At 62.5% G+C, this 55,538-nt stretch carries 53 protein-coding genes, 1 tRNA gene, 1 pseudogene and 2 riboswitches (2 of these 57 only partly in view); of the genes and pseudogenes, 24 read left to right on the top strand and 31 right to left on the bottom strand.

Going from position 1 to position 55,538, the window contains the following annotated elements:
• A protein-coding gene (locus ACIQTW_RS08655; protein WP_026543316.1) for a Gfo/Idh/MocA family protein crosses the window boundary here: on the bottom strand, positions 1-971 show its 5' portion. Its footprint begins 199 nt before the window's first position; only the first 971 of its 1,170 coding nucleotides appear in the window; it begins with the start codon at positions 969-971; its stop codon lies beyond the left edge, outside the window.
• Between the two features lie 198 nt (positions 972-1,169).
• On the opposite strand from ACIQTW_RS08655, the gene ACIQTW_RS08650 reads away from it, so the two are divergent.
• Both ACIQTW_RS08650 and ACIQTW_RS08645 read left to right on the top strand, forming a co-directional pair.
• On the top strand, positions 1,170-2,207 hold the full coding sequence (locus tag ACIQTW_RS08650) for a LacI family DNA-binding transcriptional regulator (protein WP_402936055.1): 1,038 nt from the start codon (positions 1,170-1,172) through the stop codon (positions 2,205-2,207).
• 13 nt (positions 2,208-2,220) lie between these two features.
• Positions 2,221-2,987 (top strand): annotated as a pseudogene (locus ACIQTW_RS08645) (alpha/beta hydrolase).
• Positions 2,988-3,013: 26 nt separating this feature from the next.
• Here the strand turns inward: ACIQTW_RS08645 and ACIQTW_RS08640 are convergent.
• The 3 genes from ACIQTW_RS08640 to ACIQTW_RS08630 all read right to left on the bottom strand — a co-directional run bounded on the left by ACIQTW_RS08640 (position 3,014) and on the right by ACIQTW_RS08630 (position 5,425).
• The gene (locus ACIQTW_RS08640) at positions 3,014-3,787 is read right to left on the bottom strand and encodes a sugar phosphate isomerase/epimerase family protein (RefSeq protein ID WP_402936053.1); all 774 of its coding nucleotides are present in this window, start codon (positions 3,785-3,787) and stop codon (positions 3,014-3,016) included.
• A gap of 193 nt (positions 3,788-3,980) precedes the next feature.
• Positions 3,981-4,544, bottom strand: a complete 564-nt coding sequence (locus ACIQTW_RS08635; RefSeq protein ID WP_402936051.1) for a GNAT family N-acetyltransferase — start codon at positions 4,542-4,544, stop codon at positions 3,981-3,983.
• 26 nt (positions 4,545-4,570) lie between these two features.
• Entirely contained in the window at positions 4,571-5,425 is an 855-nt protein-coding gene (locus tag ACIQTW_RS08630; RefSeq protein ID WP_026543322.1) for a LysR substrate-binding domain-containing protein, read from the bottom strand.
• 166 nt (positions 5,426-5,591) lie between these two features.
• Here ACIQTW_RS08630 and ACIQTW_RS08625 point away from each other — a divergent pair, with 166 nt between their 5' ends.
• Positions 5,592-6,977, top strand: coding sequence for an MFS transporter (locus ACIQTW_RS08625; RefSeq protein WP_402936048.1), 1,386 nt, complete (start codon positions 5,592-5,594; stop codon positions 6,975-6,977).
• A gap of 48 nt (positions 6,978-7,025) precedes the next feature.
• Here the strand turns inward: ACIQTW_RS08625 and ACIQTW_RS08620 are convergent, their stop codons facing one another.
• The 5 genes from ACIQTW_RS08620 to ACIQTW_RS08600 form a co-directional block, all read right to left on the bottom strand.
• Positions 7,026-8,198 (bottom strand): N(5)-(carboxyethyl)ornithine synthase, encoded by a 1,173-nt coding sequence (locus ACIQTW_RS08620; RefSeq protein WP_402936046.1) that lies wholly within the window; start codon positions 8,196-8,198, stop codon positions 7,026-7,028.
• Positions 8,195-8,329: a hypothetical protein gene (locus ACIQTW_RS08615; RefSeq protein ID WP_011776304.1), complete on the bottom strand. Its 135-nt coding sequence runs from the start codon at positions 8,327-8,329 to the stop codon at positions 8,195-8,197. The genes ACIQTW_RS08620 and ACIQTW_RS08615 overlap by 4 nt, the downstream gene beginning before the upstream one ends.
• A 130-nt stretch (positions 8,330-8,459) precedes the next feature.
• The gene (locus tag ACIQTW_RS08610) at positions 8,460-8,921 is read right to left on the bottom strand and encodes a nuclear transport factor 2 family protein (protein ID WP_402936044.1); all 462 of its coding nucleotides are present in this window, start codon (positions 8,919-8,921) and stop codon (positions 8,460-8,462) included.
• Positions 8,922-9,093: 172 nt separating this feature from the next.
• Positions 9,094-9,167: transfer RNA gene (locus ACIQTW_RS08605), tRNA-Gly, on the bottom strand.
• A gap of 79 nt (positions 9,168-9,246) precedes the next feature.
• A complete protein-coding gene (locus ACIQTW_RS08600; RefSeq protein ID WP_402936042.1) occupies positions 9,247-10,761 on the bottom strand; it encodes a D-alanyl-D-alanine carboxypeptidase family protein in 1,515 nt (504 codons plus the stop codon).
• A 239-nt stretch (positions 10,762-11,000) separates the two neighbouring features.
• On the opposite strand from ACIQTW_RS08600, the gene ACIQTW_RS08595 reads away from it, so the two are divergent.
• Entirely contained in the window at positions 11,001-11,444 is a 444-nt protein-coding gene (locus ACIQTW_RS08595; protein ID WP_402936040.1) for a hypothetical protein, read from the top strand.
• 49 nt (positions 11,445-11,493) lie between these two features.
• Here the strand turns inward: ACIQTW_RS08595 and ACIQTW_RS08590 are convergent, their stop codons facing one another.
• Positions 11,494-13,467, bottom strand: coding sequence for a CAP domain-containing protein (locus tag ACIQTW_RS08590; protein ID WP_402936038.1), 1,974 nt, complete (start codon positions 13,465-13,467; stop codon positions 11,494-11,496).
• Positions 13,468-13,585: 118 nt separating this feature from the next.
• Here ACIQTW_RS08590 and dcd point away from each other — a divergent pair, with 118 nt between their 5' ends.
• Positions 13,586-14,161, top strand: a complete 576-nt coding sequence (gene dcd / locus ACIQTW_RS08585; RefSeq protein WP_011776299.1) for a dCTP deaminase — start codon at positions 13,586-13,588, stop codon at positions 14,159-14,161.
• A 26-nt stretch (positions 14,162-14,187) separates the two neighbouring features.
• Here the strand turns inward: dcd and ACIQTW_RS08580 are convergent, their stop codons facing one another.
• The 3 genes from ACIQTW_RS08580 to ACIQTW_RS08570 form a co-directional block, all read right to left on the bottom strand.
• Positions 14,188-15,387, bottom strand: a complete 1,200-nt coding sequence (locus tag ACIQTW_RS08580) for a cation:proton antiporter (protein WP_402936037.1) — start codon at positions 15,385-15,387, stop codon at positions 14,188-14,190.
• A gap of 5 nt (positions 15,388-15,392) precedes the next feature.
• Positions 15,393-15,875 carry a cation:proton antiporter regulatory subunit gene (locus ACIQTW_RS08575; protein WP_017199499.1) on the bottom strand — a complete coding sequence of 161 codons (483 nt, stop codon included), beginning with the start codon at positions 15,873-15,875 and terminating at the stop codon, positions 15,393-15,395.
• A 64-nt stretch (positions 15,876-15,939) separates the two neighbouring features.
• Positions 15,940-17,343, bottom strand: coding sequence for an MFS transporter (locus ACIQTW_RS08570; protein ID WP_402936035.1), 1,404 nt, complete (start codon positions 17,341-17,343; stop codon positions 15,940-15,942).
• 203 nt (positions 17,344-17,546) lie between these two features.
• Between ACIQTW_RS08570 and ACIQTW_RS08565 the strand changes: the two genes are divergently transcribed.
• The 6 genes from ACIQTW_RS08565 to mnhG are packed head-to-tail and all read left to right on the top strand — an operon-like array spanning position 17,547 to position 23,891.
• A complete protein-coding gene (locus ACIQTW_RS08565; RefSeq protein WP_402936033.1) occupies positions 17,547-20,564 on the top strand; it encodes a Na+/H+ antiporter subunit A in 3,018 nt (1,005 codons plus the stop codon).
• Entirely contained in the window at positions 20,561-21,061 is a 501-nt protein-coding gene (locus ACIQTW_RS08560; RefSeq protein WP_402936031.1) for a Na(+)/H(+) antiporter subunit C, read from the top strand. The genes ACIQTW_RS08565 and ACIQTW_RS08560 overlap by 4 nt, the downstream gene beginning before the upstream one ends.
• A complete protein-coding gene (locus tag ACIQTW_RS08555) occupies positions 21,058-22,671 on the top strand; it encodes a Na+/H+ antiporter subunit D (protein ID WP_402936029.1) in 1,614 nt (537 codons plus the stop codon). Before ACIQTW_RS08560 ends, ACIQTW_RS08555 begins: the two co-directional genes overlap by 4 nt.
• The gene (locus ACIQTW_RS08550) at positions 22,668-23,234 is read left to right on the top strand and encodes a Na+/H+ antiporter subunit E (protein ID WP_402936027.1); all 567 of its coding nucleotides are present in this window, start codon (positions 22,668-22,670) and stop codon (positions 23,232-23,234) included. Before ACIQTW_RS08555 ends, ACIQTW_RS08550 begins: the two co-directional genes overlap by 4 nt.
• Entirely contained in the window at positions 23,231-23,509 is a 279-nt protein-coding gene (locus tag ACIQTW_RS08545) for a monovalent cation/H+ antiporter complex subunit F (RefSeq protein WP_017199493.1), read from the top strand. The genes ACIQTW_RS08550 and ACIQTW_RS08545 overlap by 4 nt, the downstream gene beginning before the upstream one ends.
• Positions 23,499-23,891, top strand: coding sequence for a monovalent cation/H(+) antiporter subunit G (gene mnhG / locus ACIQTW_RS08540; protein WP_402936025.1), 393 nt, complete (start codon positions 23,499-23,501; stop codon positions 23,889-23,891). The genes ACIQTW_RS08545 and mnhG overlap by 11 nt, the downstream gene beginning before the upstream one ends.
• 70 nt (positions 23,892-23,961) lie before the next feature.
• Here the strand turns inward: mnhG and ACIQTW_RS08535 are convergent, their stop codons facing one another.
• Positions 23,962-24,222 carry a DUF4235 domain-containing protein gene (locus ACIQTW_RS08535; protein WP_402936023.1) on the bottom strand — a complete coding sequence of 87 codons (261 nt, stop codon included), beginning with the start codon at positions 24,220-24,222 and terminating at the stop codon, positions 23,962-23,964.
• Between the two features lie 36 nt (positions 24,223-24,258).
• Positions 24,259-24,948 (bottom strand): NUDIX hydrolase, encoded by a 690-nt coding sequence (locus tag ACIQTW_RS08530; RefSeq protein WP_402936021.1) that lies wholly within the window; start codon positions 24,946-24,948, stop codon positions 24,259-24,261.
• 237 nt (positions 24,949-25,185) lie between these two features.
• A riboswitch (TPP riboswitch) is annotated at positions 25,186-25,322 on the top strand.
• Positions 25,323-25,398: 76 nt separating this feature from the next.
• On the opposite strand from ACIQTW_RS08530, the gene ACIQTW_RS08525 reads away from it, so the two are divergent.
• The 3 genes from ACIQTW_RS08525 to ACIQTW_RS08515 are packed head-to-tail and all read left to right on the top strand — an operon-like array spanning position 25,399 to position 28,414.
• Positions 25,399-26,019: an ECF transporter S component gene (locus ACIQTW_RS08525; RefSeq protein ID WP_017199489.1), complete on the top strand. Its 621-nt coding sequence runs from the start codon at positions 25,399-25,401 to the stop codon at positions 26,017-26,019.
• Positions 26,019-27,623: an ABC transporter ATP-binding protein gene (locus ACIQTW_RS08520; protein ID WP_402936018.1), complete on the top strand. Its 1,605-nt coding sequence runs from the start codon at positions 26,019-26,021 to the stop codon at positions 27,621-27,623. The genes ACIQTW_RS08525 and ACIQTW_RS08520 overlap by 1 nt, the downstream gene beginning before the upstream one ends.
• Positions 27,620-28,414 carry an energy-coupling factor transporter transmembrane component T family protein gene (locus ACIQTW_RS08515; protein ID WP_402936016.1) on the top strand — a complete coding sequence of 265 codons (795 nt, stop codon included), beginning with the start codon at positions 27,620-27,622 and terminating at the stop codon, positions 28,412-28,414. Before ACIQTW_RS08520 ends, ACIQTW_RS08515 begins: the two co-directional genes overlap by 4 nt.
• An 84-nt stretch (positions 28,415-28,498) precedes the next feature.
• On the opposite strand, the gene ACIQTW_RS08510 is transcribed toward ACIQTW_RS08515, so the two are convergent.
• Positions 28,499-29,098, bottom strand: coding sequence for a GNAT family N-acetyltransferase (locus ACIQTW_RS08510; RefSeq protein WP_402936014.1), 600 nt, complete (start codon positions 29,096-29,098; stop codon positions 28,499-28,501).
• Positions 29,099-29,188: 90 nt separating this feature from the next.
• Entirely contained in the window at positions 29,189-31,309 is a 2,121-nt protein-coding gene (locus ACIQTW_RS08505; protein WP_402936012.1) for a penicillin acylase family protein, read from the bottom strand.
• Between the two features lie 101 nt (positions 31,310-31,410).
• Here ACIQTW_RS08505 and ACIQTW_RS08500 point away from each other — a divergent pair, with 101 nt between their 5' ends.
• Entirely contained in the window at positions 31,411-32,145 is a 735-nt protein-coding gene (locus ACIQTW_RS08500) for a siderophore-interacting protein (protein WP_402936010.1), read from the top strand.
• Positions 32,146-32,156: 11 nt separating this feature from the next.
• Here the strand turns inward: ACIQTW_RS08500 and ACIQTW_RS08495 are convergent, their stop codons facing one another.
• Together ACIQTW_RS08495 and ACIQTW_RS08490 are read right to left on the bottom strand one after the other, a co-directional pair.
• Positions 32,157-32,636 (bottom strand): hypothetical protein, encoded by a 480-nt coding sequence (locus ACIQTW_RS08495; RefSeq protein ID WP_402936008.1) that lies wholly within the window; start codon positions 32,634-32,636, stop codon positions 32,157-32,159.
• Positions 32,633-33,592 carry a WXG100 family type VII secretion target gene (locus ACIQTW_RS08490; RefSeq protein ID WP_402936006.1) on the bottom strand — a complete coding sequence of 320 codons (960 nt, stop codon included), beginning with the start codon at positions 33,590-33,592 and terminating at the stop codon, positions 32,633-32,635. The genes ACIQTW_RS08495 and ACIQTW_RS08490 overlap by 4 nt, the downstream gene beginning before the upstream one ends.
• A 211-nt stretch (positions 33,593-33,803) precedes the next feature.
• Between ACIQTW_RS08490 and ACIQTW_RS08485 the strand changes: the two genes are divergently transcribed.
• Both ACIQTW_RS08485 and ACIQTW_RS08480 read left to right on the top strand, forming a co-directional pair.
• Positions 33,804-35,327: a UDP-N-acetylglucosamine 1-carboxyvinyltransferase gene (locus ACIQTW_RS08485; protein ID WP_402936004.1), complete on the top strand. Its 1,524-nt coding sequence runs from the start codon at positions 33,804-33,806 to the stop codon at positions 35,325-35,327.
• 157 nt (positions 35,328-35,484) lie between these two features.
• Positions 35,485-36,681, top strand: coding sequence for a glutamate--cysteine ligase (locus tag ACIQTW_RS08480; protein WP_402936002.1), 1,197 nt, complete (start codon positions 35,485-35,487; stop codon positions 36,679-36,681).
• On the opposite strand, the gene ACIQTW_RS08475 is transcribed toward ACIQTW_RS08480, so the two are convergent.
• The 5 genes from ACIQTW_RS08475 to ACIQTW_RS08455 all read right to left on the bottom strand — a co-directional run bounded on the left by ACIQTW_RS08475 (position 36,668) and on the right by ACIQTW_RS08455 (position 41,093).
• Positions 36,668-37,288 carry a hypothetical protein gene (locus ACIQTW_RS08475; protein ID WP_402936000.1) on the bottom strand — a complete coding sequence of 207 codons (621 nt, stop codon included), beginning with the start codon at positions 37,286-37,288 and terminating at the stop codon, positions 36,668-36,670. The two genes, ACIQTW_RS08480 and ACIQTW_RS08475, sit on opposite strands and share 14 nt — an antisense overlap.
• Positions 37,289-37,298: 10 nt before the next feature.
• The gene (locus ACIQTW_RS08470; RefSeq protein WP_017200108.1) at positions 37,299-38,507 is read right to left on the bottom strand and encodes an O-succinylhomoserine sulfhydrylase; all 1,209 of its coding nucleotides are present in this window, start codon (positions 38,505-38,507) and stop codon (positions 37,299-37,301) included.
• The gene (locus ACIQTW_RS08465) at positions 38,508-38,918 is read right to left on the bottom strand and encodes a rhodanese-like domain-containing protein (protein ID WP_402935997.1); all 411 of its coding nucleotides are present in this window, start codon (positions 38,916-38,918) and stop codon (positions 38,508-38,510) included. It abuts the gene before it with no gap.
• Entirely contained in the window at positions 38,915-39,181 is a 267-nt protein-coding gene (locus ACIQTW_RS08460; protein WP_402935995.1) for a DUF1737 domain-containing protein, read from the bottom strand. Before ACIQTW_RS08460 ends, ACIQTW_RS08465 begins: the two co-directional genes overlap by 4 nt.
• Positions 39,182-39,194: 13 nt before the next feature.
• Positions 39,195-39,306, bottom strand: a riboswitch (SAM riboswitch).
• An 83-nt stretch (positions 39,307-39,389) separates the two neighbouring features.
• Positions 39,390-41,093, bottom strand: a complete 1,704-nt coding sequence (locus ACIQTW_RS08455) for a SulP family inorganic anion transporter (RefSeq protein WP_402935993.1) — start codon at positions 41,091-41,093, stop codon at positions 39,390-39,392.
• Between the two features lie 154 nt (positions 41,094-41,247).
• Here ACIQTW_RS08455 and ACIQTW_RS08450 point away from each other — a divergent pair, with 154 nt between their 5' ends.
• From ACIQTW_RS08450 to ACIQTW_RS08430, 5 genes are all read left to right on the top strand, one after another.
• Entirely contained in the window at positions 41,248-42,576 is a 1,329-nt protein-coding gene (locus tag ACIQTW_RS08450; RefSeq protein WP_402935991.1) for an NtaA/DmoA family FMN-dependent monooxygenase, read from the top strand.
• The gene (locus tag ACIQTW_RS08445; RefSeq protein ID WP_402935989.1) at positions 42,576-44,141 is read left to right on the top strand and encodes an aromatic amino acid ammonia-lyase; all 1,566 of its coding nucleotides are present in this window, start codon (positions 42,576-42,578) and stop codon (positions 44,139-44,141) included. The genes ACIQTW_RS08450 and ACIQTW_RS08445 overlap by 1 nt, the downstream gene beginning before the upstream one ends.
• Entirely contained in the window at positions 44,135-45,199 is a 1,065-nt protein-coding gene (locus tag ACIQTW_RS08440; RefSeq protein ID WP_402935987.1) for a PLP-dependent cysteine synthase family protein, read from the top strand. The genes ACIQTW_RS08445 and ACIQTW_RS08440 overlap by 7 nt, the downstream gene beginning before the upstream one ends.
• 125 nt (positions 45,200-45,324) lie before the next feature.
• Entirely contained in the window at positions 45,325-45,468 is a 144-nt protein-coding gene (locus tag ACIQTW_RS08435) for a hypothetical protein (RefSeq protein ID WP_402935985.1), read from the top strand.
• A gap of 9 nt (positions 45,469-45,477) precedes the next feature.
• Positions 45,478-45,960 carry a carboxymuconolactone decarboxylase family protein gene (locus tag ACIQTW_RS08430; protein WP_402935983.1) on the top strand — a complete coding sequence of 161 codons (483 nt, stop codon included), beginning with the start codon at positions 45,478-45,480 and terminating at the stop codon, positions 45,958-45,960.
• 252 nt (positions 45,961-46,212) lie between these two features.
• Here ACIQTW_RS08430 and ACIQTW_RS08425 read toward each other — a convergent pair whose 3' ends face one another.
• Together ACIQTW_RS08425 and ACIQTW_RS08420 are read right to left on the bottom strand one after the other, a co-directional pair.
• Positions 46,213-47,667 carry an amino acid permease gene (locus ACIQTW_RS08425; protein ID WP_402935981.1) on the bottom strand — a complete coding sequence of 485 codons (1,455 nt, stop codon included), beginning with the start codon at positions 47,665-47,667 and terminating at the stop codon, positions 46,213-46,215.
• Positions 47,668-47,924: 257 nt separating this feature from the next.
• On the bottom strand, positions 47,925-48,866 hold the full coding sequence (locus tag ACIQTW_RS08420) for an aminodeoxychorismate lyase (RefSeq protein WP_402935979.1): 942 nt from the start codon (positions 48,864-48,866) through the stop codon (positions 47,925-47,927).
• Between the two features lie 158 nt (positions 48,867-49,024).
• Between ACIQTW_RS08420 and cls the strand changes: the two genes are divergently transcribed.
• The gene (gene cls, locus ACIQTW_RS08415) at positions 49,025-50,425 is read left to right on the top strand and encodes a cardiolipin synthase (protein WP_402935977.1); all 1,401 of its coding nucleotides are present in this window, start codon (positions 49,025-49,027) and stop codon (positions 50,423-50,425) included.
• Between the two features lie 21 nt (positions 50,426-50,446).
• Here the strand turns inward: cls and pabB are convergent, their stop codons facing one another.
• The 3 genes from pabB to ACIQTW_RS08400 all read right to left on the bottom strand — a co-directional run bounded on the left by pabB (position 50,447) and on the right by ACIQTW_RS08400 (position 53,774).
• Positions 50,447-52,504, bottom strand: coding sequence for an aminodeoxychorismate synthase component I (gene pabB / locus ACIQTW_RS08410; protein WP_402935975.1), 2,058 nt, complete (start codon positions 52,502-52,504; stop codon positions 50,447-50,449).
• Positions 52,501-53,061 carry a low molecular weight protein-tyrosine-phosphatase gene (locus ACIQTW_RS08405; RefSeq protein ID WP_402935973.1) on the bottom strand — a complete coding sequence of 187 codons (561 nt, stop codon included), beginning with the start codon at positions 53,059-53,061 and terminating at the stop codon, positions 52,501-52,503. Before ACIQTW_RS08405 ends, pabB begins: the two co-directional genes overlap by 4 nt.
• A 107-nt stretch (positions 53,062-53,168) precedes the next feature.
• Positions 53,169-53,774, bottom strand: coding sequence for a TetR/AcrR family transcriptional regulator (locus ACIQTW_RS08400; RefSeq protein WP_402935971.1), 606 nt, complete (start codon positions 53,772-53,774; stop codon positions 53,169-53,171).
• Between the two features lie 99 nt (positions 53,775-53,873).
• Between ACIQTW_RS08400 and ACIQTW_RS08395 the strand changes: the two genes are divergently transcribed.
• Entirely contained in the window at positions 53,874-54,185 is a 312-nt protein-coding gene (locus ACIQTW_RS08395; RefSeq protein WP_402935969.1) for a hypothetical protein, read from the top strand.
• Between the two features lie 79 nt (positions 54,186-54,264).
• Here the strand turns inward: ACIQTW_RS08395 and ACIQTW_RS08390 are convergent, their stop codons facing one another.
• Both ACIQTW_RS08390 and ACIQTW_RS08385 read right to left on the bottom strand, forming a co-directional pair.
• On the bottom strand, positions 54,265-55,221 hold the full coding sequence (locus tag ACIQTW_RS08390; RefSeq protein ID WP_402935967.1) for a ribokinase: 957 nt from the start codon (positions 55,219-55,221) through the stop codon (positions 54,265-54,267).
• Positions 55,218-55,538 carry the 3' end of an MFS transporter gene (locus tag ACIQTW_RS08385; protein ID WP_402935965.1) on the bottom strand. The gene runs 1,125 nt beyond the window's last position, so the window shows 321 of its 1,446 coding nt (coding positions 1,126-1,446); its start codon lies off the right edge, out of view; it ends in the stop codon at positions 55,218-55,220. The genes ACIQTW_RS08390 and ACIQTW_RS08385 overlap by 4 nt, the downstream gene beginning before the upstream one ends.

Genomic DNA, 55,538 nt, shown 5'->3' with positions numbered 1-55,538 from the left:
TGGCTGCGGAACGACTCGGTGACTGGCAGGTCCGGGTTCCAGACGGGCTTGGGGGTGTGGGCGCGCTGCTGCGCAACGCACTTGTTCAAACCGGCGACGGCGGAACCGTGCGTGCCGTCGATCTGGAACTCAACCAGTTCGTCGCGGTAAACGCGGACGGCCCAGGAGGAGTTGATCTGGCCGATGACGTCGTCGCCGCCCGGGGTTTCGAGTTCAAAGATGCCGTAGGAGGCGTCGTCGGCGGTGGCCTTGTATTCCTTGCCGGCCTCGTCCCAACGTGCGGGGATGTGCGTGGCAGTCTTGGCGTTGACGCTCTTGACCTTGCCGATGATGCCTTCAAGGACGTAGTTCCAGTGGCAGAACATGTCCGTGGTCATTCCGCCGCCGTCTTCCTTGCGGTAGTTCCAGGACGGACGCTGTGCAGCCTGGACATCGCCTTCGAAGACCCAGTAGCCGAATTCGCCACGGATGGAGAGGATGCGGCCAAAGAAGCCTTCGTCCACCAGGCGGCGGAGCTTGACCAGGCCGGGAAGGTACAGCTTGTCGTGCACGACGCCTGCAGTGACGCCGGCTTCCTTGCCGATCTGTGCCAGCTCGATGGCTTCTTCGAGGGTCTCTGCCGTGGGCTTCTCGGTGAAGATGTGCTTGCCGGCGCGCATGGCCTTCTTCAAGGTGGCGGCGCGGAGGCTGGTCATGGAGGCGTCAAAGATGATGTCCACGGTGGGGTCGGCGATGACGGCGTCGAGGTCCGTGGTCCATTCGGAAACTTTGTGGAGTTCGGCGAGTTCGCGGATCTTGGCTTCATTGCGGCCAACGAGGATCGGCTCGACCTGAACCTTGGTGCCGTCTTCCAGGGTGAAGCCACCGGCGTCGCGGATGGGCAGGATGGAACGCAGCAAGTGCTGGCGGTAGCCCATACGGCCGGTGATGCCGTTCATGGCGATGCGGATCGTCTTTGTTTCGTAGCCCATGTTTTCTCCAGTGCCTTGTGTGCCGGTCGCTTTGCGGATGCCGGTGCTTGCAGTCTGTATGTTGGGAAAGCGCATTCCCGTTGCAATCGATCATGCACCATGACGCGCCGCGTTGGCAAGCGCTTTCCCAAAAATGGTGGAAGACTGCCATAATTTTCCTAGCGCCAGTCCCGACGCCTGCAGAAAAGGAGGGCCCCCGTGGCCGCCAGCACACTGAGTGAAGTTGCCCGACTAGCCGGCGTCTCCCTTGCCACGGCATCCCGGGTCTTGAACGGCTCGTCCCGTAAACCAGCTGAGGATATTGCGGAGCGCGTCCGCGATGCTGCCGACAAGCTTGGCTACGTCCCCAACGCGCAGGCGCAGGCGTTAGCGAAGTCGAGCTCAGGATTGATCGGCCTCATTGTTCATGACATTGCCGATCCCTACTTTTCCGCCATCGCCCGCGGGGTACAGGAAGCAGCCCGCCAGCAAAACCGAATGGTGTTGCTGGCGAGCACATCCGGCGCGGCGCAGGACGAAAAAGAAGCAGTGGCCGCGTTCGCTGCCCGACGCGCCGACTCCATCGTGATCGCCGGTTCGCGGTCTGTGCGCGCCGAGGACAAGCAAGGCAACAGCGAACTGGCCGCCGAATTGGACCGCTACTGCCGCAATGGCGGACACGTTGGGGTTGTTGGTCACCCGGTGGTTGGCGCCTCCACTACTGAGGGCTACCACGTGGTTGAAGTCCCCAATGAAGAACTTGCCGCGGACCTCGCTGCGGAATTGGCCGCTACGCACGATGGTGAATTCCTCATCGTTGCGGGTCCCGAAGGGCTGTACACCTCCGACGACCGGGTCCGCGGCTTCCAGCGGGGTCTCGCCGCCGCTGGAAGGCCTGCAGCAGAGATCATCCGCACCGGCTTCAACCGTGCAGGAGGATACGACGCCGGGCCCGCACTCGCCGATCGGATCAAAGCCTCCAAAGATAGGCTCTGCATCTTCGCGGTGAACGATGTCATGGCCATTGGCGTTACCGCGGCGCTCCGACCCGAGGGCGTATGGATTCCGCGGGATGCCAACATCGCGGGTTTTGACGACATCGAAACACTTCGCGACTTCCGCCCGGCCTTGTCCACGGTGCATCTGCCGCTGGAGAACATCGGACGCCTCGCCGCTGGAGATCCTGACACCCCGCCCGTAAGTGGTGCGGTGAAGCTTCGCCGAAGCACTGAAACTCCCGCCGAATCACAAGTTTGACCAGGCCTGCAGAATGACCGCAGTGGACGCTAAGGCGCCCCAGGCGCTCACGGTGATTCCCGCCGTCGGACATTCCGCCCGGGCTGAGCCTTCAGCGCAGGCGCCAGCCGTCCTGGTCCTTCCCGGCGGAGGCTACGCCAAGACCGCAGACCATGAGGCCGAGCCGGTGGCCGAATGGCTTGCCGCGCTGGGGATCCATGCTTTTGTGCTGCGCTACCGGGTGGCGCCCCACCAGCATCCTGCGCCCTTGGAAGACGCCAAGCAGGCGATGTTGTGGATCCGGCATGGTGAGCATGGACTGAATGTCGATCCTGCACGGGTGGGGGTGCTCGGTTTCTCTGCCGGTGGACACCTTGCGGCCTCGTTGTCTGTGCGCGTCCCGACGGGGATTCTGCATTGGACCTCCCTGGGGCCGTGCCGGACCTCAGCATCCTCTGCTATCCGGTGATTTCCTTCTTGGATGCCGCACATCAGGGGTCCGTGGACAACCTCGCCGGGGTGGGTGCCACGCCGGAGGTGCTGCGGGGGCTGTCGACGGAACTGTACGTCAACTCCGCCACGCCGCCCGCCTTCCTGTGGCACACCGCCGACGACGATTCCGTCCCTGTCAGCCACAGCCTGGCCTACGCAGGCGCGCTGGGTCGGGCCGGTGTTCCAGTGGAGCTCCACGTCTTTCCCAGCGGAAAGCACGGGATTGGCATGGCGTTGGAAACGCCTGGAGCCAGGCAGTGGACTGCACTCTGTGCCGCCTGGCTTCGCAGGATGGGTTGGGCTGCGTAGCCGGCGCTAGTCCTCACGCGATGTCGTTAGTCTTCACCCAAAGTGATCGTGTGCAGGAAGGCGGCATCGTTGAGGACGTTGTGGGGAAGATCGTCCTCAACGAATTCAAGCATGATGTCCATATCCTTGCCGTTGCCGCGCAGGACATCCGTGACGGTCTGCCACAGCAGCTTTCGGTTCCGCAGCGGAAAGCGCTCGGCGTCGGCTCCCCATGAGAAGCAGTGCACGCCAACCAGATGCGGCAAGACTTCGTGGAGCGACTCAAGCGCCTGCTTGTCCGAAAGCCCGACGGCGGGCTGCCAGTAGGTGCCCACGTTGGGGTGATTCACCCGGTTCAGTAAGTCGAGGGTGGTGGCGGGGGAGTCGGTAAGGGTGTCGCCGTGGTATTCGAATGCAATGGCGATGCCGCTGTCGGCCGCCATTTCGGCAATTCGCCGGGTGTCTTGGACCACCGCATCCCAGTGATCCTCATTGGCTTCGGCAGAGCCAAGTTCACCGGCCCACACCCGGATCCTTGGAGCGCCCAGGGCTGCGGCAAGGTCCAACGCGCGCCCAAAATCGCCGAACGCGCCGCAGCGGTAGTACGAGCCGAGCGAGAGGACGCTGAGCCCGGCCGCCGCCGTGGCTTCCTTGGCGTGCGCCGCTGACTTGGAGTCGTTGACGTGCACATCGGTACCCCACTCGATCCCGGCCAAGCCAGCATCAGAAGAAATTCGGACCACGTCGTCTATCCCCTGCGAGCGGAGAGTGACTGAACAGATGCCTGGCGTGAGGTCAGCCAGTGTGGTGAGGTCGATCATGATCACAGGATATCGGGAATGCGCTTACCCGGTAAGGGTGTATCGCCTGTTGAACACATCCGCACCCGTTCCCGCCGTGCGCACCAAGGCCGCGCCCGTTGCCGCCGTGCGCACCAGAGGTTACGGGTGCAAACGGCGGAAAGTGCAGCGCGGGCGCGGGCCCGACATGATCATGACCGTGCACGTCCCGACGCTACAGATCGATCCAGTACCGCCGGATGGGTTCGCTGACTCCCAGTTCGGGGGCAAAACTCTCTGGCGGGCGGACGCTCTCAAGGATGCCTCCGCACGACTCGATGGTGCGGGCGGACGCCACATTGGGCTGCTTGCAAGTCACCAGGACACGCTCCATTCCGAGCCTGCGCCCTTCTTCCATCGCACCCTTCAAGGCAAACTTGGCGAGGCCGTGGCCTCTTGCGCTTGGCCTTATTCCGTAGCCGATGTGTCCACCTGCTTCGGTCAAGTATTCGTTCGCAAGCGCGTGCCTCAGGCTGACGGAGCCTAGATAGGTAGCATCCCGAACCACCCATATGGTGCTTTGGTTGGCCAACCCTTCGGGAGGCCGGAAGCTTTGCTTGGGCAACTCATGGAGTACTTCAACCCATTTCGCGAAATCGCTGCTGTCGTGGAGATCCAAGTCGTATCTCGCTGCCACAAAGGCTGCGGAACCGTCTTGGTCGAGCGTTCCCCACTCGTCATAACTTTCCAGCCAGGAGGTATGGAAGCTTGAAGATGGCGTAGTGAGCTTGTGAATCATTTGGTGAGCCTACTACTGTGCGCCCACTAGTTCGACTTGCTCAGCGTCCTGCCCATGATGGCCTGCGTGAGGGCATCGATGACCTCGGCGTTGGCCAGGGGATTCCGGATCAGGGTGAAATCGACGTCACCCACTGGCGGTAGCCCGAACCGCTGAGTGATGACTTTCAGGTCCTCGGGCACCAGCGACGCCGGCATTACGGCAACTCCGATGCCGGCACGCACGGCTGCGAGCACTCCACTGATCTGCTTGGTGCTGCACGTGATCCGCCAGGTGCGGCCTTCGGCTTCCAGTGCATCGATGGCCAGCTTTCGGCTCAGGCTGGGCGCTGGGTACGCGATGAGGGGGACGGGAGCCCCGGGTTCCAGTACGGTCTGCTCGACTCCGACCCAGGCGAAGTTGTCGTGCCGAACCACCGTGCCTTCCTTCGCGCCGGCTACCCATTTCACGAACACCAGGTCCAGCTGGCCGGCATTGAGTCGCTTGTAGAGCTGATCGCTTTGGCTGACGGTGAGCTCCAGGTTGATCTGCGGGTACAACTGCCGGAACTCGCGAAGGATCCGGGGGAGGCCGGTGATGGCGAGGTCGTCTGCGGTGCCAAAGCGGAGTCGCCCTCGCATGGCCGACCCGGAAAAGTAGCGGGCGGCGGAGTCGTGGGCGGCAAGGATGTTGCGGGCAAAACCGGCCATGGCGTCGCCGTTATCGGTGAGCCGTACCTCGCGCGTATCGCGGGCAACCAGAACCCGCTTGGCGGCGGCCTCAAGCTTGCGGACATGCTGGCTGACGGTGGGCTGTGCGAGCCCAAGGCGCTCTGCGGCCTTGGTGAAACTCAGCGTTTCTGCGACGGCCAAAAAGGAACGTAGCTGGACAGGTTCGAACACGGAACTCCTAAAGCGCAGGTCAACGCCGGGCCGGAGTACTGCGCCCTTCCAGCACTGGCATTGCGTTCCGCAATGCTAGTTATAGGCACAATACGCTTCCATAATTGCTGCTCGCAACCCTAGCGTTAAACGCATCCCACCGAAACTCTCCATCCGAGGACTACCTTTGGCACCCCCACCGCCTTCAGCGGCAAACGTCAGCCAGCCCGTCATCGATTCCCTATCCGCACCTCAGCCCGCGGACACCGTCACCCAGCCACTCGCCGTCGTGAGTGAAAAGCTGCCCTGGCGGCATACCTTCATTTCCCTGAAGGTCCCCAACTTCAGGATCTTCGCGATCGGCCACTTCATCGCCGTGATCGCGATCTGGATGCAGCGCATCGCCCAGGACTGGATGGTGCTGCAGCTGTCCGGTTCCGTCACCGCCGTCGGAATTACTGTGGCATTGCAGTTCCTGCCTTCGCTTTTCCTTGGACCGTGGGGCGGCATGATTGCCGACCGCTTTGCCAAGCGAAAGATCCTCATCATCTGCCAATCCGCGGCGGCTGTGCTAGCGGCCGCGTTGGCGGTGCTCTCCCTGAGCCAACGCGTCGAAGTGTGGCATGTGTACGTCATCGCCCTGCTCTTGGGCTTCGTGACGGTGCTCGACCAGCCGGCCCGGCAGGTGTTCGTCAACGAGCTCGTCGGCCCCAAATACCTCCGGAATGCCATCAGCGTCAACTCCACCACGTTCCAGCTCGGCGGACTGATCGGTCCCGCCTTGGCCGGTGTGCTGCTCACAGCAGTGGGTGCAGGTTGGGCCTTCGCGGCGAACGCCGTGGCCTGCTGCTCCACTGTTGCCATGCTGTTGATCCTCCGCAAGGACCAGTTGCACCTCAGCCAGCCGACCCCTCGCAAAAAGGGAATGCTCCGCGAAGGACTCAACTACGCGCTCAGCAAGCCCACTATTTACTGGCCATGGTTGATGGCCGGTTTCGTGGCAGTTTTCGCCATGAGCCTGCCGGTGCTGCTGGCTGCGTTTGCGGATCACGTGTACGACGCCGGCGCCGGAGGCTACGGCCTGCTCAATGCGATGGTTGCGCTCGGTGCACTGACTGGCGCGGTGGCGTCCACCCGCCGTCGTCAACTGCGGTTGCGGTCGGTAGTGACGTCTGCCGGGTTGTATGGCCTGATGCTCTGCATCTCTTCGCTCATGCCCACCATGGTCTGGTTCAGCGTCACCATGGTCCTCGCCGGATTCTGGTGCCTCATGTTCCTCACCGCGGCTAACCAAATGGTGCAGACCAGCTCCAACATGAGCATCCGCGGCCGCGTCATGAGCCTGTACCTCGTGGTGCTCATCGGTGGGCAGGCAATCGGCGGCCCCATGATGGGTTGGCTTGCCGAGCACCTTGGTCCGCACCTTGCCGTCCTGATCTCCGGTGGTGTGCCGGCCATCGCGGCTGTGGTAGTCGCCGTCGTACTGGCCCGGAAGTCATCACTGCACATCAAAGTGGACCTGCGCGATCGGCGTCGGGTGGTGCGGATCGTGCAGGAACCGCAGACGACTTAAAGAGGATGAAGCGGCCCCGGCAACCGGGGCCGCTTCATCCTGTGTGGACTATCTTGGCTGAAGCTGTGCCACAGGCAAGTGTGGGTACTCCGCTGAACGTCCCTGGAACTCCAGGACGTCCGGATTGCGGATAACGCCTTCACGGATCTCGATGGCACGGGAGACAGTCTCGTTGGCTTCCCAGCCCTCCGGTCCCGCCACTACGGTGTCCAGGAACGGTAGCAGCGCTTCGCTGATCTCCCAGCTGGCCGAGTTCCAAAGGTATGAAGGACTGTGGTCCACGGCGTAGTAGTTAACGTGCCCGCCCACGCGGAACATGGGCTGGTCGAACGTGGTGGTCCTCGCCCAGCTGAAGCCCATGCCTTCGTCACAGGACACGTCAACGATCAGGCTGTCCGGCTGGAATTCCGCCAGGTCCTCAGTCCGAAGGTACGTCAGCGGGGCATTCGGATCCTGCAGGGTGCAGTTAACCACGATGTCCGCCGCGGCCAGGAACGGCGCCAAGGGCTTGCGTCCCTTGTCCGTGATGACTTCGCTGAGGAACGGCGCTTTGCTGTCGTGGTCGAACTGCACGATCCGCACTGAATGGATCGGGGACCCGACGGCGGCGACGCCCCGGTTGGTGAGCACCTGGACGTCGTGGACGCCGTGGGCGTTCAGCGCGGTGACGGCACCGCGGGCGGTGGCCCCGAAACCAATGACCACAGCGCTGAGGCGGCGGCCGTAATCGCCAGTGGAACCAGTCAATGCCAGTGCATGCAGTACGGAGCAGTAGCCGGCAAGTTCGTTGTTCTTGTGGAAGACGTGCAGGCCGAAACCGCCGTCGCCCGCCCAGTGGTTCATGGCCTCAAAAGCGATGAGCGTGAGCTTCTTGTCGATGGCAAGCTGGGTTATGGCCCGGTCCTGCACGCAGTGCGGCCAGCCCCACAAGGTTTGGCCGTCGCGGAGCTCCGCCAAATCCTGAGCCTGTGGCTTGGGCAGGAGGATGACGTCGTTGTTGGCGATTAGCTCCTGGCGTGTGCCGAGGCCGCCCACCAACGATTCCAGCTTGCTGTCCGGGACCCCGAACCGCTCGCCGTAGCCGTACTCAAAACGAAGCTGCCGGCGTACTTCCGGAGCAATGCGTTCCAAATGCTGCGGGTGGATCGGCAAGCGCCGCTCATTGGGTTTCAGCGAAGTAGCAAGGACACCAATGCTCAGCTGGCCGGTTGGTGCGGTCACTTCTTGTTGCCGGTTGAAGGCTTCGCAGCCTCGGTGGCGGAGGACTCGGAAGCCCGCTTATCCGCGCGTTTTTCCTTGATGGATTTGCTGGATTTCTTTGACGCAGTTTGGCGCGGTGATTTGTCGCCCATGATGGCTCCCTTAGAGCGGAGCCGAAATGGCTCCTGACTCCTGACGATACACCTCCCCGCATGGCTTTGTGGCCGGAGTCACGCGTTCTGGACCGCAGCCCTCTGGCTAACTGGGCAGGCCGGCGTCGGCCTACTGAGCCGGCTGAACCGCCGGACGGCCATGCGTTACACGGTGAGTGACGCGATCCGCGGTGTCGTCCACGGTCGCAACCTTCTCCACAGGCTCCAGGTAGAAGCGGGCACTGCTGATGATGCCCTCATCTACACCGAAAATGATGACGCCGGTCATCTCATGCGGGGTGCCATCACGGCGGGCGCCTTTTAGGTGCAGCTCGGTCCACACGCTGCTCCCATTAACGCTGTGCGCCAACATGCGGGCTGCTATGTCCGGTACGCCGGTGAAAAGTTGCTCCCAATTGCTGCGGATAGTGTCCCGTCCCGTGAATCCGCGGGTTGGGTGGGCCGGTGTCTCGTTGACGTAGCCCGGCGCAAAACACTCAGCCAAGGCTTCAAGATCATGCTTGTTTGTGACTTCCAGCAGGCGGTTGATGACGGCGAGGGGACCCGCCTCACCATCGTCGGTGAGAGTCATTGGAGGACCTCCCGGTTAGGTGGATGTACGTAAGAGTTTAGGCTTACGACGCCTCCCGGTCGACGGGTAACCGGCCCTCTTTGGTGAGTGCCGTCGTCGAGCGCTTTTTGTTCTTGGACAGGGTTCAGTCCAGAGACAAAGAAACCCCGGATCGCTGGATCCGGGGCTTTCTTGGAGCGGGCGACGGGAATCGAACCCGCGTATCGAGCTTGGGAAGCTAGCGCTCTACCATTGAGCTACGCCCGCATTGCCCGGGAAAAACTCCCCCGAGCGAGTCCTAGCTTAGCGCAGTTGCCGGACTCCTCATGACCGCCGCACCGGCTGCCTACTTGAACAGCTTCATGCCATTCCAGCCGTTGCCCACTTGGCGCTGGCCGCCCCAGGCCCCCGTCCCCAGCCTGTAGTCCACGAGGTAGCCGTCCACAGTTTGGGCAGTGATGCTGCGGGTGCCCGGACCGGACAAACCGAAGCTCGGCACGAGTGCCTTCATGGTTCCCCAACCGGAGCCCACTGTGGTGGGCAAGCCAGCGAAGCCACCCCCTCCGTTGCCGGGGTAGCTGAGCAGGTGCCCGGAGGGTGTGGTTGCCAGGATGTCGTTGGCACCGTCGGCGTTCCAGTCGGCCATGGTCAGCCCCATGCCGGCCCAGCCGCTTCCAATGTCCACCCGGTAGATCAGCGCCCTGCCCAAGGTATTGGGGTAGTACCGTAGCCCGCCATCCGGGAAATAGCCCACGACGCCTGGGAACCTCTGCGCGGCGGACCACTTGCCCACAGTGATGGTCATCTTGTCCCAGTCACCGGTTCCCACCACGATCTGTTTGGAGAAAGCGCCGCCGGGCCAACCAGTGAACAAGCCCAAAGTGCCGTTTTCCCATTGAGCAAGAATGTCGTAGACACCATCAGAGTCCCAGTCCACCACGAAGGCCTGTTTCAAGCCCTGCCAGTTGGAGCCGATCACTGTGGGAACGCCATAGCCGCCACCACCATGTGCAGGGTAGCGAAGCAGCCGCCCGGACGAGTCCGCAGCAACCAGGTCCGCGCCGGAGGTGATGCTCGCATACGCAGAGGGGTTGCCGGCGAAATACTGCTCCATGGTGGGGAAGCCACGGCGTTTCATGTCGGTGGCGAGGTCTACCCCGACGTAGCGCAGGTGCCACGGCTCATAGCTGTAGCCCGTGACGTTCGTGTAGCCGTTGGGGTACCGGACAATGAAGCCGTACTTGTGGGCATTCGCCGCCACCCAGATCCCGGCTGGAGTGTCCCCGAAACACGTGCTGAGGCCGCAGGAACCGTTGGCGTTCCCGACGTCGACGGCGAGCCCCGTCTGGTGCTCGCTGTGCCCCGGACGCGCGGAGATCAGGTCCGCCTGCGCTTGGCCGTAGATGCTGACGTAATAGGAGTAAACCTGCTGCTGCTGCGCATAGGAACGGTAGCCGCTCACCACCGCCAGCCCGCCCGTGCCGGCATCGGCCGCACCTTGGAACAAGCCATTGAGCCAAGCCGCAGCTTCGGCGCGCAGATACTGGCCGGAACCGCGGGCATTCACCAAATCGCCGGGAGCGTAGCTCAAAGGATTCAGGGGCCGGGACTTGTTGACCAGGACAGAGTAATTCGCGGGGTTGCCCACTGGATCGACGCTCGGCAGCGGATTCGCCGTGGTCGGCATCGCGGCTTGCACGACGGCGGCCCGAGCATCGGTCGATACCGCGGTCACGGCCGCGGTGGCCGACACAGCCGTGGCCGGCGCAGCTGTGGCAGGAGCCGCAGTTACGACGCCGCCAGCCACCGCCAGACTGAAGAACGCAGCGCAAGCTGCCAGCCGTCGTCGTGCGTTCCTCATGGAACCCGAGTGGATTTGACCTCGCATTACGCCCCCAATTTGCTTGTAGCCAGCCGCAGGAACTCTACCCGGCGCACGGCCTCCTGTCAGCAATACCTTGGAAATCGGGAGATAACCATTCGGTCAAGGCTCGGCAGCAGTGTGTTGCGGGCGCCCGCCGCTGACTATTCTGAAGGTGTTAGCTGCAGCGTATGGGGAACCGGGCTACGACACTCGACCGTACGCCGAAAGAGGTTTCCGTGGCATTCGCAGCCAATGAAGTGGTGATCAGCAAGGACGCCATGACCGTTTACGGATTCCTCATGGACGGGATGAACAACTCGCTTTGGCGTTCGGGTGTTCGCAGTATCGCGCTTCGCTCCGGCATTCGTGGCCAAAAAGGCGCCCTCTACCAACAGACGGTTTCCGGCCCCGGCGGCCGCCCTGTAGCCGCCGACTTCAGGATCACCGAAGCCCGCCCGGGAGCCGAAGTGCGCTATGCCGTGGTGGCCGGACCCGCCCGGCCTACCGGAGGTTTCTACCTCAGCACCGAAGGCAATACCACCCGCCTCCGTTTCGCCCTTGAGTACCATCCGAAGGGCTTGCGGAAGCTTATGAATGGCATATTCCAGAAGGCTCTGGAGAGCGAAGTGGCGCAGTTGGAACAACTCAAGGTTGCCATCGAGTCCAACTCGGACGCTTAGCCGCCGTTGACGCACGACGCCGACACCCGGGGTGGGTAGGCAGGCTCTTCTATTGGGCGAACTTCAGTCCGCCCCAGCCGATGCCTATGGTCAGGGGCGTAGTAAGCCGTCCGGTGGAGAGGTCCCAGTACTCAACAATTCCGTTGCGGTCCAGTCCGGCAACACCGGTCGCGTCGGGACCCGTTACTCCGCGTAGTGCCCGCAAACCCGAGTAGTCGGTCCATCCCGCACCCACTACGGGACGGGATTCCTGTTTGGGTGTGCCCAGCCCGCTTCCGCGATACAGCCGAAGGGATCCATTGGCCTCAGTGGTGAGGAGGTCCTGGAAACCGTCGGCGTTGTAATCCACCATGCTTAGCCTGATCGCTGGGAATCCCGTGCCGATTGCTGCTTGGGCGCGAATGTAGGCAAGGCCGGCGTTCTTATAGAGATACAGGTTGCCGCCCGAGTCCATGGCAACGATCTGGGGAAGCCGGTTGTTGGCGCACCAAGTGCCCACAGCGATGTTCAGTGTCCCCCAACCCTGGCCAAGGGCAATGGGGTCCTTGAATCCGCCTGCTTGAAGTCCCGGGTACACCACCAGGGCGCCGTCGAGCCTTTGCGAGATCAGATCAAACACGCCGTCGCGGTCCCAGTCCGTGATGAAGAGGTCCTTGAGTCCTGTGAAGCCGACGCCGATCCTCTTGCCGCCGCCGTACCTTCCGCCACCCCACGATGGGTAGGCAACCACGGAGCCGTCGCCGGCGATCGACACGAGGTCGGCTGCGCTGCTGATGGATGCTGCACTCAAGTTCAGGGTAGGTGGTTGGTGTTTGCTGCCAGGTTCGCAGACACCCACAGGGTCCGTTGGTGGCGGGACTGTCCCGCCCGGGCTTGTGGTGGTCCCCGCCGGCAACGACGTGTAGCCAAAGAAGTTCACTACGCCCCAGAGCGTGTAGCGGTTGGGGGTGGTCTGCCAGTTGCCGTCCGTGTAAGTGATGCCGATGCCCATGACGTTGAACCGGGGATCACGCAGAAGGGCATCGTGACCCGGAGAACCCTTCCACCACTCCACAAGTTTCGCGGCGTCACGGTCCCAGCGGACTGCGATGACTTCACCCGCGCCGTTGTTGGGGTTGAGCGCCCGAGGATCAGTCCAGAAGTTGGCACGGTGCTGGATCACCTCACGCGTCGCGATGTTGTTGGACCAGTCCTGAGCCAGGCTGGCCACCGTTGCGTGGTACTTCACCGGTGCCAGACCGAGCGATGCGCGGTAGCTGTTGATCGCGTTGAACACCGTCAGGATCGCAGCTGTGTTGCTGTCCGGGAGGAGCGCCATAGCCCCGTTTTCCGGATCGTGGTTGCCGCTTGGACTCTTGCCCGGATAGGCGGTCGCGGTGGGGGTAGGGGTTGTCGCTTCGGGCGTCGTCGTCGGGGTTGGCGAGGCGGTTTCGAGCGTTGGAGTAGGGGACTGGCTTGCTGTTGGTGCAGGCGTTTGAGTTGCTGGAGAAGTTTCGCCAGGGGAAACCGGCTCGGTTGGTGCCAGCGTTTCCGCCGGAGACTCGGACGGGCTCGGCCCGGTGGCCTGGGCGGATGGTGTTGGTGCGGCTGGAACAGTAACAACAGTCTCTTGTGGAGTCGGCTCCGCCGGTGGCTCGGTGGCACCGGGATCCGAGGGATTGTCAGGCCCCCAGGATGGCCCGATGTTGGGCACGGGCGGTGGAGTTTCAAACACCGGATCTATAGCGACCGGGCCGTTGTCCGAGTCGGTTCCAGTGCCGGCGTTTGGTGTCGGGTCCGCCGGCCCGGACTCAGGTGCAGGGACTGTGGTGGGGTCCGAGGCGGTGCCAGCCGCGGGGAGGACCGCTGAAGGTGCGGGGTCCGCCGTCGTGGTTGTCGTTGGTGCCGTCATCCCTGAAGGGACGACGGCCGAAGGGCTGACGGTGGGCCCGGGGACCGTCTGCGTTGACGGGAGAATCTGGCTGGAGGCGGCCACCCCGAGAGCCAATACGCCAGCCAGCACGACAGCGGCAGGCGCAGCCATTTTTCTCACAATTACCCCGCGAATGCTCGTTGCCCCCAAGTACGGGCGCGGTTCTACATGTCCGGGAACTATAGTCCCATGGGGCGGCGCGGACAATGCATGGGGTATTTTTGATGCTGTGCTGATCTCTGACCGCGATATTCGTGCCGAAATAGACTCCCAACGGATTGTTCTTGAACCGTACGACCCCGCGATGGTTCAGCCGTCTTCCGTGGACGTCCGGATTGACCGGTTTTTCCGGCTCTTCGACAACCATAAATATGCCCACATCGACCCCGCCGAGGAACAGCCCGAACTGACCCGGCTGGTGGAAGTGGAAGGCGACGAGCCTTTTATCCTCCACCCCGGGGAATTCGTACTCGGCTCCACCTACGAAACCGTCAGCCTGGCCGACGATATCGCTGCCCGCCTCGAAGGGAAGTCATCCCTTGGGCGCCTCGGGCTGTTGACGCACTCCACGGCAGGCTTCATCGATCCCGGTTTCTCAGGTCACGTAACACTGGAGCTCTCCAATGTGGCAACCCTGCCCATCAAATTGTGGCCGGGCATGAAAATCGGACAGCTGTGCTTCTTCCGACTGACGTCCTCGGCCGAGCACCCCTACGGTTCGGGCGAATACGGCAACCGTTACCAAGGCCAGCGAGGACCCACCGCGAGCCGCAGCCACCAGAACTTCCACCGGACGTCCATCTAGCGTCCTTCGGTGCCTGGGGAGACTCGCTACGCGGGTGCGCGCTCCTGTGTCCGTGGCGGAGCTCCCGGTGATTTGCGGATGGCCTTGACCACGGGTTCCACAAAGCGGGCGGCCAGCGGACCCAGGATGGCCATGATGAGGACATAGGCCGTGGCGAGTGCTGCAAGCTCGTCGGGGACTCCCCCGGAAGCAACAGCCAGGCCCGCGATGACAATAGAGAATTCACCACGCGCAATCAGGGCAGCGCCGGCGCGGAAACGGCCAGGGACTGCAATGCCGGCCCGCTTGGCAGCCCAGAAACCTGTGAGCATCTTGGTAGCTGCGGTGATGACAGCCAGTACCAAAGCCCAGCCAAGGACGGGTGGGATGGAGGTCGGATCGGTGTTGAGCCCGAAGGCCACGAAGAAGATCGCTGCGAACAGATCCCTCAGCGGTTCGAGGATTCTGGTGGCGTTATGGGCGGTGGCGCCTGAGATGGCAATGCCCAGCATGAAGGCACCCACTGCGGCGGACACCTGCAGAGCTGACGCGATTCCAGCCACCAACAGTGCGAGACCCAGCACGTTCAGTAGGAAGACTTCGGAGTTTTCGCTGTGCACCGCCTGCGAGACCCGGTGGCCGTGCTTGAGGGCTATGACGAGAACCACGGTGACCACGGCAAGGGCAATTCCCACAGTCTGCAGCCCGCCCAGGAAACCCACGCCGGCAAGGATCGCCGTGAGGATCGGGAGGTAAATCGCCATTGCGAGGTCTTCAAAAACGAGGATGGACAGAACCACAGGTGTTTCGCGGTTACCGATCCGTCCGAGGTCCGTGATCACCTTGGCGGCGATTCCGGATGACGAGATGTAGGTGACACCACCCATGACGATGGCGCCTACAAGTCCCCAACCCAACAGCACGGCGAGTCCTGCGCCCGGAAGGAAGTTGAGAACAAAATCCATGACACCGGCCTGCCAGGATCTTCGGAGACCGGTGACGAGCTCTGACGCCGTATATTCCAATCCGAGCATAAGCAGCAGGAGGATAACGCCAATTTCTCCGGAAAGATGGGCGAACTCGTGCATGCCATCCAACTTGACGAACCCGCCGGCTCCGAATGCCAGGCCACCCACCAAGTAGAGCGGGATGGGGGACATGCCTATTCGGCCCGCTAATCGAGCAAGGAGACCGAGGCAGAAGACGACGGCCCCCAGTTCAACGAGGGCTAGTGCGAGCGGATCCATTCCCGTCAGCCGTTGCGGAGGATGTCGGCTGCCGAGTCAAGACCTTCCTGCGTGCCGACCGCTACGAGCAAATCACCGGTGTGAAGTACGACGTCGGGTGCCGGCGAGGGGACAACCTCACCTTCGCGCATGATTGCCACGATGGAAACACCACTCCGGGTACGGATCTGTGCCTTGCCCATGGGCTGGTTGACGAAGGGTGAATCAGGGGTAATGGAGAACTGGCGGGTGACGATGCCTGGTATCTCACGATGTTCTTCTGCCAAGCGCATGGCGATGTGCTGGCCACCCAGGAGGTTCCCCAAGGTCGATGCTTCATCTGCTGTCAACGGGATGGAGGCTTGGCATGTGTCAGGGTCATCCCATGTGGAGACGAATAGCTCGGTCTCACCCTCGCGAAGTTCCACCACACCGATGCGACGGCCCGATGCCGTGACGAAATCCTTGCGGATCCCGAGGCCCGGGAGTTCAGTCTCATCCACGTTCATAGCTACACCCTAACTCTGTTGTATGGGTCTGGTACGGCGCTCATGCTTAGCCAGTCCTATGTAGTTAACGCTCAGGGACCACGGCTATTTCCACCTTGGCCGGTGGCTTCACTGGCAGGATCACCAACAGGCCGGCAAGCAGGACCACCATGATTCCCAGGATGCCCCAGCGCTGGGCTTCACCTTCTGCAACAAACGGCGAGGCGATGGCGATACACAGCGTGAAGAGCGTTGGCGCGAGGAAACTGACGGCCCGGCCGGTGGTGGCATAGAGCCCGAAAAGCTCCCCCGACTCTCCGTGGGGGGCAAGCCTTGCAAGATATGCGCGTGAGGATGATTGGGCCGGTCCCACGAACAAGCAAAGCAGCAGGCCGAAGACCCAGAACGTGGTGGCACCTGGCCAGTCATTTCCCAAGAAAACGTAGTCGCCGTTACCCAGGACCAGAATGGCCGTGCCCGCGACGAGGAGACCAACCAGCGAGATGATAATGACTGCCTTTGGTCCGATCCTGTCGTCGAGGAAGCCCCCAATGATTGCACCGATGGCAGCCACAACGTTGCCGAAAATAGCGAAGAAGATGACGTCCTTGAGCTCGAAGCCGAACGTACCTGCGGCGATGACGCCGCCGAAGGTAAATACTGCTGCCAGGCCATCGCGGAAGATGGCACTGGACAGCAGGAAGTAGATGGTGTGGGGGCTGGTCCGGTAGATGGCCCCAATGCGTCGGAACAGCAATTTGTAGGAGGCAATGAAGCCCAGCGACGCGGTGCTCTTCTTCACGGAAACTTCAGGAACAGCGAACATCACGGGAAGGGCAAAGATGAAGAACCACAGTGCCGAGAAGACAGCAACGAGCCGGATGTTCAAGGAGTCCTGGGTCGAAGCGCCGAACCACTCGAAGGAGGGCTGCACGAACAGCTGAAGAACGAGGAGGAGCGCAACGATGCCTCCCAGGTATCCCATGGCCCAGCCGAAGCCGCTGACCCTGCCGATGTTCCGGGGCGTAGATATCTGGGCCAGCATGGCGTTGTAGTTCACGCCGGCAAACTCAAAGAAGATGTTGCCGAGTGCTATCAGGCACACTCCCAGCAGCAGGAACTCCGGCTGGGGGAACACAAAGAAACAGAGCGCTGTCAGGACCGCCGTTGCGGCGGTGTTTATGCCGAGCCACATCTTGCGGCGTCCCCCAGCGTCGGAACGCTGGCCGGTGACAGGAGCGAACAAGGCGATTGCGAGCCCTGCAACGGCCAAAGCGGCACCGAGGGCGGCCGATGCCGCATCTTCTCCGCCGAAGGCATTGGACGTGAGGTAAACGGTGAATACGAAGGTGGTCATCACCGCCTGGAAGGCAGCGGAACCCCAGTCCCAGGATGCCCAAGCAAGGATCTGTCCCTTCTTGGAGGCGACGGGTCCAGAGGCAAGCTCGGACGTCGGGTGGGAGGCTTCGGGAACTGCGGCCGCGTTCATAGCATGAATGCTATAGGGGCGGGGAAGAACGGCGGGTAGATGACAGACCGCGTTGTGGAGTACGCGGCTTTAAGCCATGCGCGCAGACGGCTTCCCCTGCCCAAAACTGTCAGTTCGCCTTGATAAACTAGCTAAACCGAACCCAACGAATGACCGCCTGCTCCAACTTTTGACAATATGTTCCTGACTTTGCGGAGATAACAGTGATCACAGTTCTCGCCATCACCTTTGTAGCGGCAACTGTGGCGCCCTTGATCTTCAGCAAACTCGGAAGGAACGCCTTCTACGCTCTGGCAGCGGTCCCCGCAGGCGCCTTTATCTGGCTGCTTTTCCAGTACGGTTCCGTATATTCCGGTGGTGGCATAGAAGAAGCCCTGCCTTGGATTCCTAGCCTGAAGCTTGAGCTTGCCTTCCGAATGGATCCCCTGGCATGGGTGATGTCGTTGCTGATCCTCGGGGTGGGATCCCTGGTCCTGATTTATTGCGCCAGGTATTTCAAGAACAAGGATGCCGGCCTGGGCGGATTTGGCGCTCAACTGCTCGCTTTTGCCGGGGCCATGTTCGGTTTGGTGACCTCCGATGACTTGCTGATGCTCTTCATTTTCTGGGAGCTCACCACCATCCTTTCCTATCTGTTGATCGGCTACGCCCGCACGCGTCTGGCGGCGCGGCGCTCGGCGCTGCAGGCCCTCATGGTTACCACCGCGGGTGGCCTCGCCATGCTCGTCGGCCTCATCATTCTGGGTCAGGCCGCCGGAACCTATCGCATTTCGGCGATCCTGGACCAGGCCGGGCCGCTCATGGCCGGACCGATGCAGGCAGCGGTGGCTACCGCCGTCGTACTCATCCTGACCGGGGCGGTCACCAAATCGGCGCTCGTGCCGTTCCACTTCTGGCTTCCGGGCGCCATGGCCGCGCCCACTCCCGTGAGCGCATACCTGCACGCCGCGGCGATGGTGAAGGCTGGCATCTACATCGTGGCGCGTCTTGCGCCCGGATTTTCGACGTCGGAGTTTTGGCTTCCCCTGGTTCTGGGGCTGGGCTTGGCCACCATGCTTGTGGGCGGTTACCGAGCCCTTCGCCAGACTGATATCAAACTCATCCTCGCTTATGGCACGGTCAGTCAGCTCGGCTTCCTCACCATGGTGGTGGGCTTGGGCAGACCTGACGCAGCTCTGGCCGGACTCGGACTGCTGCTTGCACATGGCCTGTTCAAAGCCGCGCTGTTCCTGGTGGTTGGCATCATTGACCACCAATCCGGAACACGCGATATCCGCAAGCTTTCCGGTGTTTTCCGTTCGTCACGCGCGTTGGGTGTTGTGGCTGCCGTCGCAGCAGCGTCCATGGCCGGCGTGCCACCCCTGGCAGGTTTCGTCGCCAAAGAATCAGTGTTTGAGGCCTTCGTCCACTACGGCACCGATGACGGCGCTCCAGCCTGGGGCATCTGGATATTGGTGGGCCTGGTGATCGGATCGATCCTGACGTTCGCCTACAGTGCACGGTTCATGTGGGGCGCTTTTGCGGTCAAACCCGGCGTTGAACCTACCCCGTTCAAGCCCATCAAACCAGCGTTCCTGGCAGCACCGGCCGTCCTTAGTTTGCTCACTATCGTCTACGGACTATGGCCGACGCCCGTGGATACCTGGATTCAGCCATACGCGGCGCTGTTCGCTGACGGTCCGGACGCGGTCGACGCCGGACACTTGGCTCTGTGGCACGGCGTCACCCCCGCGTTGGGCCTGACGGCGCTGACATTCGCGGCCGGTGCCGCGATGTTCTACTGGCGCAACCTCGTTTCCCGTGCCCAAAGCCTGGTCCCCGACTGGGTGGACGGCGACAGGGCCTACCAAAACACCATCGGCGCACTGGACGACATCGCGGTTTGGGTTACGGGCCGCACGCAGCGCGGCTCGCTGTACTTCTACCTCGCGGTGATCCTCACCGTGGCGTTCGCGGTTCCGATGACTGCGCTGATCGTGGCGAACAAGCCCCTGCCGGATGGCATGTACTTCATCGACCCGAACTCGCCTCTGCAAGTGGTGGCAGGCATCGGCATCGTAGTGGGTGCCCTGGCTGCCGTCCGGGCCAACAAGCGTTTCCTCGCCGTGCTCATGGTGTCCGTTACGGGCTACGGCATCGCCCTCATGTTCGCCCTCCAAGGCGCTCCGGACCTCGCCCTGACCCAAATGCTGGTGGAAACCATCGTGCTGGTGGCGTTCGTTCTGGCAATGCGCAGCCTGCCCGCTGAATTGAGGGACAGGACCGGAGGGCGGCTCAGGGTAATCCGCGTGATCATAGGCGCGGCCTTTGGCATCACCATGATTTTCGTGGCGATCTACGCGATGGGCGCCCGCGTTGCAACGCCTGTCTCCCTTGACTTCCCGCGGTTGGCCTATGAAGGCGGCGGGGGATTGAACGTGGTCAACGTGACCCTGGTGGACATCCGCGCCTGGGACACCTTCGGTGAGATTTCCGTGCTGGCAATTGCCGCCACCGGTGTGGCCAGTTTGATCTTTGTCCGCAGCCGCGGCGACCGGATCAAGACCTCGGAAGCCGTTCCGGAAGGCAGCGTAGGGCGACGCATCGGCGTCGACCGTGACTCCCGCGACGGCGCCACCTTGGCCGTTGCGAAGAAGTTCACCGACGTCAGCCGCGATGCGTGGCTCGTTGCAGGCCGAACCCTGGCCCCTGAACGCCGCTCGATCATCTTCGAAGTAGTGACCAGGCTGATCTTCCACTCGATGATCGTGTTCTCCATCTATCTTCTCCTCGCCGGGCATAACCTGCCGGGCGGAGGCTTCGCCGGCGGCCTCACCGCCGGGCTCGCACTGACAATTCGCTACCTGGCCGGTGGGCGGTTCGAGTTGAGCGAGGCAGCCACCGTCAGCGCGGGAACCCTTTTGGGGACAGGCCTGGCGACGGCGGCCGCTGCCGGCGTGGTGCCGCTCTTCCTGGGCGGTCAGGTGTTCCAGAGCGCCATTATCGAGTTCTGGCTGCCGGTCTTCGGTGACGTCAAGTTCGTCACCTCCACCATTTTCGATATCGGCGTGTACATCGTGGTGGTGGGGTTGGCGCTCGACGTCCTGCGTAGCCTCGGTGCCGAGATCGACGAACATTTTGAAGGAAAGGGTGCCCCGCTGGCTGAGGAAGATGCCGCAGGGCATGCTGACCTTGCCGGGGAAGCCGCCGAGTCCGCTGCGTCCGGGAAGGCTAACGCATGAGCATCAACCTGACCCTGTTGATCGTCATGGGTGTCCTATACGCCTGCGGCATCTATTTGATCCTGGAACGCAGCCTGACGCGTGTGCTGTTGGGTTTGATGCTGCTGGCCAACGCCACCAACATCCTGATTTTGAGCACGGGAGGATACGCAGGCCTTGCCCCCTTGTTCGACAAGGAAACGAACCCGGAGGCGTACAACGATCCTTTGCCCCAGGCACTGATCCTGACGTCTATCGTCATTTCCTTCGCTGTCACTGCTTTCATGCTCGGCATCATTTACCGCACATGGGTTCTGGCTCGCCAGGATGAAATTCAGGATGACCTCGAAGACGTCCGCGTGGCCAAGACTCCGAGCTTTGATGCCGAGGACGACGCAATTGTCCCGCTGGAAACTTCCGAATTTGCCATCACCCCGGCCAGCCCTGCAAGCAAGGACAGGCCCGATGCGACCGAAACCCCCAACACGGCATCAACCCGGGAAGGAGGCAGCGCGTGAATCTCGCAAACCTGTCGCCGCTAGCTGTGCTCCTGCCGATCCTGGGTGCTGCAATGGCATTCCTGCTGATCCGGCACCACAGCGCACAGCGGGTAGTGAGCATTGGCATCCTGAGTGCCACGCTGTTGCTCGAATGCCTGCTCCTGGTCTCCGTGTGGGACGGCGGCACCACGTCCGTCACGCTCGGCGGATGGCTGCCGCCGTGGGGCGTGGTCCTCGTGGTGGACCAGTTCTCATCGCTCATGTTGGTGGTTTCCACCGTTGTCAGCTTGGCGGTGCTCATCTACGCCACCGGTCAGGGCATGGCCGACGGCGACCAGGAAGCACCCGTCTCGATCTTCCACCCCACCTACCTCATCCTGGTGGCGGGCGTATCCAATGCCTTCCTGACCGGTGACCTCTTCAACCTCTACGTCGGTTTCGAGATCCTGCTGACGGCCAGTTACGTCCTTATGACTCTGGGCGGAACCGGACCGCGCATCAGGGCAGGCGTCACCTACGTTGTAGTTTCCGTGGTGTCATCAGTGCTGTTCCTCATCGCTATCGCCATGATCTACGGCGCCACCGGAACCATCACCATGGCGGACCTGGCCATCAAACTTGCCGAACTGGATCAGGGCACGCAAAACCTCCTGCACGTGATGCTGTTGGTGGCTTTCGGCATCAAAGCAGCAGTCTTCCCCCTTTCCTTCTGGCTTCCAGACTCCTATCCGACTGCGCCCGCACCAGTCACCGCCGTCTTCGCCGGGTTGCTCACCAAAGTGGGCGTCTACGCCATGGTCCGCACAGAAACACTCTTATTTCCAGGGGACACCCTCAACGTGCCACTGATGGTGGTGGCGCTACTCACCATGATTGTCGGAATTCTGGGCGCCTTGGCCCAGAGCGATATCAAACGTCTCCTGTCCTTCACGCTGGTGAGCCACATCGGCTATATGGTGTTTGGCCTCGCCATGAGTTCTGTGGCCGGGCTGGGCGCTGCGGTCTTCTACGTTGCGCACCACATCACCGTGCAGACCAGCTTGTTCCTGGTCACAGGACTCATAGAGCGCCGTGGCGGGAGCTCCTCCATTGACCGTTTGGGTGGCCTTGCGAAGCTCTCGCCATTGCTTGCCTTGCTGTTCTTTGTGCCGGCGATGAACCTTGCGGGCATTCCGCCGTTCTCCGGCTTCCTCGGAAAGCTTGGGCTGCTGCAGGCCGGCGTGGAGTTGGGGACACCCCTGGCAATCGTGCTGGTGGTGGGCGGTGTTGTCACCAGCCTCCTGACACTGCTGGCAATCGCACGTGTCTGGAACAGGGCATTCTGGCGCAAACCCGAGGACGCAGAGTACCCGGACCCTGTGCTGATGACCCCCGGCAATGTGGGGGTCCTACCCCGCACCATGGTCGGCTCCACGGCGGGTCTGGTGGTGTTCGGCGTGGCACTCACTGTGTTCGCAGGACCGCTCTTCCGCGTAGCTGATGGTTCCGCCGGCATCATGCTGGACCGCTCGGCGTACATCCACTCGGTCTTGGGAGATTCCGTTGAGGTGCCACCGCTGGCACAAACAGACGAACCGCAGCCGGTAAAAGCACCCTCAGGTGAGGCACAGTCGGGTGATGCCAAATGAGCCGCAAACCCATTTCCTTCCGCACGGAGTTGCCGCTCCTCATCTGGTTGGCCATCGTGTGGGGCGCGCTATGGCGGGACTTCAGCCCGGGCAACCTGCTCTTCGGTGCCCTGATCGCTGTGCTGGTGGCCAAGCTGTTCTACCTCCCGCCCGTGGAGCTCAGTGGCAGGTTCAACATTTTGCGCGCTATCCCCTTCGCTCTGATGTTCCTCGGCAAAGTGGTGGCAGCGAGCTTCCTGGTTCTGTACCTGGCTGTAGCCAAAGGACCCACGGTGCGTAGCGCCGTCGTCGCCGTTCCCTTGCGGAGCCACTCAGACCTGATGGTGACAGCCACCGGACACGTCATCTCGTTGATCCCGGGCTCCCTGGTGGTGGAAGTTGACCGCTCAACGTCCACGCTGTACCTGCACGCCCTCAACATTTATGAGGAAGCGGACATCGACGAGATCCGCCTGGAAACCCAAGTCATTGAGGCGAGATTGATCCGCATCATGGGCACGCGCGAAGAGGTTGAAGCCCTCAATGCAGAACAGCGTCCGGGAAGGGAAGGGGCAACGCTATGAAGGAATTCGTTCTCGTGGCAACGGCTGTGATCCTTAGCCTCGCCGCGGCAGGAGCCATTGTCCGGATTGCGATTGGCCCGTCCCTGCTGGATAGGGTGCTCGCATCGGATGTGTTGCTGGCGATCCTGGGTGCCGCCCTGGCAATCGATATGGCAATGAACAAGCACCTGAACAACCTGATGTTGTTGGTGGCCCTCGCGGTGATCGGGTTCATTGGCTCGGTGACGGTAGCCCGGTTCGTGGCCGAGCGGAGGGAACAGAGCAATGAATCCTGATGCCACGGGCGTTGATGCTGTGATCGACGCCGTCACGGCGGTGTTCCTGGTGGTGGGTGCACTGATGTCACTCGGCGCTGCTATCGGCTTGTTGAGATTTCCGGACCTCATGAGCCGCATGCACGCGGCCACCAAGCCGCAGGTTCTGGGATTGTTCCTTATGCTGGCTGCGATCGGCCTCCAGATGCGGACCTGGTGGGTATGGCCGGTTCTATTGGTGGCGTGGATTTTCCAGCTCCTGACGGCCCCGGTATCCGCTCACATGGTGGGCCGCTCCGCCTACCGCACCAAGCACGGACACCGCGAAATGCTCACCAAGGATGAACTTGAAGCGGTGGTGCAGCGCGCAGCTGCGGGGCAAGAGCCCGAGAGCGAGCGCTAGCAGCAGCCGAAACAGCGAACGCCGGGGTACCCGTCATGGGTATCCCGGCGTTGTATGCGGTTTCGGAGGCCTAGATGATGTCGTGGGTCTTGGCGAAGCGCGCAATGGCGCGCTGCGTACCCCTGCTCGCCAGGACTTGGATGAGAGTGCTGACGAAGGCTGAGATCAGTGCGAACGTCAGGGCAGAGCGAAGGCTCGATTCCATGTCGTCGTTGCCCAGGGGTGGCTTGTTGCCCGTGGCCTTTTCCCACCCTTTGTTGACGAGTTTGGTACCTACGAAGCCTGCTCCGAGGCTTACTCCGGCACCGATCAGCTTGAAGAAGAGGTTCATGCCCCCAGCCTAGCTGGCTCCGGCTCGTCTCAAGCGTTAGCGGCGGTTTTCCCGCTCCTTGAGGAACGCCGCCATGGAACCAACGGGTGCCAGGACCGGAACAACATCGTGCTCGGCGCACCAAACCGCATCCACGGTGGCGAACCCGGCGATTTCTTTGAGCAGGTAATACGTGGGCGGCATGAGTTTCAGCGTGCCGGCAGCCTCCGCAGCAAGAATGTCCGCAACCGGCATCCACAGTGATTGCCAGGCCTCCGTGGTCTGGTGCTGGGGTTCGGCGCCGGGGGAGGGCTTGGCAACGTAAAAGTAGGTGTCGAATCGCTTGGGCATATCTGTCGGCGTGATCCAGTTGGCCCATGGGCGCAGGTCCCCGGGTTCGATGCTGAGCCCGGCTTCCTCCCTGACTTCACGGATTGCGGCGGTAAGCACCGTTCCGGCGTTCTTTGTTGCTTCGCCCGTGTCAATGCAAATCGAGCTCAGCTGCCAGTCAATGGCATGGCTTCGGAGGAGTTCTGCCGGGTAGTCCCACCCGGACTCATCCGCGCCATCCACCCTGCCCCCGGGAAAGACCACCATGCCCGCAGCGAAGTCCATGGTGCTAACTCTGTGCTGGACAAAAGCTTCGAGCCCGCCGGGTGCGTCACGGAGCAGGATGACGCTTGCAGCTAGGCGCGGATGGGGCACTTCTGTAGGAAGGGAGAGGTCTTGCTGGGGAAGGTCAGTCATGAAGGTGCCCCTTTGCCGCGGTGGATTCTGCTGGTTCATTCTCTCAGCTCCCCCGTCTCGTTGTGAGGCCTGGTGTGCAGGGAAAGGCGTGGGGGATGGGTGCAGAGCGGGCCTCGCAACGCACCCCGGCAAGCCTCGGAACACACTTACCACTGCCGATTGTGACCGCATGCCGGCAACAGACCAACACCCGCCCCGGACTCAGGTGTAAACTGAACCAGCCCATCAGGGCAGATTTGATAACGACAGGGGAGCGCCGCCGTCGGACTCTGCAGAAATGCAGGAGACGCGAGGGCGCTGAGAGTGCGGACAGCCGCAGACCCTCGAACCTGATCCGGTTAGTACCGGCGCAAGGGAGTCGAGCTTCTCAGAGTGTCCGGATCCGGATGGCGCAGGCCAGCCGGGATTCCGGGGAGCACTTTCCCCTCCTGTAACCTCAGGAGGCAGAAAATGACCACGGTAAACGTGAAGAAGACCAGTTATAACTGGCGTGTTGTAGACATCGTTGTGGCGGCTCTGATCGCCATCGCGGGCGGCGTGATTTTCTGGGCCTGGTCCCAGGGCGCCGCACTGGTATCCATCCCCATGAACGCGACGTATCCGCCGCTCACCGGCCTGATTGCCGGTGGTTGGATGATCCCCGCGGTCCTGGGCATGCTCATTATCCGCAAGCCGGGCGCGGCCCTGTTCTGTGAAACTGTTGCTGCCACGGGTGAGCTCATCATGGGTTCGCAGTACGGCACAACCGTTCTCATCTCCGGCGTTCTGCAAGGCCTGGGCGCCGAACTCATTTTTGCCGCCTTCCGTTACAAGAAGTTCAACCTGCCAACCGCCCTCCTCGCCGGTGCGGGCGCGGGCCTCTTCTGCGGTCTGAACGACTCCTTCCTCCCGTGGGGTTGGAACATCGCCTATGAAGCCGTGGACAAGCTGGCCTACATCACCTTCACCACAATTTCCGGCGCAATCATCGCGGGCGCACTCTCCTGGGTGGCGACACGCGGCCTGGCCAAGACCGGCGTGCTGAGCTCCTTCGCCTCGCGCAAGGCCGCTTCGGAGCCCGTCTTCAGCTGATGTCGGCCACGCAAAGCGGCACGGTAAGGCCTGCCGCCATCTCAGCCGAGGGCTGGGGTTGGCGGCATGCCGGCCGGGCCCAAGCCGCCATTCAGGGCCTCGACCTTCGGATCGAACCGGGGGAGCGGGTACTGCTGCTGGGACCTTCGGGTGCCGGCAAATCCACGCTCCTTCATGCCCTCGCCGGGGTGCTGGGGGATGAGGAAGACGACTCGGACGAGACCGGCTCCCTGCTGATGGACGGCGTCGCGCCCCGCGAGCAGCGTGGACGCGCGGGACTGATGCAGCAGGACCCCGAGACGCAGGTGGTTTTGTCGAGGGTTGGCGACGACGTTGCCTTCGGTGCCGAGAACCTTGCCGTGCCCCGTGAGGAGATTTGGTCCCGCGTCCATGAAGCGCTCGACGACGTCGGGTTGCGCACCGCTGCCGGTGGCGGTCTGGCGTTGGATCACCCGACGGCGGCGCTCTCGGGCGGCCAGAAGCAGCGCCTTGCGCTTGCAGGAATTTTGGCGATGCGGCCCGGGCTGATCCTGTTGGACGAACCAACAGCCAACCTGGATCCGGCGGGGGTGCTCGAGGTCCGTGATGCTGTTGCGCGATGCCTTGACAAGACTGGCGCCACGCTTGTTGTGGTAGAACACCGCGTGTCCGTATGGAAAGACCTGGTGGACAGGATTGTGGTCCTGCAGCCGGGATCGGCCGCAGGGTCCAGCACGGCCGCAGGGTCCAGCACGGCGGCCGGGCAGGCCACGGGCGGCGTTCTCTTGGACGGTCCTCCGGACCAAGTCCTTTCCGAGGCCCGCGCCATGCTCATGTCGGCTGGCGTCTGGGTACCGGGATACGTTCCGGCAACCCGGCGGCGGCGCAATCAACCCGACACCGCGCAGCTTCTCCTCGCAGCCCAGGACCTTGCTGTTTCCCGTGAAAAGCCGCGGCGCAAAGGCTTCAAAACCATCCCGCCCCTACCGGTGCAAACGGGCATCACTGCACAGGTCCGGGCAGGACAAGCACTGACCATTACAGGCCCCAACGGTGCGGGCAAGTCCACGTTCGCGCTCACGTTGGCCGGCCTTTTGGCGCCGGTGGACGGCAAAGTGAGCGCCGCCGTCGAGCTTTCCGAGGGGGCTGGCATTGATCCGTTCAAGTGGAAAGCAGACCGGCTGATCTCTCGGATCGGGACGGTATTCCAGGAGCCTGAGCACCAGTTCGTCACGGGCAATGTGCTGGACGAGTTGATGTTTGGCCCAAAGCACCTGGGCCACGGCGAGGAGCGCGTGGAGGAGTTGCTGGAACGGTTGCGGCTCACACATCTTGTGGACGCTAATCCGTATACGTTGTCCGGAGGCGAGAAGCGGCGGCTTTCGGTGGCCACGGTGCTGGCTGCGCACCCCAAAGTCCTGGTGCTGGATGAGCCCACGTTTGGACAGGACGCGAATACCTGGGCCGAACTGGCGTCGTTCCTTTCCGAACTGCTGGATGCAGGGACCGCGGTGGTCTCGGTGACTCACGATCAGGAGTTCAGCGCTGTACTCGGCGGGGCGGAACTACGGCTCGGCCCCATGACGCAGGGCAGAGCGACGCATCAGGAAGCGGGTGCAGCGTGAGGGATGCCCTGAACATCCGCGGCAACCATGCCCTGCTCACCCAAGCCAACCCTTTGGCTAAGTTCGTGTCGGTGTTCCTGATTTCCCTGGTGCTGGCGTTGTCCATCGATTGGGTCTCTGCGTCAACCGCGCTCCTTGCGGAACTGGCTCTCTTCCCGCTTGCAGGCCTCACCATCAGGCTTTTGTGGCAGCGGGCCTGGCCCCTGATCATTGCGGCCGCGATCGGCGGCTGGAGCACCGCAATAGTGGCGGCGGACAGCGGCGCTGTATTGCTCGACGTCGGACTCTGGTCCATCAGCGAAGGTTCCCTGGAGCTGGGGTTAGGTTTCATGCTGCGCGGTTTGGCGATCGCGTTGCCGGCGATCCTGCTGATGACCTGTACGGATCCCACTGACTTGGCCGATGCGCTGGCACAGAAGGCCAAGCTGCCGCACCGCTTTGTCCTCGGATCCTTGGCGGCGATGCGGCTTGTGGGGCTCATGGCGGAAGAATGGCAAACCATCGGGATGGCCCGCCGGGCCCGTGGAGTCGGTTCCCAAGGCAGTCCCTTCCAGCGGTTGAAAGCCACGCTCGGCCAGAGTTTCGGTCTGTTGGTTCAGGCGGTTCGGCGGGCATCGCGGCTGGCGGTGACCATGGAAGCGCGCGGCTTCGGCGGCGGGCAACGGTCATGGGCACGCGAATCAACGTATTCACTGCTGGACGTGTGGGTGCTCCTCGGCGGTCTGTTCATCGCAGCCGGCGCAGTGCTGGCGGCCGTCGGTGCGGGAACCTGGAGTTTCGTCTGGCGCTAGCGTTTTCATGCGCTGGCGAGTCGGGCGCCAAGCGTGCCGCCGGCCTGTTGGGGGCGCCGGCGGCACTTCGCTTGTGCGCTGCAGCTACCTGGCTTGCTGCTCCTGTATCTCATCGAAGCCTGCCCTCGTAAGGAACCCCAACTGGGCCTCCTTCTCCGCCAATTGAATAATGGGTCCCAGGTCGAAGCACGTCGCTTCCAGACGACGAAGGGCCTTGGCATTTCGGGAGTCCGGCTCCACCACAATCCGGTCCTTGCCCGGCAGGGAGAACATGTACTTGATCAACGACGTGCCCAGCCGCGGGGTGAAATGCGGAATGGGGCGCGTGGCCGGGGCCAGCAGCAGATGCATCCCGATGTCTTCCTCGCGCGCGGGGTAGGCCTCGCCGACGGGATCGTGCAGGGGCTCGTACGTCTGGAAGAGTGCCAACGGCTCCCCGTCAAGGGTGGCCAGGAACGCGTGATGGGTTTCCAGCGAGTCCAGGAACTCGTAGATCTCCAGGACTTCTTCGCGGGAGTTCTCTGTCATTCCCCAGAACTTTGCACGGGGCTGGGTAACCCATTCGAAGATGAGGTCGATGTCCTCGCTGGGAACCAACGGAACAATCCGGAGCGCACCCCATCCTTCGAGGTCTTCGGAGTAGACGGTGGTGCGGACGGAGAAGTCCTGGGTGGTGGTGGTCATGGTTTCCTTCGGGCTAATGACAGGGCTGATGTCCGGGGCTGATGCGGGAACGGGAATGAGTCAGGGGCGGCCTTGGCCAGGGTGACATTGCTAAGCAGTGTCTTTGGCCAGAAGCGACCAGTCAGTGACCACCGGGGCGAGTTCCCCGGCCGTCCAGAGCGGGAGTTGATCGGCGAAGTGCTCGTGACCGGGCATGCCGGATGCGCCGAATGGCACGATCCAGCGGCTGTTCCGCCGATCGGCCAGGTCCCAAACGTAGCGGGCTACGGGTCCGCGGAAACTTCGGTCTTCGACGCCGGGGAGGCTCTCGGTGCATAGGACGCACCCGGTATCTCCACTGAGGTGGGCAGTGGGTGCCGATGATCCTAGCGGGCCAGGGAGGACATGAACCGGCAGGAGCTTGTGCCGGTCGCCCCAAGCTGCACCATTCAGCATGGATTCCTCCAATGCTGCGTCTTCAAGTGCCGCGGCAGATTCCACTCCAACGCTGATGCCAAGCTCGGAGCCACGAACCAGCAGGGTCTCAAGGGCAAAACCGATGCGCGAGGCCACTGACAACCACGGTCCGAACAAGGGTGAGTAGCCTGTGGGCTCGTTCAAGGGCGAAAGCGCGGAATGGTGCGCCAAGCGTTGGACCAGGGCACCACGCCACGCGGCGAATACGGCGGCGTGATGGCTGCCGGCCTCCATGAGGCCATCCCAGTCCAACAAAAGGGTCCGCAACTCCTTAGCCTCCTTGGACAGATCCCCGGGGTCCAGGCCGGAGAGCACCGATCGGAACAAAGGCCATGGACCCAGTAGCGTGTCCGTGTGGATGGCCCGCATATTGTCTACGGACAAAGGCCCGGGAGCCAGTTCCAGCAATTCCCGGATGCGCCGGGCACGATGCGCAGGTGCAAACTCCATGGCCACTTGATCACCGCCGCCTGCCGCACGGTCGTTTGCGCTCACGGCGAACTGCTGGACCTCAGCACGAGGCAGGATCACGTACTGGCCCTCCCAGTCATGACGAGCGGAGAAGGCCGGAGCGGGAAGGCGCCGGTTAGCCGGATTGCGCTGCGGGACCAGCCCGGCAAGGAAATGCCGCACAGATCCGTGAACGTCCGCGGCCACCACACTGTTGACGGGCTCAACCCAGGCGTCGAAGGCAGCCTCCACCTCGGAGACGTTCCGGCTCCGCAGCAGCGGCAGGAGGGCCTCGAACCCCAAGCGTCCCTCAACCCTGGCCGGGAAGCGCAAACTGATGGCGCCGCCGTCGGGCGTTTCCGAGATGACCGGACCCCGATCGGTCTCGATAATCTCAACGGACACAGCTTCACCGTCGCGGACGCGGATGGTTTCGGAACTCACGACGACGGCTTCCCAGCCTTCCGCTCCGCGCGCCTCGATGCGCTCGCCCGTGAAGTCGCTGACCCGGCGCAACTCCTCGATGAAAAGGTCCTGGTAGTCGGCCATTGCGTTGGTGATGGCCCAAGCGGTGCTGCCCGTATGGGCGAAATGGGGGAGGCCCGGAACGCCCGGGAACGCGAATCCGATCGCATCGAACTCCGGGCAGGCGAGCCGTATTTGCTGGTAGACGCCGGGCAGTTCCATGAGGCGGTGGGGGTCGCCGGCAATCAAGGGAAGGCCACTGGCCGTCGTCGAGCCATGGGCTGCCCAAGCGTTGCTGCCTGACCAAACCGGGGCTTCGATGCTGAACAAGCTCACAGCGTCGTCCCCGAGTGTCCGTGCGACGTGGGCGCGGAACAGCTTGTTGGGGAAAGTGGAAAACAGGATGTGATGCACCAAGAAGACGCCGAGCGGAGTCCACGGATTCCACGGCTCGGGTAAGCTGCCGGATTTTTCGAATTCGGGCCCGCCACGTAGGCCGTCTGCCAGGGCCTGGTTGACTCCCGCCACGTACTGCCCGCACCAGCGCTGAGTCGCGGCGTCGAGGTTCTCAAAGCAGCGACGTGCGGTGTCATCCAGCCGGGATTGGCGGGCGAACCGGTCCCAGACCACCACGTCGGCGCCCAGCACCTCAGCTGCGCGGCCTTCCGAACGCAACCGTTCCAGCTCGATCTGCCATGAGCGGTCGGTGGCCGCATTCAGGCCTTGGAGAAAGGCGAGTTCATCGGCGGAATCAGCCCACAAATGCGGAATCCCCCACTCGTCACGGTACGTTCCGGGGCCGCCTGCCGGGGCGGATGGGTACGTCGGGGCAGGCGTCATAATCTCTGGCTGCTTTCGAGCTTAGGTTAGGCTTACTTAAGTTCAAGATAAATGGCTTTGGCCCCGTTCACAAATTGTGGACATTCGTGAAGGAGCGTTGCTTGAAGCGCAATTGGGAAGGCGTCGTCCTCAAAGTCATGGGCGCCAAGGACTTCACCCTTGGGGTCACGGGTCGGGAAGAGATCACCCCGGACTTCGTCCGAGTGCACGTGCGTGATGGCGGGCTGCTGGAGCGCAGCGGCCTGCATCCCACCATGTGGATCCGGCTCTGGTTCAATGAATCCGGCAAGGCACACCAGCGCGCCTACACGTTGGTCAACGCGTCCCCTGCGGATGGTACGTTCAGCATGGACTTCGCGATGCACCGCGGCGTCGCGGCGGATTGGGCCCGTACCGTGCAGCCCGGTGACACCATCGACGCGACAGTTCAGGGCAGTACCTTCACGTTTCCGCAGCCCGCGCCGCGCCGAATTTGGGTGGTGGGCGATCCTGCGTCCATCCCGGCAATTAATTCGCTCCTGGATGAGCGGCAGCGTGTTGCCGCGGGCCTGGCTCCATTAACGGCGTGGCTTGAATACCAGCACGACGCCGATCCCTCGATTGAGGTGCGTACCTCCGATTCCGACGTCGTCACCTGGATTCCGCGCAAACGCGACGGCGCCGCTTTGGTGGAGGAAGTCTGCAGTGCGCTGACTGCGGAGACTGTTGCCGTTGGCGAAGACTTCTTCTGGATCGCATGCGAAGCCTCAAGCACACGGGCAATCGTCAAGCACCTGCGGAAAGAACTCGGAGTGGACAAGCACCGCATTGATGCTTTGGGGTACTGGCGGGTCTAGTTCTTCGCGGGCTACTCGCGCCAGTTGAGGAAGCCCTTCTGCCCCTCCGGTGGAGTGAGCACCACGTCGCGGCCGTACTTTTTCCTGGCGTCAGCCCCATGGAATGCGTCCGGGACAATGCGGACCGCCTTAGTTACCTTGCCGTCTTTCAGGAAGACGAAGAGTGCAGGTGAAGCGGTATAGCGGCTCTCCTTGGTGAGGGGTTCGCCGAAGGTCTCCTCAATGTCCTTGGCAGGGGTTCCCGACATGACAAAACCTGCTTGGTCCCAGTCGAAGTCCGTGGCGTCGGCCAGCTTGAGCGATGTACCGTTCTTGGCAGACTCCAGGACTTGATCATTGAGGTGATCGTTTGTTTCGGGCATGACGGATCCTCCGAGGGAACAGGATGCCAAGGCGCAGGCCAGGACAAAGGTGAGCAAGCTGGTAGCGGTGACGCGGAACGCCGCAGTCTTGGGCCGGCGTCGTAAGTTGTTGGTGCTTGGAAGACTCACGACGTAGTCCTTGACTCGTCGTTGAACTTCGGGTCCTCGCCAGGGGCCGGGTCGGCGTTGCCGGCATCGCCCGTCCGCTCAGCGGGGACCTCGTTTGATGGATGCGGCAATAGGTCGGGTCCCACCACCACAGTGTCTCCGTTGTTGACGGCGTCCTCGATCAAGTCTGCAAGCTCCTCAGCACTGGCGTCCGGATTGGCGATGGCCACATTGCGCCCAACTTCATTGTTGTACAGATCCATGGCCTCGCGTGGAGCGGGATTCCCCGGAAGCTGCTCGTGGGCCGTGGCGTAGTCCTCTGCCCAGTCCGCGCCGAACTCCTTCACCATCAGGGCATTCCAGTAGGCGTGGCGGAAGGCATCGTTCTGGTCATCGTTGCGATCTTCGCTGGGGAAGCGCTCGTCGGCGACACTGAACGCGTCGTCGTGGATGCCCTTGAAAGCGTTCAACTCGAAGGGGCCCAGGCCATTCAGGAGTTCCGCTTCCTTCTCGGTCACCACCTTCTGGTCCACCACGAATCGCAGCGGATCCCAGTCGCCGGGCCAGTTGGTGGTTTCGGCATCGCTGACTTGGTACTGGTCCAGGATTTCCTGGGGCGTGGGCTGGGCGGGGTCAGTGGCTGCCGCTGTCTTTGTTGAGTCGTTACCAGCGCTTCCGGCGTTTCCGGGGCCACCGGAGCCCACGCGGCCCTCGGCCGACGCGCCCGACTGCTCGTCGGCGTTGGTGAGCACGGACTTGGACGCTTCTTCTATCCCACGCAAGGTCCTTTCAAGCAGGGGCCGCAGGTGGCCTTGCCAGTCGGAAGCGAAACGCTTGGCGTCTTGTCCCTGCCAGTAACCGCCTTGGGCGATCAGGGAATCGAGCTCCCGGGCGCGGCTGGTAAGCAGCGACGCTCCGTTGGCGAGCGCTTTTGAGAGTGCTTTGAGTTGATCGACGTCGGCGCCGTAGAAAGGCATGTTTCCCCCTGAGCTTTCCTGTACATCCTTCGCTAACCCTCGTTAGGGCACAATGGGGAGCTCTGCCCTTGATGAAACTGAGGGAAAGCGTTCACCAAGGCTTAGCCAACCGGCGCCATGTTTTATATCGCACAACGGGTACGGTGTGATGTGGACCGCTGAATCAGCGTTTTGAACTTCACTTCTAACTCATTTGTGATATTTTTTGGTTATGACGCAACCTACCGCCGAGAATGTAGGCCTTCTGCTCCGCGACGCCCGCGGCGAAAAAGGCTGGACGCAGGGGCAGCTGGCTACTGAGCTGGGAACCAGCCAGAGCGCAATAGCCCGAATGGAACAGGGCAAACAAAATCTCAGCCTCCGGATGATCGAACGGCTTGAAGCCATCTTTGGACGCTCCATCGTCAAGGTGGGCAAGCCGCAGATGACCCACCTTCGCGTGGAGGGCGGACGGACCCTCTCCGGAGATGTAGACGTCAACAGCAGTAAGAATGCCGGTGTGGCCCTCCTGTGTGCCAGCCTGATCAACCGCGGAACCACTACTTTGCGTCGGCTGGCACGGATCGAGGAAGTCAACAGGATCGTCGAAGTATTGACGTCCATTGGCGTGGAATGCACGTGGCTCAACGGAAGCGACCTCCGTCTCCGCCGTCCCGAGGTCCTGGATCTTGAATCCATGGATGTTGACGCCGCCCGACGCACACGCAGCGTCATCATGTTGCTCGGTCCGCTCCTGGACCAAACCAGCGAATACCTGCTGCCCTACGCGGGTGGCTGCGATCTGGGGACTCGCACGGTGGAACCGCACATGCAGGCTCTTCGCCAGTTCGGCCTTGAGGTGGAGGCGAAGTCCGGTTTCTACTCCGTAACGGCACCTCCTGCCGACGGACTCCACCGCTCCTTCGTCCTGACCGAACGCGGCGACACGGTGACGGAGAATGCCATCATGGCGGCCGCCCACCGCGAGGGCACCACCATCATTCGGAACGCCAGCCCCAACTATATGGTGCAGGACCTCTGCTTCTACTTGCAGGGCCTGGGCGTGGACATCGACGGCGTAGGGACCACCACGCTGAAGATCACCGGCCGCTCAGCCATTGACGTTGACATTGAGTACTTCCCGTCTGAAGACCCCATCGAGGCAATGAGCCTCATCACCGCAGGCATCGTGACCAACTCCGAGGTCACCATCCGCCGGGTTCCCATAGAGTTCATGGAAATCGAGCTTGCCACACTGGAGCAGATGGGCCAGAACCTCGAGATCTCCGGCGAGTACATGGCGCGCAACGGACGTACCCGGTTGGTGGATGTAACCACAAAGCCCTCTGAGCTCCATGCCGCGCAGGACAAAATCCACCCGATGCCGTTCCCTGGCCTGAACATCGACAACCTGCCGTTCTTTGCAGTGATTGCGGCCAATGCCGAGGGGCAGACCATGATCCACGACTGGGTCTATGAGAACCGTGCGATCTACTTGACGGAGCTCAACAAACTGGGTGCTCAAGTGCAGCTTCTGGATCCGCACCGGATCTACGTCAACGGGCCCACTAAATGGCGTGCCGCTGAGATCGGCTGCCCGCCGGCCCTGCGTCCCGCGGCCTGCCTGCTCCTGGCTATGTTGGCGGCCCGTGGAACCTCCGAGCTTCGCAATATCTACGTGATCGAGCGCGGCTATGAGGACCTCGCCGAACGCCTGAACACCATAGGCGCGAAGATCGAGTACTTCCAGGACTAGGCCATGCCGCTGGGTCGACGCGTACCCTTTCACGCCGGCCGCGCCCGTTCCCGCCATTAGCTCCAAGTAGCTCCGGGGCGAATGGCGGGAACGGGCGCGAAAAGTCGCGGAGACGCAAGCCCCTGTCCTCACCAGCCCTCCTGACGCAGAATGGAGCATGCGGACTTTCGGGGTTGAGGAAGAGCTGCTCATCGTCGATCCTGTGACGGGCGAGCCTCTGGCCCTCGCGGACGCGCTCCTTGCGGGCCACGATGAACCCGGAACTGCCACTGGGCTCACCCACGAGCTCAAGCTGGAGCAGATCGAGACTCAGACCCGCCCCTGCCATAGTTATGGCGAGCTCCTGCAACAGATCCGCCGTGGCCGGGCCATGGCCAACGAGGCCGCACGGCAGCATGGAGCGCGGGTTGCTGCAATCGCAACGTCGCCATTGGCCTCGAATACGCACACCACTCCGGACCCCCGGTATGCCGCAATGCTGGATCGCTTCGGCATCATCGCCACGGAGCAGTTGACGTGCGGATTCCACGTGCACACTTCGGTGGAGTCACCTGAGGAAGGCGTGGTGGTACTGGACCACATCCGGGACAAACTCGCTGTCCTGACGGCGCTCACGGCCAACTCGCCTTACTGGCGGGGACTGCCCACCGGCTTTGACAGCTACCGCACCCAGGCTTGGAATCGCTGGCCGACGTCCGGCCCTTCCTCCGTTTTTGGCTCCCTTACTGCTTATCGACGCATCGTGAGGCGTCTCCTCGAAACGGGTGTGATCATGGACGAGGGCATGATCTACTTCGATGCCCGCATCTCCAGGAATCACCCCACTGTTGAGGTCCGTGTAGCCGATGTCTGCCTTCGTGCTGAGGACGCAGCACTGATGGCAGTCCTCGTGCGGGCTTTGGTGGAAACGGCATCCTTGGAAATGCTCGACGGCGTGGAACCCACCGCGGTGCCCACGGCGCTCCTTCGAATGGCGAGTTGGCAGGCCAGCAATTCGGGTCTGCGCGGAGATCTCCTGGACTTCGGTGACTTCCTGCCCCAGCCAGCTGCGGACGTCGTGTGGGCGTTGGTTGACTACCTAAGCCCTGTTCTTGACGACCAGAATGAGTTGGAGCTCGTCAAAGCAGGAATTTCGGACTTACTGGAGCGGGGCAATGGCGCACATGAACAACGGGAAGCCGCCGAACGCTACAACAAAAGGCAGCGCGACGGGCAAACCCAGATGGGAAGCCCACCAACCAACGAAGCCCTGGCCGCCGTCGTCGGGCATGCTGCGAAGGTGACCGTGCGCGGTTCTGCCACCGATGCCCATAAGGACCCCTCGCCCATGCTGACCCGGGTCAGGAGACCGTAGGCGTCGTGTCCTCCGGCTCGTCCCAGGCCATCAGGTAGGCGCCGACGGTCCCCTCCACAAGGTAGAAAAAGAGCGGTGGGATGTCCTTCTTGGACAGAAGGACCGCTCCGTAGATGGGCGCGGCGACCGCAGCGGTCACCCCGATCCACCGTTTGGCCGGTAGAGAAAGAAGGCTCCCGCCGAGAGCGGCCAACGCCACAACGTGCAGCCCGGAGTATGCCAGGAATGGAGCGCTGGATCCGCGGCGGTAGGCGAACCCTTCAATGTCGGAAGCCCGCTGGGCAACGCTGGAGACGAAGAGCGGTGCACCGGCAAGCAACGCGACCGCAGCAGCGTAGGCCCACATCTTTGCCCGTTTGCGTGGGATGCCCGAGGCTGGAATGGCACGGGCGAACGCCGCGAATCCCACAGGCACTGCGGCGGTGCCGGCAGCGGTAATGTGCTGACCCGTGATCCAGCCGCGCTGGCCGGCTTGCAGCATGCGGAGGCGCTCGTCGTCGTCGGGGGTGATGTAGACACGTGAGACCGGCGAAATTCCGATGAACCACACCGCCGTGCCGGCAACGATCACTGCTCCGGCACGGCGATAGGGGTGGTTCCCGCTCATGGCAGCAAGGTTAGACCTGTTTGAGTGCCTTCTCCAGATCCAGGATGAGGTCGTCCACGTCTTCAAGCCCGACAGACAGGCGAACCACACCATCGGAGAGCCCGATGGCCGCACGGCCCTCAGGCCCCATCGCCCGGTGGGTGGTGGTTGCCGGGTGCGTGATGAGGGACTTGGAATCGCCCAGGTTATTGGAGATGTCGATGACGCGGAGTCCGTCCAGCAAGGCAAAAGCGGCCTCTTTGGCTGAACGTCCTGCCGAAGGCGAAAGCTCGAATGTCAGCACAGTACCGCCGGCCTTCATCTGCTTCGCGGCTAGCTCATACTGTGGATGGGACTTCAGCAACGGGTACTTGACCCAGCTGATGGCGGGTTGCTGCTCGAGCCACTCTGCGATCTTCAAAGCAGAAGCCGAGCTGTGGTTCACACGCAGCCCGATGGTCTCCAAGCCCTTGGTCAGCACCCAGGCATTGAACGCCGACAGTGACGGGCCAGTGTGCCGCATGAGCTGTTTGACCGGGCCGTCGATGAATTCCTTAGTGCCCAGGATCGCGCCGCCAAGGACTCTTCCCTGACCGTCAATGTGCTTGGTGCCGGAGTACACGATCACGTCTGCGCCAAGTTCACCGCAGCGCTGCAGCAGGGGAGTGGCAAAGACATTGTCTACGACCACTGTCGCCCCCGCGGCATGCGCGAGTTCGCTGACGGCAGCGATATCCACAATCTCCTGCATGGGGTTGGACGGTGACTCGAAGAACACCGCGGTGGTGGGCTCGGACAGGGCTTCGCGCCACTGCTCCAGGTCCGGTCCGTCCACGAAGACCGTCTCGACGCCCCACCGGGGGAGGATCTCGTTGAGGATCACGAAACAGGAGCCGAACAGCGAGCGGGCAGCAACCACACGGTCGCCGGCAGCCAGCAAGGCACCTAGAGCCGTGAACACAGCGGACATGCCGGACGCCGTCGCAAAGCACGCCTCGGTTCCTTCGAGCAGTCGCAGCCGCTCTTGGAAAGTGGCCACGGAGGGGTTGCCGTAACGGGAGTAGACGAAGCGTTCGTCCTCGCCGGTGAAAGCGCGCTCGGCTGCGGCGGCAGATTCGTAAACGAAGCCGGAGTTCAGGAAGACGGGCTCGGAGGTTTCCTGGAAGTTGGTACGGTCAAGGCCACCGCGCACGGCCTGGGTGTCAGGGCTCCAGCCAGTGGCGTCGGGATTAAAAGTCACTTACTCGGTCCCCAGATTCGTTGGCAGGCCGCGGTTCTTCCAGCCGTTGACGGTGCGCTCGCCGTAGCGGTCCGGTTCGCCTTCGAAGCCCTCCAAGACGTTGTAGGCAGTGAAGCCGGCCTGTGTTGCGGCGATGGCCGCCGAAATGGAGCGTTGCCCTGAACGGCACAGGAACACCAGCTCGACGCCGCCGTCCTCGGGAGCCTGCTGCTGAAGATCTTCAATGAAACGGGAATTCGGAATGCCGCCGGCCAGGTTCCACTGGATGAACAGGGGGTCGTTCTCGGTGGCTTTGGTATCGGGGATGCCGATGTGGGCCCATTCCCCCTCGGTCCGGACGTCAACCAGGATGGCGCCTTCTTGGAGTTTGGCCCACGCGTCATGCGGAGTCAGGTCACCTGCGTAGCTCATGCGTGGCCCTCGAACGCTTCTTCGTCCTCGTAGTTTTCCAGCTGATCAACGGCGTTCGCGACGGCGGCATCCGCAGTGGCGATCGCGGTCGGCAGGACAACGGCTTGGGCGACGATGACGTCGGTACCGTTGAACGTAGCTGCCGGGCTGCCGTGGAGGACGTAACCTTCGGCGAGGGCATTGTGGATGCGTTCGCAGAAGTCGCGGGTATCAGGCCCTGTCACCAGGCGGTAAGAGAGTTTTTCTTCAGTGGGTTCAGGCATAGCTGGTGCTCCTCAGTCACGCTTGCAGTACGAGTTGTCGATACGCCGAGTAGTCACCTGAGGCACCCCGCCGGAGAGAGGGTTGCCGACCAGCAAGTCAGGGCTTTGCGCTGGTGCTCATTACTCAAGAAAAACGTAACATCCACGGGCATCCGGCCGCACTTGCGGACGGCTGGGCCGTCGTCATGTTGCGTAATCGGCGGTCGCTTCACTCTTCGTCCTTGAGTGCGCGGACGGCGGCACCCACCGTGGAATAGAAGTGGTCGGGCGTGAAACGCGCCGCCGTTCCGAGGCGGATCAATTTGTCCTTGACAGGCCCTTTAAGCTCGGCGAACACCAGATCCACACCGTGACGCGCCAACCATTCATCCAGTGTGACGAGGTCGTCCAAGGCGGTGGTGTCGATGCCGGTGATAGGTTCTGCCGCCAGGACTACGTGGGAGATATCGTCCGAAGTTTCGTCCAGTTGCTCCCGGACAAAGTTTGCAAGAACCTGTCCGTTGCCGAAGAACAGCGGTGCATCGAAGCGGAGGATCAGGAGTCCCGGGATGCGTTCGCCTTCCGGGTGGCGTGCGAGATCGTGGTAGCCGGGCCGTCCTTCCTGCGAGCCGAGTTCAGTGCGGTAGGGGTCCCAAGCCCGGCGAACAAAGTCCAGGAGCGCCAAGACGATTGCCACCACGATTCCTTGGAGGACACCCACTGTGAGGACGCCCAGGAACGCCGCCAGCATCACCACGGATTCGCTCCGGCTCCGGCTTAGGAGCCGCTTGACTCCCGCCGGGTCCGCCAGCGCAATTGCGGCAGCGATCACGACGGCGGCCAAGGTTGCCGAGGGTAGGTACTCGGTCACTCCGGGAGCCAGCAGCATGAACGCCAGTACCAGCACCGAACCCACCACACCAGTCATTTGGGACTTGGCGCCGGCATCCACGGCTACGGGGGTCCTCGATGTACTGCCGGAGATGGGGAATCCGCCCAGCAGGCCCGTGGCAGCATTGGCCGCTCCAAGGGCTGCCATTTCCCTGTTGCCGGAAACCTTCTTTCCTTCCTTGGCAGCCAGCGTTTGGGACAGGACTCCGGTGTCTGCGAAGGCCATAAGGGCAATGCCCGCAGCCGCGGGAAGCAGGGCCACTGCGTCGGCCCAGCCGATGCCGCCGAGCGCGGGCATCGGGAGGCCTTGGGGCAGGACCCCGGTGACCTTGACGTCGTCGTTCAGGCCCAAGAACGCCGTCGCAAGACAGGAGCCGACCACGGCCAGCAGGACGCCAGGTACCTTCCACTTCAGCAGCCTGGGGATCCAAATAAGGGCGAGGGAACCAACACCAAGCAGCAGTGCGGGAAGGTTGACGCTTCCGGTGAACACCCCCGTGGTGACCTTCGCGAGCTTTTGCCAGATGTCGCCGTCGGCCTCTATCCCCAGGAATGCCGGCAGCTGCGAAAGGGCCACCAGCAACGCGATCCCGTTCAGGTACCCGAGCCGGATGGGTTTGGAGAGCAGCCCGGTGATGGTCCCGAGTTTCAGGGCCGACCCAGCCAGCATGATCACCCCGATCAACACGGCCAACAGCCCGGCGAGCGCTACCGACTTTTCACTACTACCCGCCGCCAGGGGCACGATTGCCGCGGCAATCATGGGGGCGAGGGCAGAATCAGGGCCGAGGACCAAGATGCGGGAAGGCCCTACGATCGCGTAAACCAGCAGCGGGACCACGGTAGCGTAGAGCCCGGTGACGGGTGGAAGGCCAGCTGCCTGCGCGTAGGCCATACCGGCGGGTACCAGCAGGGCGAAGAGGGCAGCACCCGCCACGACGTCGTGCCGGAGCCATTCGCGTTTGTAGCCCTTGAGCGCCCAGACGCCCGAAATCCGGTCCTTGGCGGAAGACTTGGCGGAAGAACGGGTGGGTGAACTCATACAGCGATCATTCCCGACCCATGCTGTTTTCGAAACTATGCGACCGCCGTATGTGGAAAATTCGAACCGTCATCAGGCCCGCCAAAATGTGACGCCCCGGGAGCATAATTGACGCAGTACGACCCCCTGTAACTTCCCATGAAATCAGGTCGCGGTGAGCGGACAGAGCAGTTCTACACTCAAGCCCATGCTGCACTTTGGATGGTTCGTGGGCCACGGTTTTGGTGTCCAGGGCTGGGGGACTCCCGGCTACAGCCTGGGCTACGACTGGAAGAAACCCGCCCTGTATCAGGATGCTGTCCGAGCCTTTGAGCAGTCCGGGTTGGACCTGTTCATCATCGAGGATTCACTCACCGTCCCGGACACTTACGGCGGCACGGCCGAGGTCTCCTTGGCCCACGCGTCTTTCGCTCCGAAGCACGATCCGATGGCGCTGGTCCCGTACCTTCTCTCCGCCACGGAGCACCTTGGAATCGTGCCTACGGTCAGCGCTTCCTTCTACCCGCCCTTCACCGCCGCCCGGCTCCTGGCCACACTGCAACACTTCTCGGAACGGCAGCTTGGCTGGAACGTGGTCACGTCCGGCAGCGACCTCGCCGCGCAGAACTATGGGCTGGACCAACAGATCGAACACGACCTCCGGTACGAGAAAGCGGAGGAATTCGTCGACGTCGTCAGGCGGCTCTGGCGGAGTTGGGAACCTGGCGCAGTGCTTGAGGACGTTGAGGCGGGGATGTTCGCGGATCACAGCAAAGTGCACCCTATCAACCATGAGGGCGACTTTTTCAAGGTCAGGGGTCCGCTGAATACTGCGCCTTTGCCGGAAGAACCCGTGCTGGTGCAGGCCGGGGCGTCACCCAGGGGCAAGGCGTTCGCGGGCGGGCATGCCGACGTCGCCATAGCCTTGGCACGTGGCGTTGACGGGATGAAGTCCTACCGGGATTCGATCCGCGCTGAAGCTGCGAAGGCCGGCCGCGATCCCGACGACGTCAAGGTTCTTTTCGTCCTTAAGCCCACCGTTGTTGGTTCCACGGCCGAGGCAGAGGAGTTGCGGGCACAGAGGCGGGAACTGACCCAACGCGACATCGACAGCCAACTCAACTCCATCTCCTACCTTTCAGTGATCGACTTCAAAAAGTTCGACCTCGACGCTCCGTTACCGGAGCTCAGAACCAACAGTAACCAAGGGACGCTGGAGCATTTCGCCAAGGCCGCCCCTCCTGGTTCCACACTGAGGCAAATACTGCAGGCGCGCAGCGGGGGAGCGGGTGATTCGATCATTGGTACGGTTGGCGAGATCGCCGATTATCTGGAGTCGACAGGCTCTGAAGTGGGCGGCGACGGATTCCTTTTCTCGGGCTTCGTGGACCCGGTAACCGTGCACGGTGTACTGGACAAACTCACCCCTGAACTGCGGCGCCGTGGCCTGTTGAGGAAGAGTTACGGCAACGGTGGTTTCCGGCAGAACCTTTTGGACTTCTGATGGTGTCGGCTGAACCGCGCACCTTCTTGATCAGTACGGCTCCGGTGCGGGCGGCCGCCGTGGCGCTGGCCGCTGAAAACCGCGCGTTTCACGTGGAACTCAACCAAGAAGCGTTGTCTTTAATGCGTAAGTCGAGGGAACTGGTAGAGCTCACCGCGGCCTCCGGGAAGCGGGTGTACGGTCTCAACACCCTGCTGGGGTCTGGCCGGGATACGGCTGTGGGAGAGAAGTCGCTCCTGGCGTATCAAGTACAGGTGGTCAGGTACCACAACAGTGGTGTGGGCGCGTATCTGGACCGGGCTGCTGCCCGAGCCGTAATCCTTGCTCGGCTTATCGGTTTCAGCCGCGGTGGTTCCGGCGTGCGACCCGAAACAGCAGTCTTCTACGCCGAAATGCTCAACCGTGGAATCTTCCCCGCCATCCCTCAGGAAGGGTCGGTGGGCTCGTCGGACCTGACCCAACTTGCCGCCGTCGCGGCCGTCGCCATGGGTGAGGGCGAAGCGTTCGACGCAGACGGCACGCTGATCCCAGGCGCCAAAGCGCTCGCCGACGCCGGTCTCCAGCCACTAGTTCTCGCGCCGGGCGAGGCTCTGTCCCTGGTCAGTGCCAATGCGTACTCGGTGGGCGTAGGAACCCTCGCCTTGGTGCGGTTGCAGCACCTGGCCGAATTGGCCGACGTCGCACTTTCCCTCTCGCTGGAGACGATCGCAAGGTACGACGGCGGAGGGAACCTCAGCCCATTTTCGCCGGCAATCCAGGCGGCCAAGGCTGTGGACGGGCAGCGGGAGTCGGCTGCCGTGGTCCGCCGTCTCCTGAGCGGTGGGTGGTTGGAGGATTTTCGACCCGAAGTATCGGTGCAGGACGCGTTATCGTTCCGAGCCGCGCCTCAAACGCACGGGGCTTTCCGATCCCTGGTGAGGCAACTCGGTACTGCGTTGGAAGTTGAGTTGAACGGCCGCGGCGATAATCCCTTGGTCGATGTTGATTCCGGGCAGATGGTGTCCGGCGGGAACTTCCAACCGATGCAGCTGGCTCTCGCCTTTGAGGGCCTGCGGCTGGCCTTGGCTCACGTCGGGATTTCCAGTGAACGTCGCATCGCCAAGTTGTATCCGCCGCAACGGGCTATCCGTGCCCGCCACCTACAGGCTGCATCCTCCGGGGACGGTCTGGCCCAGGAAGAACTCCCGGGGCTGCTCTGGTACTCGGCCGCAGGACTGTTGGCCGAGCTCAAATTCCTGGCCGCACCGGCGACCCTCGGCGCACCAACCCTGTCCGCCGACGTCGAGGACCATTCGACGCTTGCCCCGCTCGCCCTGCAGCAGCTCGAAAAGTCACTGGAGGCTGCGGAAAAACTCTTGGTTATCGAGGCGCTGACGGCGTCGTACCTGCTGCTCGAAGCGGGAGCCGCGCAGCCGCTCGGAAAGGGGACAGGCGCCGTCGTGGGAAGACTGGCTGATGTGCTTGCCCACCGGCCGTCGGCACCTGACTTGGTGGCGCGTGCGCGTGTGGAGTTGTGGGATGCCGTGGCCAGGAAAATTTCGGAGACAGGAGAGGAACCGTGGTGAGTACAGCGATCCGCAAACATGGTGTTCACACGGCCGTCCCAATTCCGGACGGGCTGGACGCCTCAGTCCTGGACAAAGTGGGGAATACCCCGCTGGTGAAGTTGGAGGCGCTGGGTCAAGGCCTGGGCAGCACCATCCACATCAAGCTCGAGTCCGAAAACCCGGGTGGCTCCATCAAGGACCGCACCGCGTTAAGTATGGTTCGGGCGGCGGAAAAGTCCGGCGAGCTGAAACCCGGCGCCACGATTGTGGAAAGTACGTCGGGCAACACCGGGATCGGACTCGCCCTCATTGGGCACTTGACCGGACACCCTGTGGTGGTGGTTACGGGCGACACGATCTCCGAGGAGAAGCTCGCAGCCCTGCACAACTATGGCGCCCGCGTGATCCTCACCGACTGGAACGCGCCGTCCGAATCGCCGGAGAACGCCCGTGCCGTGGCAGCACGGATTACCGCCGAGACGCCGGGCGCGTGGCGGCCCATGCAGTTCGATAACCCTGCCAATCCCGCCGCGCATTACGAAACCACCGGACCGGAGATCTGGGAACAGACAGGTGGGCTGGTGACCCACTTCGTAGCGGGCATCGGCACAGGCGGGACCATTAGCGGGAATGGGCGGTTCTTGAAGGAACAGGTGGCTTCCTCGCGGCCGGGTGGGCATGTGGAAGTTGTTGGCGCCGACCCCTATGGCTCTGCCTACAGCGGTGGACATCCCGGCGAGATCCTGGTGGACGGCGTAGGCAACTCCTGGCCCGAAGCTGAATGGCCCAAGGCTTTCGACCGCGCCATCGTGGACCGTTTCCTGCGGATCCCCAACGATGAGGTCTACACCACCGTCCACAGGCTTCTGGATGAAGAAGGACTCGCTTTGGGTCCGTCGTCCGGGCTCGCTGTCGCGGCGGCAATGCGGGTGGCCCGGGCCGCACCCCACGGTTCGGTGGTGGTGGCCATAGCGCCCGACGCCGGAACGAACTACCTGAGCAAGGCCTTCAACCCGGTGTGGCTAGCGGAGCACGGCATCCGTCTCGCCGCCGACACCCCTATCGCCCGCGAGTAAACCCTCTCTCACGTCCTTCGGGTTTGGCGTGGATGCTCTCTCACGTCCTTCGGGTTAGGCAGAAGGGCTGCTAGCATCTGAAGCTCGGGTCGGCACTTGCCGGGGCTGTAATGGGGGGGGCTTTTTTGTTTTCAGCTTTTGGCATTCTCTACATCGTGGTGACAGTGGGCCTTGCAGCTTTGGTGATCTATGCCCTGGTGCTGGCGATCATCTTCCTTCGCCTACGCATTCAGGAGCTGAAGCGGGGACAGGAACCCCCGTTGCGCTAGGCTCCAACCATGCCTGAACAGGAAACAAAACCACGTCTGGCCGGCTATCTGGACAAGCAGCAGCCGGATCTTTACGCCACACTAAGCCACTATTCCCAGCAACTCGTGGACGAAGCTGACCGGCTTGGCATCCCGCGCCGCAGCCTTGAGCTCATCAACTACTTGTGCTCGCAGATCAACGGCTGCGCCTTTTGCCTGGACCTTCATCACCGTCGCGCCCTCAAATACGGCGAGACGGAACAGCGGCTGTCCCTTGTTGCCGTTTACAAAGAGGTTCAGCTGTTTGAACCCGCCGAGGTGGTGGCGATGGAGATTGCCGAGCAGATTACCCGCATGAGTACGTCGAGGCCCAGCCCTGAGCTTTTCGAACAGGCACGCCAGCACTACAGCGACGAGCAGATCAGCATCATTTGTATGGCGGCAATAGGGATCAACGCCTTCAACCGCCTGTCCATCTTGAGCGAGCACCCTGTACGCGCAGCTAAGAAATAGAATCCCACCGCTGGCAGAGTGTGCTCCCACCATCAACTATGGGCGGTGAGGGCCGTCTGACACACCCTTAGCAGGGCGTGTCGGAGCCATCCAAGAATCAATGTGGGTGGTGAGGAAAAACCCGCGGAGGGCCTTGACCTTCTTAGAAACGAGATCAGCCCCCGGGCAACCGCGAAGGGTTGCCCGGGGGCTGATTCACTTCCAAACTAGGTCAGGAAGCCCCTTAGTCAGGAAGCCACAGGCCAGAACGTCCTAAGCGTCCACAGCCTTCTTGAGCGACCGGCGTCGTCCGTATTTGAAGTAGAAGATGGCGTAGCAGGCACCCACGAACGGAACGCCGAACAGGAGTGCCGCTACTTGGTTGGGATCGAACGCGATGCCGATCAGCGACACCAAGCAGAGCGCGAACGCGAGGATCGGTACCAGTGGGAACAGGGGAGCCTTGTAGGCGAGCGTGCTCAGGTCTCCACCGTTCTTGATGAAGGTCCGGCGGTAGATGAAGTGCGAAGCCACGATGGACATCCAAACACCCACGGTGGCGAAACCGGCCACGGAAACGAGCACCAAATAGACGGTTGCCGGAGCAACAACGCTGCTGATGAGCGAAGCCAGGCCACCCAGCATGCTGACGCAAAGGGCCACCATGGGGATCCCGCGCTTGGTCAGTTTACGGAAAGCCTTGGGGGCGTGGCCTTCGTCGGCCAGCGAGAAGAGCATGCGCGCACAGGAGAAAAGCCCGCAGTTGCCGGCGGAAAGCAGTGCCGTGATGATCACGAAGTTCATGATGTCCGCGGCGTATGGGATGCCGAGCATGGAGAAGACGGTGACGAACGGGCTTTCGTCCACGCTGACTTGTTCGTAGGGAATGGTGGCGGCGATGACCACGATCGCACCTACGAAGAAGATCATGAGTCGAATGACGGTGGTCCGCATCGCCTTGGGGATGTTCGCGCCGGGGTTTGCGGTCTCTCCTGCGGCAACACCGATCAGCTCGGAGCCCGAGAAGGCGTAGAAGACCGCCAGGCACGTGACGAAGACGCCGGTGAATCCGTTCGGGAAGAGTCCGTCCGGCGTGCTGAAGTTCTCGCCAAAGGACGGGTACTCGCCGGCGGCCAGAGGGTGGAAGCCAGCCAATGCGGCGCCGCCCAGAATGATCAGGCCGACGACGGCGGCAACCTTGATCAGCGCGAACCAGAACTCCGATTCACCAAAGACGCGCGACGAAATGGCATTCAGGGTGAACAGGACCGTGGCGAAGACGAAGCACCAGATCCAGACGTCGACGTCCGGGAACCAGCGCTGCATCAGTAAGCCCGCTGCCGTGAACTCGGAACCCAGAGCTACGGCCCAGCAGAGCCAGTACAACCAAGCGGTGGCAAAGCCGGTGGCGGGGCCGATGGTGCGGGCGGCATAAATGTGGAAGGCACCTGAGACGGGGAACGCAACAGCGAGCTCCCCGAGGCATGCCATCACCAGGTAGACCACCACGGCCCCAATGAGGAAGGCGATCACGGCACCCAAGGGGCCGGCCGTGGAGATGGTGTATCCGGAACTAACGAACAGGCCAGAGCCGATGACGCCGCCCATGGCGATCATCACCAGGTGCCGGGCCTCCATGGACCGGCGAAGTCCTGTCTGTGAGGCGCCAGTCTGGGACTGTGCCTCGGTTGCCGATGCTTCGGCTTCTGTGGGGGAGCTGAGTCCCATATTCCCTCCGGGAAGTTAGCCAGCAAAGTCTGAAGTAGTTGTACTAGCGGGACGTGATCCAACTAACACGAGAACAAGATTCATCACATGACGAATGACCATTTCAAGGAGGATAAGAAACGTGATTGAACGCACTGGGAACTCATGGTCGAGCCCAAGAGTTTCTAATCATTGAGTCATGTGAGCAATTACTCTACTTGCGACCTGCTAGGTTCTAGCGGGGCTTCATCAGCCATAAGCCTTCGAAGCGCGGTGATTTACTCGATGCCAGCGAACAGTTCATTGAGTTCGTCAGTGAGCTGCTTCCGAATAGCCGGTGTGCCAATTTCCTTGCCGTTGATGTGGTTCACAGGAGCGATCAAACGGATGCTGGAGATAAGCCATACGGCGTCGGCATCAAACAGGTCCTGCGGCACAAGCGGTCCATAACCGAGCTCCCAGCCCGCAGCTTTTGCCGCTGCGAACAGTGCACCCTGCGAGGTGCCGGGCAGAATTCCGCTGTCATGCTGCGGCGTGATGAGGCGGCGCACGGTCTTCACGGAACCGTCGCCGTCGTCCACTGATTCAAGGTGAGCCAGCAAAACAGTGGAGGTTGGGCCCTCCAGGACGCGGCCATCCGTTGATGTGAAGATGGCGTCATCTGCGCCCTGCTTATGCGCGAAGCGCAGCGCCGCCATGTTTACTGCATAAGAGAGTGTCTTGGCACCCAGCAACAGCCACGGCGCGCGCTCGCCGGCTTCGGTGTCGAAGCCACGGTCCAAAAGTACGACGTCGATTCCCGTCTCACGCTGCCGGCGACTGCCCGCAGGGGAGGGCGATGCCTGCACCCAGCATGTGGGGCTTGCGGCACCTTCGACACCGCGGGTCACGATCAACTTGACCACGACCTCGTCCTCCTCCGGTGTGGGAGCCGGGTGGACATTGCGGAACTCGTTGATTGCGGTATCGATCGCCTTGCGCCAGGCATCCTGCTCCGGAAGTACCAGGTCCAAGGCTGCGGCGGAACTGCTAAGCCGGTTCAGGTGGGCCTGGACCTTGCGGGCACGTCCCTGAACGGCGAGGAGTGATTCAAACACTCCGTCGCCGCGGGTGGCGCCAAGGTCCGTGGCCATGAGCTGAGGCTGGCTTGAATCGGCAATGCGTCCGTTTTCGAAGGCGGGGTCCAGGAAAACCAGGACCGTGGGAGCAGGTGAAGTCATGGTCCCAGCTTAGTGCGGGGCCGTGGCGCATGACTTTGCCGGATAGGCTGTGGTCACTGTTGTTCTTGGACCGTGGGGGTTTGCAGGTGCTCTTTCCTTTTCCGTTTGGCCAGGAGTGGACCTGGTTATTAGGCGCGTGGGCCATCGCGGAAGTGATCATGCGCATCGTCCTTTTGGGCATCATTCCCGGCAACCGGCGTCCCACCACCGCCATGGCCTGGCTTTTGGCTGTGTTCCTCATCCCATCCGTAGGGTTCGTCCTCTTCCTCCTTTTCGGCAATTTCAAACTATCCAAGCGCAGGCGTGAGCAGCAGGAAGAAGTGAATCGGCGCGTGCGTGCCGTCACTTCCGATCTTGCAGATCCAGTAAGTGTCTACTCAGGCCCGGAATGGGTGAAATCCGCGGGTGAGCTGAACCACCGGCTTGGTTCGTTGCCCATGGTGGACGGCAACAAGGTTGAGCTGATTCCCGGCTACGAGGAGTCCATCAAGGCCATGGCCGAGGCTGTCAGGGGCGCTAAGGACTACGTCAACGCGGAGTTCTACATCATGAGCAGCGACTCTGTCACCGATGAGCTTTTGACTGAGCTGGAAAAAGCGACGGAGCGCGGTGTCACGGTCAGGCTCCTCTTCGACCATATTGGAACGCTCCGCGTCAAGGGTTACCGCCGCCTGATCCGAAGACTGAAGGCAAGCAAGATCCAGTGGAAGCGGATGCTCCCGCTGTTGCCCATTCACGGTCAGTGGCGGCGCCCGGACCTGAGGAATCACCGCAAGATCATGGTGATCGACGGACTGGTCGCTTTCACGGGCTCGCAGAATTTGATCGAGCCTTCCTACAACAACCCGAAGCACCACAAAGTGGGACGCAAATGGGTTGAGCTCATGTCCCGGCTTGAGGGACCGATCGTGGCTACCTTGAATGTCGTATTCGCCACGGACTGGCTCAGCGAAACCGACGAGTCCCTGGAAGACCAGCTGCGGCTGCCAACACAGCCTGCGCCTGGGCGCGTCACGGCCCAGGTAGTGCCGAGTGGCCCGGGTTTCGCCACCGAAAACAACCTCCGCCTGTTCAACACCCTGATCTATTCGGCGCAGCACACGATTTCCATTTGCAGCCCCTACTTCGTCCCTGACGATTCCCTGCTGTACGCGATCACCACCGCAGCGCAGCGGGGTGTCGCAGTGGAACTCTTCGTGTCCGAAAAGGGAGACCAGTTCCTGGTTCACCACGCCCAGCGTTCCTATTACGAAGCCTTGCTGGATGCGGGGGTTCGCATCTATTTGTACCGGGCGCCGTATGTCCTCCACGCCAAGCACTTCACCATTGACGACGAAGTGGCCGTTCTCGGTTCCAGCAATATGGACATGCGCTCCTTCTCCCTGAACATGGAGGTCTCGGTCATGCTGCTCGGCGCCGAAACCGTGAACCTCATGCGGGCTGTGGAGTCCACGTATCGCGAGGTATCCCGTGAGCTTATGTTGGAAGACTGGATGGATAGACCCCCGCTGGCGAAGTATGTGGATAACGTAGCCAGATTGACGGCGACGCTCCAGTAGTCCTCAACAGGGACCCGGGATTCAGCTTGGGAATTCAGCGCCCAGCGTTGACAGTACTCCGAATGCCTTGGTCCGGATTTCCTCATATTCGTCGTCCGCAACGGAATCCGCGGTGATGGCCCCACCCACGCCCAGCGACAGGGTTCGCCCACCGGCGCCGTCAGGATTGACCACCATGGTGCGAATCACCACGGCAAGGTCCGTTGCCGCGTTCAACGAGAAGTATCCGATGGCGCCGGAGTAGATGCCCCGCGGACCGGATTCGAGTTGGTCGAGGATGTCCATGGTGCTGATCTTCGGCGCACCTGTCATGGACCCGGCGGGGAAGGCTGCGGCCAGGGCTTCCGCCCGCGGAGCCCCTGGACGAAGGTGCGCGTCTATGGTGCTCACCATTTGATGGACCGTCGCATAGCTCTCGATCGCGCACAGCCGGCTGACGGTTACGGAGCCCGGGATGGCAAAGTGGCTGAGGTCGTTGCGCAGCAGGTCCACGATCATGATGTTTTCCGCGCGGTCCTTCAGCGACGTCTCAAGGTCTTGCCGCAAAGCGGCGTCCTCGGAGGGGTCAGAGGACCGGCCCCGGGTCCCCTTGATCGGCTCCGCGCGCATGCCGCCGTCGGACAGTATGCGGAGGAACCGCTCGGGCGACGTACTCGCGACCACCAGTTCGCCGAACCGAAGGTAACTGGCGAACGGTGCCGGGTTCCGGCGTCGAAGGCTCAGGTAGCTCGCCCACGGATCCAATTCGCCGGCGGGGGCTTCAAGGGTGGTGGTCAGGCAGATCTCGTAGGAGTTGCCTTCGCTGATTTCGTGCTGGGAGTCCGCGATCTTGCGCTTGTAATCCGTGGCGGAGTCCCGGCTGACGAATTCGGGAACGGTGCCGGACGGGCCAGAGATGGCGGCGCTAGGAGTACCGGCGGCGCTGGCAGCACCGGCGGCGCCAGCAGCCTCGACGGCGGCACCGGCCGCGCGGAACCATTCGTCGGCGTCGGGCGCATCCAAGGCGAGCAGCCAGACAGTATGTTCACGATGGTCCAGCACCACAGCCCGTCCGGCAAAGAGCAGGGCCGCGTCCGGGGTGTCGGAGGGAACGTCATTGCCGCCGGTTTCGCGTTTGAGTTCGTATCCCAGATAGCCGAGCCAGCCAAGGGTGAACTGGCCGTCGTAACCTCGGGGTGCGCGGACTGCGCGGCGGCCCCAGACGGAATCGAGCCAGCGGAAGAACGGCCCGGACGTGCTCACGGTGGCGGAACCCGCGGTCACTTGGGTGGTGCCGGACCGGTGCAGCACGGACTGGCCGAACGTCCCGCCGTCGTCCGCAAGAATGCTGAAGCGGCTGCGCGCAGCGGCTTGGGAACGGCCGGCGACGGCGGAGGCATTGGAAGAATCCAGCCACACCGCGTTCGGGGACTTTCCGTACAGGGAATGGAACAGAAGCGCTGCGTCGGGGGTCGCCTCCAGACGCTCGGAGCGCAATTGCAATCCCCGCCGGGCGCTTAGTTCCGGCGACAAGACCGCAGAAACCGGAGGCAGATACATGAGCGCCTGCAGGACATCATCCGGTGCGTTGCCGTCCGCGAGGTTCTGCACGCGCACGTCGGCGGCGCCGATCACCTCATCGGTTGAAAGCCATTCATCCTCTTGGGCCGCCCAGCTGTCCCAGTACGGTTCGTAGGTGCTTCCGTCGCGGGTCAGCGCCCGACGACGTCGATCGTCACCGGGGGACTCCACCCACACCACGGCGTCCAGCATGGGCCGCGCTGCGTCCGCCGCCGCTCCTACGCCTTCCACAATGATGATTTCGGCGGGCAGCGTGACGTTCAAGCCGCCGTCGTAATGCTTTTCCCAATCCCAACTGGTCCACTCCGCCGCCAGGCCGGAGCTCAGCGGCTTCAGGACCGTGCCGACGTACCGCTCGATGCCGGGCATGAGACCGTTCCAACCGGGGTAGATGTCCTCCAGATGGAACAGCGAAACCTTGTGGTGCTGCCGCAACCGGGCCGCCAGTTCAACGGCCAGCGTGGTTTTTCCTGCGCCGGACCTGCCGTCAACAGCGATGATCACAGGTGCAGGGGTCATGTCATAGAGGTTACCTGCTGGTGGTCCTGGCCTGCGGCGGCCTGCGCGGAGCTGATAGCTGCCTTGACATACTGCACGATCCCGGGGATGGCTGCCTTGATAAGCGTCCACGTATTATCGAAGTCCGCGTGCCCGCCGTACCAAGGGTCTTCGATGCCCAGATCCAAGGAGCTACGGCCCGCCATGCCCGGATCGAAGCTGCGGAGCATCCGTACTTTTTCGAGCGAAGGGTGATCCGGCGCGCCTTCTTGGAGCCAGCCGAAATGGTCAACGTCTAGGGCCAGGATCAGGTCCCGTTCGGCGTACCATTCACGCCGCCACTCACGGGCAACGTGGTCCTCCGATGCGAGATGCTGGGCCGTTAGGACACGTGCAGCGCGGGGGTCGATGGGGTGTCCCACCTCGTACCCTGTTGTGCCAGCTGAGTCGACCACTACAAGCTTGCCGAGCCCTTCCGCGTCGAAGGCTTCAGTAAGCATGAGCGCTGCCATGGGCGAGCGGCAGATGTTTCCAGTGCAGACCGTGATGATGCGGTATGGGCTCGTCGTTGAGTACATGCAGCAAGCATGATTCATGGCGCCCCCTCTTGGCTAGGGGGAACTTCACAACTGAGTCACTTTTCCTGTCAAAGCTGTCACGCATGTGCTTTAGGCAGGTGCTTGCGCTAGGCGGGAGTGGTTTCGCGTGCTTCCGCGGCCAACGCTGCGGCGGCCAGGTAAACGGTGCGTACGACGGCGGCGCGTCGCCTTTCGGCCCTGCCCGGATCGTCCCCTGCCATGAGTCCGTCGAGCGCAGGGAGGACCGGGGCGGCGTCGCACAAGCTCACGATGGTGATGAGGAGGTCCCCGGCGTCCTCCCTGGAAATGCCGGGGAGGGCCGCGATGGTGCTATTGACCTTGGAGGCGCAGTTGGCCATCCGCTTCGGCAGTCCCACAACTTCCGCGCCCCGTTCAAGCCCTTCCCAAAACAGGAGGCGTGGTGCCGTTGCGTCCTTCTGGTGGTGGTCGAAGAGGCGGCCGGCGTAGTCTGCCATGGCCTCAGGTCCGCTGCCCTCGATGGGTACTTCATCCATGAGTGAACTCAAGGCGGTGACGATTACGGCGTCGAAAAGCGCATTCTTGTTGCCGAAGTACTGGTAGATCCGCTCCTTGTTGACGCCCGCCTCAGCGGCAATGCGGTCAATGCGGGCACCGGCCAGTCCACGCGCGCAAAACTCGGACGTTGCCGCTTTGAGCAGCAGCCCCTTGGTTCGCTCTGTGTCCCACGCCATAGGGTCATATTACCAGTTTCCAACTAGATGGTTGTAATTGCTGGCGAGCGGGGTTATGGTGATCCCAAGCCAAAAGCAACCGTTTAGTTGGAGAATGCCATGACCACACAAACAACCTCCCAGATCGCCGCCGGGCCCACCGCGCCGGCAACCCGCCCTCACATGCCATCCGTGCACGTTCGCGCCGTGATTACGTGGTTGGCCATCTTCCCGCTCGTGTCCATCGGCATGCTGCTGCTCGGCCCGATCATGGACTCGTGGCACCCGGTCTTGCGCGCGCTGCTGCTGACTGCCCTTGTGGTTCCCGCAGCTGTTTACGTTGTGGTTCCCAAGCTTATGGCCGGCCACGGCGCCCTGTCCCGCAAGGCCGTGGAGCGCGCAGCCCAACGCGCTGCGCGCAAGTCCGCTTAACCCAAGTAGGTCGCAGATCAGGTCGTTATGAGAGCTGATAACGACCTGATCTGCTACCCAGTTGGGTGCAACGCCGGGACTAAGCGTCCCGCAGCTGCTCGACGTCGGCAATGGTCGGGTATGCGGCCTGCGTCCCCTTCTTGGTTGCAGCCAACGCTGCGGCTACCGAGGCGAAGGACGCCGCGCCGGCAAGTGACTCTCCGGCAGCCAAGCGCGCTGCCACGGCACCCGTGAAGGCATCGCCGGCACCCGTAGTGTCAACCGCAGAAACGCGCGTCGGGGCAATGCGCGTGATTTGGTCTTGAGCGCCACGCGCCAACGAATCCAGGACTACGGAACCGTGTGCTCCGAGGGTCACCAGAACCCGCTGCAAGCCCCGGTCGGCGAACTGGCTCCGGACCGGCTCCCACGCCTCCACGCTGGCCCCGGCGTCAGGTATGTCGGCTTCTGCGCCGAGGAACAGTGAGGCCTCGTGCGCGTTCACCAGCAGCACGTCGCTCAACCCGGCCAAACGCTCCGGCACCTCGGCGTACGGCGAGAGATTCAATAGGACTGTTGCGCCGGCGTCGTGCCCTGCTTGGGCGGCGGCCATCACAGTATCGATCCCCACTTCCAGGCAAAGGCACACCACAGCCGCGTCCTCGAAGGCGTCGGGTGTAACGTCCGACGGCCTCAGGGTGCCATTGGCGCCGGCCGAGATGATGATGCTGTTCTCGCCGATGGCATCCACGGAAATGACTGCGACACCGGTGGCGACGTCGGAGCGTCGAACCCGCGAAACCTCCACTCCGGCGTTGACTGTCGAGTCAAGGAGCATGGTGCCGTTGGAGTCGTCACCCACGGCGCCGATCAGGGTTACTTGCCCGCCGAGCTTGCTGGCAGCCACCGCCTGGTTAGCACTCTTGCCGCCAGGGTTCACTGCGAAACCGTTGCCGTGGACTGTCTCACCGGGCTGGGGGAGGCGGTCGCAGTAGATGGTGAGGTCTGCGTTGAGGGAGCCGACGACGACGATTCCTGCCTTGGGTGCGCTGGTCATGCGGCCACCTTTTGGTCCTCGGTCACTTCTGCGTCCACTGGCTTTGGAATAAGCAGCGAGGCCGCGAAAGCTGCGAACGTGATGGCCAGGCCGACCACCACAACGGTCAAATAAGAAGCTTTGTCGTCGTTGAGCGGAGCCGTGGCCGCGAGGACCGCGGGAAGGACAAGGAAGCTCAGCCCGGCGCCGAGGTTAAAGGCGCCGGCATTCATGCCCGGTAGGAAGCCCGGGTTGCCCTGCGGCGAGAGGACCACGCCTAGTCCGTTCAGCATGATGTTGACGGTACCGGCGTACATGATGCCCAGCAAGGCCGTGCC

The organism is Paenarthrobacter sp. NPDC090517 (genome assembly GCF_044769165.1).
Taxonomy (GTDB): domain Bacteria; phylum Actinomycetota; class Actinomycetes; order Actinomycetales; family Micrococcaceae; genus Arthrobacter.
Note: the sequence above shows the minus strand (reverse complement) of the source record. Positions and strands in the feature narration are given on the sequence as shown.

Coding starts and splice junctions, on each gene's coding strand:
- ACIQTW_RS08525 (WP_017199489.1), top strand. CDS start 25,399: ATGACCACGGTAAACGTGAAGAAGACCAGTTATAACTGGCGTGTTGTA.
- ACIQTW_RS08570 (WP_402936035.1), bottom strand. CDS start 17,343: ATGAACGCGGCCGCAGTTCCCGAAGCCTCCCACCCGACGTCCGAGCTT.
- ACIQTW_RS08580 (WP_402936037.1), bottom strand. CDS start 15,387: ATGGATCCGCTCGCACTAGCCCTCGTTGAACTGGGGGCCGTCGTCTTC.
- ACIQTW_RS08615 (WP_011776304.1), bottom strand. CDS start 8,329: ATGGGCGACAAATCACCGCGCCAAACTGCGTCAAAGAAATCCAGCAAA.
- ACIQTW_RS08590 (WP_402936038.1), bottom strand. CDS start 13,467: ATGGCTGCGCCTGCCGCTGTCGTGCTGGCTGGCGTATTGGCTCTCGGG.
- ACIQTW_RS08520 (WP_402936018.1), top strand. CDS start 26,019: ATGTCGGCCACGCAAAGCGGCACGGTAAGGCCTGCCGCCATCTCAGCC.
- ACIQTW_RS08405 (WP_402935973.1), bottom strand. CDS start 53,061: ATGTACTCAACGACGAGCCCATACCGCATCATCACGGTCTGCACTGGA.
- ACIQTW_RS08455 (WP_402935993.1), bottom strand. CDS start 41,093: ATGAGTTCACCCACCCGTTCTTCCGCCAAGTCTTCCGCCAAGGACCGG.
- cls (WP_402935977.1), top strand. CDS start 49,025: ATGCGCATCGTCCTTTTGGGCATCATTCCCGGCAACCGGCGTCCCACC.
- ACIQTW_RS08420 (WP_402935979.1), bottom strand. CDS start 48,866: ATGACTTCACCTGCTCCCACGGTCCTGGTTTTCCTGGACCCCGCCTTC.
- ACIQTW_RS08400 (WP_402935971.1), bottom strand. CDS start 53,774: ATGGCGTGGGACACAGAGCGAACCAAGGGGCTGCTGCTCAAAGCGGCA.
- ACIQTW_RS08545 (WP_017199493.1), top strand. CDS start 23,231: ATGAAGGAATTCGTTCTCGTGGCAACGGCTGTGATCCTTAGCCTCGCC.
- ACIQTW_RS08575 (WP_017199499.1), bottom strand. CDS start 15,875: ATGAACGTGGATGAGACTGAACTCCCGGGCCTCGGGATCCGCAAGGAT.
- ACIQTW_RS08460 (WP_402935995.1), bottom strand. CDS start 39,181: ATGCCTGAACCCACTGAAGAAAAACTCTCTTACCGCCTGGTGACAGGG.
- ACIQTW_RS08390 (WP_402935967.1), bottom strand. CDS start 55,221: ATGACCAGCGCACCCAAGGCAGGAATCGTCGTCGTCGGCTCCCTCAAC.
- ACIQTW_RS08600 (WP_402936042.1), bottom strand. CDS start 10,761: ATGAGGAACGCACGACGACGGCTGGCAGCTTGCGCTGCGTTCTTCAGT.
- ACIQTW_RS08505 (WP_402936012.1), bottom strand. CDS start 31,309: ATGACGCCTGCCCCGACGTACCCATCCGCCCCGGCAGGCGGCCCCGGA.
- ACIQTW_RS08510 (WP_402936014.1), bottom strand. CDS start 29,098: ATGACCACCACCACCCAGGACTTCTCCGTCCGCACCACCGTCTACTCC.
- mnhG (WP_402936025.1), top strand. CDS start 23,499: ATGAATCCTGATGCCACGGGCGTTGATGCTGTGATCGACGCCGTCACG.
- ACIQTW_RS08430 (WP_402935983.1), top strand. CDS start 45,478: ATGCCTGAACAGGAAACAAAACCACGTCTGGCCGGCTATCTGGACAAG.
- pabB (WP_402935975.1), bottom strand. CDS start 52,504: ATGACCCCTGCACCTGTGATCATCGCTGTTGACGGCAGGTCCGGCGCA.
- ACIQTW_RS08490 (WP_402936006.1), bottom strand. CDS start 33,592: ATGCCTTTCTACGGCGCCGACGTCGATCAACTCAAAGCACTCTCAAAA.
- ACIQTW_RS08635 (WP_402936051.1), bottom strand. CDS start 4,544: ATGATTCACAAGCTCACTACGCCATCTTCAAGCTTCCATACCTCCTGG.
- ACIQTW_RS08550 (WP_402936027.1), top strand. CDS start 22,668: ATGAGCCGCAAACCCATTTCCTTCCGCACGGAGTTGCCGCTCCTCATC.
- ACIQTW_RS08475 (WP_402936000.1), bottom strand. CDS start 37,288: ATGAGCGGGAACCACCCCTATCGCCGTGCCGGAGCAGTGATCGTTGCC.
- ACIQTW_RS08530 (WP_402936021.1), bottom strand. CDS start 24,948: ATGACTGACCTTCCCCAGCAAGACCTCTCCCTTCCTACAGAAGTGCCC.
- ACIQTW_RS08610 (WP_402936044.1), bottom strand. CDS start 8,921: ATGACTCTCACCGACGATGGTGAGGCGGGTCCCCTCGCCGTCATCAAC.
- ACIQTW_RS08425 (WP_402935981.1), bottom strand. CDS start 47,667: ATGGGACTCAGCTCCCCCACAGAAGCCGAAGCATCGGCAACCGAGGCA.
- ACIQTW_RS08485 (WP_402936004.1), top strand. CDS start 33,804: ATGACGCAACCTACCGCCGAGAATGTAGGCCTTCTGCTCCGCGACGCC.
- ACIQTW_RS08445 (WP_402935989.1), top strand. CDS start 42,576: ATGGTGTCGGCTGAACCGCGCACCTTCTTGATCAGTACGGCTCCGGTG.
- ACIQTW_RS08395 (WP_402935969.1), top strand. CDS start 53,874: ATGACCACACAAACAACCTCCCAGATCGCCGCCGGGCCCACCGCGCCG.
- ACIQTW_RS08465 (WP_402935997.1), bottom strand. CDS start 38,918: ATGAGCTACGCAGGTGACCTGACTCCGCATGACGCGTGGGCCAAACTC.
- ACIQTW_RS08535 (WP_402936023.1), bottom strand. CDS start 24,222: ATGAACCTCTTCTTCAAGCTGATCGGTGCCGGAGTAAGCCTCGGAGCA.
- ACIQTW_RS08560 (WP_402936031.1), top strand. CDS start 20,561: ATGAGCATCAACCTGACCCTGTTGATCGTCATGGGTGTCCTATACGCC.
- ACIQTW_RS08640 (WP_402936053.1), bottom strand. CDS start 3,787: ATGATCGACCTCACCACACTGGCTGACCTCACGCCAGGCATCTGTTCA.
- ACIQTW_RS08480 (WP_402936002.1), top strand. CDS start 35,485: ATGCGGACTTTCGGGGTTGAGGAAGAGCTGCTCATCGTCGATCCTGTG.